The following is a 57,671-nucleotide window of genomic DNA, read 5'->3' as shown; positions in this document are numbered from 1 at the left end:
TCCTCTGCAAGGAAAAGATCTTCCAGTATGGGGACGCCATTGCAATCGTTGCGGCCGACACCGAAGAGCATGCCCGCGCGGCAGCCAAGAAGGTGAAGGTCGATGTCGAGGTTCTGCCTGCCTACATGTCAGGCTTTGCGGCTCTTGCGCCGGACGCCATCGAAATTCATCCAGGCACGCCGAATGCCTACTATGAACAGGGCGTCGTCAAGGGGGCGGACACCAAGCCGCTGCTGGCGAGCGCTTCCCAACTGGTTGACATCACCACCTATTGCAGCCGCCAGCCACATCTGCATCTGGAGCCGGACTGCGGGGAGGCCTATGTCGATGAAGATGGCGTTCTGACAATCCTGTCGAAATCCATCGGCGTGCATCTGCATCATGCCATGATCTGTCCGGGCCTTGGCCTGGAGCCGGACAAACTGCGCCTGATCCAGAACCCGACCGGTGGCACCTTCGGCTACAAGTTCTCCCCGACCATGGAAGCCCTGCTGGGCGTTGCTGCCCTTGCCACCGGCAAGCCGGTATCTCTGGTCTATGACCAGTATCAGAACATCACCTACACAGGCAAACGCAGCCCGGTCAACATCAACATCAAGCTTGGCTGCAACGCCGATGGCAAGTTGACCGCGATGGAAACCGACTGGTGGCTCGATCACGGTCCATATTCCGAATTCGGTGATCTGGTCACCCTGCGTCAGGCCCAGTTCACCGGTGCGGGCTACCATCTGGAAAACATCCGTGGCAAGGGCCTCACGGTTGCCACCAACCACGCATGGGGCTCCGCCTTCCGCGGTTATGGGTCGCCGCAGGCCTTCCTTGCTTCTGAAACGGCGATGGACATTCTGGCCGAGAAGATGGGCGAGGATCCGTTCGAGTTCCGCTACAAGAACCTTTATAACGAAAACTCGACAACCCCGACCGGACAGAAGCCTGAAGTGCTGGTTCTGCCTCAGCTGTTCGACATGCTGCGGCCGAAATATCAGGAAGCCAAGAAGCGTTGCGCAGAGCTGTCCACCGATGAAGTCAAACGCGGCGTCGGTATCGCTCTGGGCATCTATGGCTGCGGTCTTGATGGTCCGGATAGCTCCAACGCCCGTGCCGAACTGACCAAGGACGGGGTCACCATCTACAACGCCTGGGAAGATCACGGGCAGGGGGCTGATCTCGGCACACTGACCATGGCCCATGAAGTGCTGCGGCCAACCGGCATCAAGCCGGAACAGATCTCTCTGGTCATGAATGACACCAACGGTCCGAACTCCGGTCCCGCTGGCGGCAGCCGTTCCAACGTCTTCACCGGCAACGCCACCCGCGTCGCAGCAGAGATGCTGCTCAATGCGATGAAGAAAGAGGATGGCACTTACCGGACCTACGACGAGATGGTCGCCGATGGCATCCCGCTCGTCTATGACGGTAACTGGGTTGCAGCCGCCTGCACCGATTGTTCTTCCGAAACCGCTCAGGGCAATCCGTTCCCGATCTACATGTATGAAGTGTTCATGCCTGAGGTTGAGGTCGAGGTCGAGACCGGCGAAGTTCGGGTGGTCAAGTTCACCACGTCCGTCGACGTTGGCACCATCATCAACAAGGCCACCGTGGATGGTCAGATTTATGGCGGTCTGGCGCAGGGTATCGGTTTGGCCCTGTCCGAAGACTTCGAGGATCTGGAGCTTCATACCAATCTGATGGATTGCGGCATTCCTTATCCGAAGGACATCCCCGATGACATCGAGATCCTGTATCTGGAAACGCCACGTGCTGACGGACCGTTCGGGGCAGCTGGTGTCGGTGAAGCGCCGCTGACTGCGGCTCATCCGGCCATCCTGAACGCCATCTACAACGCCTGTGGCGTGCGCATCTTCCGTGTTCCGGCCCTTCCGGAAATCATCAGAACGGAACTCGAGGCAAAGGCAGCAAGGGAAAAAGCCCCTAAAGAGTTCGCCTGAGTCTGAATCGGAACGGCGTGGCTTACTTCTTCCGCAGCCACGTCCGTTTCAGTGGGCGCGGGGTCGGGTATGCCTCTTACTCGACCCTGTTCCTCCCCGCCAAGCTTGCTGGACCCGGATCCTCCGGGCCCGGCAATAGAGACCGACCAACGGGGCAACAAGATGGATAGCGATCAGGTAAAGCGACTGGAAGCAAGATGCATCGAAGAACAACCTCCCGCCTGCGAGGTGTCCTGTCCCTTGCATGTCGATGTCAGGGCGATGCTGGCCAAGGTGAAACTGGGGGATTTTCCGGCGGCATTCGCCCTATATTCCCGCGTTGTGCCATTTCCGGCCATCCTTGGCCATATCTGTGATCACCCCTGCGAGGCAGGTTGTCGCCGGGCCGAGGCTGGTGGTGCTGTGCGCATTTCCCAAATCGAGCGGACACTGGTCGATGAGACTTGTTCCACCCTGCGCCGACAGGCTCAACGGATCGCCAGACCCAAGCACGTGACCGTCGTCGGGGCCGGGTTGTCCGGATTGACTGCAGCATTCGATCTGGCCATGAAGGGCCACAAGGTCACCGTTCTGGAAGCGGACGCCCATCCGCTCGAACGGTTGCATCACGATTATGAACCGCACATTCTTCCGCCGTCTGCGATTGCCCTTGATCTGGGTAGTCTTGCCGCCCTTGGCGTTGACATCCGCTGTCGCAGCCGGGTGACTGGCGGCGAGGGACCGCTGGGCCTTGCAAGCCTGATCGAAGACCAGGACGCCATTCTGCTCGCCCTCGGGCCGGGCGTTGCCGCAGCCTTTGCCCCGACCATAAAGCTCAGCGACAATGGCCGCATTGAAATCGACCCCGACAGCCGCGCGACCAGCCACCCGAAGATCTTCGGTGGCGGTTATCACGGGGCGTTGGGCGAGGTCTATTCTCCGGTGAAGTCCATCTATGACGGACGGCGGGCCGCCGGGTCCATAGACCGCTTCCTTCAAGGCGCCTCCCTGATGGCCAACCGGGACGGCACCAAGGCAACGACCTCCTGCCTCTACGTCAATATCGAAGCGCACCCTGCCGTCCCTCCCGTCGAGGCCGCCAACAGCAAGATCGGCTACACCCCCGATGAGGCCATAGCAGAAGCGGACCGTTGCTTCCCTTGCAATTGCCTTGAGTGCACCAAGGCCTGCGCCTATCTCACTCATTACAAGACCTATCCAAAGCGGGCTGTTCGCGAAATCCATAACAATCTCAGCATCGTCATGGGCAATCGCAAGGCCAACCGCATGATCGATAGCTGCACGCTTTGCGGATTGTGCGAGACGGTCTGTCCGACAGATCTGGCCATGGGCGATGTCTGCCTTGAGGCGCGCCGGGAGATGGTGGACAACGGCCACATGCCTGCCTCCCATCACGACTTTGCCTTGCGGGACATGGCTGACAGTCGCTCGCACCGCTCCGCCTTTGTCCGCCACCAGCCCGGTCATGACGCCAGCGCCTATCTGTTCTTTCCCGGTTGCCAGTTGGCTGCATCGGCGCCTGAGCAGGTCCAGAAGCTCTATCAGCATCTGGGCGAAACACTCGCCGGTGGTGTTGGCCTGATGATGGATTGCTGTGGAGCGCCCGCCCATTGGGCCGGACGCAAGGCTCTGCATGATGAGGTGGTGGCTCACCTGCGTGAAAGCTGGCAGGCTGCTGGCCAACCGGAGATCATCACGGCCTGCGCCACCTGCCTGTCGATGTTCCGGAAGACGATGCCCGATCTTCCCGTGCGATCCCTCTGGCCACTTCTTGCCGAGGCCCCGTTACCGAAGTCAACGAGGCCCGTTGCGCCCGGAACGGTATTTGCCATTCACGATCCATGCACAGGCCGTCACGAGAGCGAGGTTCACACTGCAGTCCGATCCATCGCCGCCGATATAGGCCTGACGGTGCGGGAAATATCCGGGCCGGAGCTGACAACCTGCTGCGGTTATGGCGGTCTGGTGACTTTTGCCAATCGGGAGGTGGCTGACGCCATCGTCGACAAGCGGGCCGCGGAACGCCCCGAGGACTATCTGGCCTACTGCGCCATGTGCCGGGACAATTTCGCCCGGCGTGGCAAACGCTCCGCTCACCTGCTCGACTTCCTGTTCCCGGTTGAGGGAGATACCGATCCGGCTGCCCGTCCGGATCCGGGTTTCTCCAACCGACGAGACAACAGGGCCCGTTTGAAAAGCCGATTGCTGCGAGAGTTATGGGGAGAAACCATGCAAGACCCGGATCCTGAATGGACCATCCTGATTTCAGATGCCGTTCGCGCCGACATGGAGCGCAAGTTGATCCTCACCGACGAGGTTTGCGCCGTCGTGGCTCATGCGGAAACAAGCGGCCAGAAGCTGAAGGACCGCAAGAGCGGTCATCTGATCGCGACCCTGCGCACCGGGCCGGTGACCACCTGGGTGGAATATGAACTGACCGATGAAGGGGCGCTCATCCACCGCGCCTATGGCCATCGCATGGATGTGGAGGCACAAAAATGACAACTCCCGGCGACTTTGAAATACCGCAGGTGGACGATCTGATGTGCGCCCGATGTGATACGCCGCTCAAACAGGGCAAGGTTCTGGCCAGCTATATGGGCCAGACCTTTCCTGTGGACCTGCCGATCTGCCCGACCTGCGGCTTTGTCTATATTTCCGAAGAGCTGGCCTATGGTCGGATGCTGAAAGTCGAACAGGCGCTGGAGGACAAATGAAGATCTACAGTCCCCACGGTGTGACTGAACCGGAACCCCAGCAGAGCGTGGGGCAGCATGCCAATGGCTGCTCGGGCCTGTTCGGGTATGGCCTTGTTACCGATCGGAATGGCGATCCTCTGAGCCCCGGTGGACCGCAACTGACCGGGGAGCTGCTTGATCGGGCGGGCTTTCGAGACGGAGACCGTGTGGTCGATGTGGGGTGTGGGCAGGGCCGCAGCCTTGGCGACATGATCCGCCGCGGATTGAACGTGGTGGGTGTCGACACTGATGCGGCCCCTCTCGCAATGGCCCGAAACCTGCTGCCGGATGTGGATCTTTTCTGCTGCAGCGGTGCGGCCATGCCACTTGGGACCGGCTCCATGGACGGGGTGTTGTCCGAATGTGTGCTGACGGTCATGCCCGATCATCGCGCCGCCCTTGCCGAGTGGTTCAGGGTTTTGCGTGGCGGGGGGCGGCTGGCCCTTTGCGATGTCTATGCCCGCAACCCCGAGGCAGCGGACAGCGAAGACACGACAAGGGCGATCCGCCTTCTTTCCGCGGAAAGGATAAGAAAGGCAATCGGTCTGGCGGGGTTCCAACTGCTGGCTTTCGAAGATCGCTCCGAATGCCTGCGCAGCTTTGTGGCCCGCTTCATCTTCCGTTTCGGCTCGCTTGATGCCTTGTGGGGGGATGCGCGCACCGGCGCCCGAATGCGCGCCGTAAAACCCGGATATTACATGGCTATTGCGGTCAAGCCGACCGGCCGGGTGGCCACTCCGCCAAGGGGAAACTGTCAGGAGGCAGGGATATGACCGAAGACTCCTTTCGCGTGGCCGAGCTGCTGCTCGCCGATCTCAAATGCAGCCACATCATGATGATCCTGGCGCTGGAAGCGGCAGGTCGACAGGACCCGAACCTCGTGCGCGCCATGTCCGGTCTTGCTGTCGGCATGGGGCAGGGCATGACCTGCGGTATCCTTTCCGCCGGATGCTGCGTTGTCGGCATGCTGGCGGGCAAGGCCAGCGAGGAAGAAAGCGAAGACAGCCGATTTGTCGACATTCTCGAGGAGTTCGGTGGCTGGTTCAAGCATCGCTGTAGCGAGGAATATGGCGGCTGCAATTGTAGCGACATCATGCAGTTTGACCTCAATCTCCGAGCCCAGCGTTGTCCGGCCCTGATTTCTGAGAGCTGGCAGAAGCTCAACGAGATACTCGAACGCTATGACCTTGATATCACGCACCCGCCGCGTGGTGGGGAAGCGGGCGAGGAAGCGGACACATTGGGGTTCCTCTCATGATGGATCTTGCGCAAATCGAAACGCTCGAAAGACAAGCCCAGACAAGCGACAACGAGGCCCCGATCGCGGCTGTCATCCTGGCCGCCGGGCTGTCCTCACGCATGGGGGCGTTCAAACCTCTGTTGCCGTTCGGAGAGGGCACAATATTGAGCCATGTCGTGCAGGTGGCGCAGCAAGCGGGAGCCGATCCCGTTCATGTCGTGATCGGCCACAAGGCGGACCAGCTTCGCCCCCATGTCGAGCACCTTGGTGCTGTTGCCGTGATCAATCCTCATTTTGAAGATGGCATGTTCAGTTCCATCAGGGCCGGGATCGCCTCTCTGCCAAGTGAGACGTCCGGCTGTCTGCTGATGCCCGTCGATATCCCGCTGGTCAGGCCAACGACCCTTCGGCGTGTCATGGCAAAAGCGCGGCGCAACCAGTCCATGCTGGTCCATCCGCTGTTCGACGGCACCACTGGTCATCCTCCCTTTATCGGGCGGGCCCTGTTTGGCGAACTGCTGGCGTCTGACGGGCAGGAGGGTGGAGCCGCCGCGATCCTGTCGCGCCATGGCTCGGATACGATCGCCGTGTTTGATTCCGGCTGCCTCAGGGATATGGACTTCCCGCAGGATCACGTTGCTCAACTGGCCGCTCTGGAAAATCACCATCTGCCGGACGGACGGGAATGCGAAGCGCTGTTCGATGCGGCGGGAACGCCGCAAACGGTGCGCCGTCACGGGCAGGCGGTGGCCAAATTGGCCGTCTTGCTGGCGGAAAATCTCAACGAACATGGCAGGGCGCTGGACATCGCTCTGGTCGGTGCCGCAGCATTGCTGCATGACATCGCCAAGGGTCAGCCCCATCATGCAACTGCAGGGGCGAACCTGCTCTCAGACTGGGGCTTCCCCGCTGTTGCCGATCTCGTCGGTCAGCACATGGCGCTTTCTGAGGGATACCGGCGGCTTGATGAAGTCGCCCTTGTCTATCTCGCCGACAAGCTCGTCTCGGGGGAGCAGATCGTTGGTCTTGAAGCGCGCTTTGCTCCGGCTTTCTCGCGCTTTGCGGACGACGCCGCAGCCTTGGCAGGCGTCCGCCGACGCCTCAACGATACCCTTGCCATCGTTGCCGCAATCACAGCTGAGGGTGTTGAGGTCCCAGGCGTACCGATGGAAATCAGAAACATGTTGGAGGCCGCATCATGACCTGTTCAGACAGTCGACTGGTTTTGAGCACGACGGAAAGCGTCTGCCCGGATTGCCTCAAAACCGTGCCCGCCATTCGATATGCCGAAGGGGATACGGTCTATCTGGAGAAGAGCTGCCCGGACCATGGAACCGTCAGTACACCCATCTGGCGTGGCCTCAAGAGCTATTTTCACTGGGATCGGTCACCGCGCAACCGCTCGGCAATCCTCAACCCGGCAACCCCGGTTGACAAGGGGTGCCCGCATGACTGCGGTATCTGCGCAGATCATCAGCAGCAGAGCTGCTGTGTCCTGCTCGAAGTAACATCCCGCTGCAACATTGCCTGTCCTTTCTGCTTTGCCTCGGCCGAGCGGGAGGGCACGGATGTGCCGATCGAGACGATCAGCCAATGGCTCGATACGCTCATGCAGCGCGCAGGCGGCAGGGTGCATATCCAGCTGTCCGGCGGCGAACCGACGGTACGGGATGACTTGCCGGAAATCATCAGCCTTGTGCGCTCGAAGGGCTTCTCCTTTGTCCAGCTCAACACCAATGGTGTGCGTCTGTCAAAAGAGCCTGACTATGTCAGGGCGCTGGCCGATGCCGGTCTGGATTGTGTTTTCCTGCAGTTCGATGGCGTCTCCGATACCGTCCACAAGGCCCTGCGCGGCGCCAAACTGGCCCGGGTCAAGGAAGAGGCAATTGCCGCCTGCGAGAAGGCCCGTGTCGGGGTGGTGTTGGTGCCAACCCTTGTTCCGGGCATCAACACCGATCAGATCGGCGCAATCGTGGACTATGCCAAGGCCCATATGCCGACCGTCCGCGCGGTGCATTTCCAGCCGGTCAGCTATTTCGGTCGGACACCGGAGCCACCCCGGCCCGAAACCCGCTTCACATTGCCGGAAGTCATGGATGCCCTGATCGCGCATGAGAAGGGCGGGATACTGCTCGATGATTTCCATCCCGGGTCTGCGGAAAATCCCTTCTGTTCCTTCAGCGGCCGCTTCATTGTTGAGGAAGATGGCCGCCTGATGCCGGATCAGCTCGCCCAGACGTCTTGTTGTTCGGGGGACGCCGATGCCGACAAGGGCCATGGTCAATCTTGCGGCTGTGGCGTTCCGGGAGAAGATCTGCTTGCGCTGCCACAAGTGGAAAAACCGGCGTCCGAAGGCTGTTGCTCGGGCTCATCGGAACCGGCACCTCATCCGCACGGGTCCTGCGGCTGCGGTGCGCCCGCTAAGGATCTGCTGGTGATGCAACCGGCTCCTGTCGCGTCTGAGGCGCATAACCATTCCCATGAAGATTGCTGCTGCTCCTCCGGAACCGAGACGCTTGCAGACCCGGCCAATGACAGCTGCTGTTGCGGCTCTGAAGCGGGGCGGGAGACTGCGCCCGGTGCTGATGTTGCCCGTGCCCGGCGCTATGTCGCCGACCAGTGGAGCAACGCCGAGGCGGACGAGGGCACCGACGACCCTGCCTTTGCGGCATTTGACGCGGTGTTGAAGCGGCGGGCGCACACGCTCGGCTTATCGGCGATGGTGTTTCAGGATGCCTGGACGCTGGATCTCGACCGGCTGCGCCAGTGCTATATCCATGTCATGATGCCTGACCAGAGAGCGGTACCTTTCTGCGCCTTCAATCTGACTGACCGCGAAGGGCGCTCCCTTTACCGGAAGGAGGGGGGATGCTGAACATCATCTTGCAGAGCGAGGGCGCAATGATCGATGTGCGCGGCTTCTGTCCCTTTGAAACCCTTGAGGAGCGCGACGCCTATCAGCTTGACCACATGCGGCAGACGATCCGCCACGCTCGGGCCAACAGTCCCTTCTATCGCCAGTTTGCCCATTGGCCCGAAGACCTGCCTCAGAGCCTTGAGGATCTGGCGGATCTGCCCTTCACATGGCCGGAGGATCTTGCGCGGAATGATCCTCCGCTCATGGCTGCGCCGCGCCGCCGGGTGGCGCGTATGGTGACGCTGGAAAGCTCGGGCACCACGGGAGCGCCCAAGCGCATGGCTTTCTCTGATGAGGATCTGGAAAACACCATCGACTATTTCCATCGCGGCATGAGCCAGTTTGCCCGCCCGGGTGATCGGGTCGGCATTGCCTTTCCGGCGGTGCGGTCCGGTAGCATCGGGCAGGGCCTGTGCGAAGCGACACGACGGTTGGGCGCAACGCCACTGACGGCACCGGATGTGTCATCGGCAGACGCATTGCTTGGCTGGCTTCGCACCGAACAGCCCGACGTGCTGTTCGGTATCCCCGTTCCCTTCTTCGCCGCAGCACGCCTTTCTCTCTCGGATGGCGGCCTGGTGCCGCATCCGCGCGCTATCCTCATCAGCGCCGACCATGCCGCCCGTGCCGTCATAACTGGCCTTGAAACCATGTGGCACACCAAGGTCTTCAATCATTGGGGCATGACGGAAACCGGCTACGGCGGGGCGCTCGAATGCGTCTGTCACGACGGCCTGCATGTGCGGGAGTCCGATCTGTATCTGGAAATCATCGACCCGCTTTCCGGCGCGGTGTTGCCAGCCGGGGCCAGAGGAGAAATCACGATCACCACGCTGCGCAGGGAAACCCTGCCGCTGATCCGCTATCGCACCGGCGATTTGGGATGCCTGATCGATGAGCCCTGCGCTTGCGGCAACGTCACGCGGCGCCTCTATGGCCCAGATGACCGGCTGAACACGGCCCTGAAGCTTCCGGGCGGCGGGATGCTGACGCGCGGGGCGCTTGATGAGGCCCTGTTCGCGACGAGTGGAGTGACGGACTATGCCGCTGTGTTGACCAGCGATGGACGAGGCCGTGTGGAATTGCAGCTGAATGTCGCAGCTGTTCCCATTGCGAAAAATGACAGTTTGGCAGAGAGTGTCCTTGTGCAACTGCACAGCTTACCCGCGTTCATGCATGCAACAGAAAAGGGCCATCTGACGATCCGCCTGCAACGGGCAGATATATTGTTGCTACCCCACAAGAGCAAAAGGGTTCCGGTTTGCCACGACAATGGGGCAGGACCAAAAGCGGTGCTTTTCGATCTTGATGGCACGCTGGCCCACACGTTGCCTGCCGTCCATGCGGCGCTGAATGAGGCCCGGGCCGTTGTCGGGCGCCCCCCGGTTTCCGAGACTCTGGTGGCCAGCTGTCTGGGCGGTGGGGCCCGACGGCTGATCCGGAGGATTTCAGAGCAATCAGGAGAAGCGCCAGACAATGAGGAGCAACAGGCACAGCTTGACCACTATCTGTCTTGCTATCAACGGCATGAAGACCGTCTGGCCCGTCTCTATCCAGACGTCATGCCGGTTCTCGAGGCGCTTTCAGGGCAGTCCTGTCGCCTTGTGGTTGTAACCAACAAGCGCCAGAACGACGCCGAAGCGCTGGTCAAAAGGCTCGGCCTTGCCCCGTTGACAGAAGCGGTGTTTGGCAGGCAGAAAACCCTGTCACCGAAACCAAGACCAGACCTTCTGATGATGGCCTGTCGCCATCTGGAACTCGATGCTCGAGACTGTCTTTTCGTGGGCGATGGCCCTGAAGATCTGAGTGCGGCAGAACGGCTCACTATGCCCGCACTCCTCATAGATCGTGGCAATATCAAGAGGGAGATTTTGCCTTGGATCGATGAAACCTCGGGAAATGAAGAAAGGAGGGTAATCGAAAGTCTGAATGACTTGAAGGCCTATCTAAAGGACTAAAGCGAAACCGGCTTAATCAGGCCACCGGGTGCCAACAATTGTTTTACATCAAAGCACCCCTGCGTGACTGAGCGACAATTTACTTCAACGGGAGGACAGAACCTGAGGAGGGTTCTGCTGGAGGTATAGAATTTGTTCAATGATGACTACCGGGAATGATGACTCGGACGGGGATGACCATCGTGCGTCCTCGCCCATGCAAAAATTCAACTTGGCTCAGATGAACTCGATTGCGGGATCCTATGATGTCGCGATGGCGCGTGCGCGACGGTTCTTTCTGGATACGGGCAATGTCGAAGGCAACATCCCTGTGACAATTCTCCAGTCCTGGCGACGAAGTGCCGACTATGGCGTGGCCATGGACGCTCCCGCCAAGGTTGAAATTCCGACCCGGGCCGAGCTGAGTGCACTGATCGAGCGCAACGAGTCTCTCGTGCAGGCATCCTGGGGGGAAGTGGAGGCCTTGCGGCGCGACATCGGCCAGTCTGAAGGAGTGGTGATCCTGACGGATCCGGAGGGGCAGATTCTGATGCGGGTCGGCAACGACACCTTCATGCAGGCAGCCAATCGACTGGCTCTGATGCCGGGGGCCTCTTGGAATGAACGGCTGATGGGGACCAATGCCATCGGCACGGCCCTTCAGGAAAGCAGTCCGTTGTCCATTTGCGGCACCGAGCATTTTCTTGACCCCAATGGCGTGCTGAGCTGTTCCGCGATCCCCATTCTCAACCCGCAAGGCAGCATTCTGGGCACCCTTGATCTCAGTACCCCGGCCAATATTCCACATGATCATCTGCTGGCGCTGCTCGGGCGCGCCGTCACGCATATCGAGCGCAACATCTTCCATTACAACAGCGACAGCTGGGAGCGGATGGTCATCCATAGCAATCCCAGTCTTCTGGGTAGCCCGCATGAGGGTGTGCTGGCCTTCGATGGTGACCGTTTGGTCGGAGCCAACCGAATCGCGATGACCCTGCTCGGATTGCCATGGAGTGCAATCGGCGGGCTACGCTTCAATGATCTGTTCTCGGTGCAGCATGGCAGTGTCAACCGGACGGCTTCCTCTGACGAATGCATCGTGCAGACCCTCAACGGCCAGACCTTCTTTGCCCGCATGGTGCAGGCCAAGCCGGAGCGTCGCCGACAATCGGCCAGCCATGAACCGCTAAGGCAGCACAGAAAGGTTACAGATGTTCCGCGGCAACCTCATGAAATCCTTGATGATTTGCAGAAGGATCGGATCGTTGGGCCAATCTCGCGGCGCAAACCCGCGACAGGTGCCATGCTGGCGGCTTCGGACGAGCGGGACGACAGCGGCGAAGCTGTTCTGATCGTCGTCAAGGGCGAGGTGCGGTGCTTTACCTCCTTTGAAGGCAAGGAGCTCACTCTGTTTTCCCTCGGGCCGGGTGATGCCATGATCCTGCGCGATCATCTGCAGATGGAAATGCGGTCTGAAGGCGAGGTCTATATCCTGCGCCACAAGGAGTTCGAGACCGCTTTGGGGATGAGTACGGAATTTGCCCTGTCGGTCATACCCGTTGTCGAGCATCTACTCAGAAAATCCATAGAGTTGATCGAGGACATGGTCTTTCACAGCGTCAAGTTCCGGCTGGTGCGCATGGTGGTGGATCGCGTCGAGAAATCGGGACGTCCGACAGCGCGCGGGATGTCTGTCCAGATGCAGTCGAACGGAGAGGAAATCGCGATGCGGCTCGGCGTTACCCGTCAAACGGTCTCGACAGCCATCGCCGGTCTGATCCGCGACGGCTATGTCGAGAGACTGGGTTCCAAGGAGTTTCTGGTGCGCGATCTCGGCAAGCTCAAGGCGCTTCTGGACAAGAAATAGACCTCCGCTCAAGCCTTTTCGACCCTGTCTCGAAAAGGCTTCCGGCAACACTGCAAGACCTGAAACCCTGCTGCGATTTCAGCCGGCACTGGCGGCTGATGTCCAAAGACATGACAAGCGACATGAACGAACCGGTTCCGCATCTCCTCTAACATGCGGCAATCGTTCAGCTTTCGAAAGGATATGACAATGTGCGGCACCTGTGGCTGTTCCGATCCCGACACCGCTGTTTCAATAATCGATCCGGCAACCGGGGAGACTTCCTTGCTCCGAGCGGGCCATGAGCATCACCATCATCATGGTCATGACCATCATCACCATGATCACGCGCATCATGCTCATGACCATAGCCACGACGATCATCACCACGACCATAACCACGATCATGATCATGATCATGGCGGCCGGATCATATCTGTCGAGCAGGCTGTTCTGGCCGAAAACGATCGTCTGGCGCAGCGCAATCGCGGCTGGTTCGAGGGGCGTGGCGTGCTGGCGCTCAATCTGGTGAGCTCTCCGGGGGCGGGCAAGACAACCCTGCTGGAAAAAACCATCGAGGCCCTGTCGCCCTCCGTGGAGCTGACGGTGATCGAAGGCGACCAGATGACCACCAATGATGCCGACCGGATCCGTGCTGCCGGTGCCAATGCGCTGCAGATCAACACCGGCGCGGGCTGCCATCTGGAAGCCGACATGATCGCCGCGGCGACCCAAAAGCTGAACCCTGCACCCGGGTCCATCGTAATGATCGAGAATGTCGGCAATCTGGTTTGCCCGGCGATGTTCGATCTTGGGGAGCGCATGAAAATCGCAATCGTCTCGACGACCGAAGGCGACGACAAGCCGCTGAAATATCCCTACATGTTCCGCGCTTCCGAGGTGGTGATCGTCAACAAGATCGATCTGGCCCCTTATGTCGATTTCGATCCGGACCGGATGACCACCAATATCCTGAAGGTCAACCCGCACGCTCGCATCTTCATGCTGTCGGCGCGTAGCGGTGAGGGGATGGCCGAGTGGCTCGACTATCTGGCAACACTGAAACGGGAGCTTGCCGCCGCCTAGTCGGTCTTTAACCGGTTTGTGAGGAGGACGCCGGGCTACCGTCAAGGGGGCGCACGGCAGAGGTCAGGGAGACACATTCGCCATGTCGGCAGTATCGCTCATCATTCGCGGCCAGGTGCAGGGCGTGGGGTTTCGCCCCACCGTCTGGCGGCTTGCGCGTGAGTGCGGCTTGACGGGGGATGTGAAAAACACCAGCGAGGGGGTCGAGGTCCGGCTGTGGGGGGAAATGGCCGAACGCTTTGAAGCCATCCTCAGAGACAATCTGCCCGGGTTGGCAAGGATCGACAGCGTCGTCCGGACCACTCTTTCGGGTGCCGCGCCCCGGACGTTTGAAATCGTGACCAGCAAGGCGGGAGGCCTCGCCCAACTTGCCGTCACGCCAGATGTGGCGACCTGTCCCGATTGCCTCCGAGAAATCAGGGATCCGGCGGATCGCCGCTATCGTTATCCTTTCAACAACTGCACCAACTGCGGACCGCGCTTTACCATCGTGCAATCAGGCCCCTACGACCGGGCCAGAACCACTATGGCCCCCTTTGTTATGTGTGCTGAGTGCGCTGATGAATTTGCCAATCCCGCTGATCGCCGGTTTCACGCGCAGCCGGTTGCCTGCCCGGACTGCGGCCCTCGGGTGTGGCTTGAAGACTTGCAAACCGGCGCTTGTTTGGAAAGCGCGGATTGTCCGAAAACACTGGCCGAGTTGATCCTTGACGGCCACATCGTGGCCATCCGGGGGCTTGGCGGCGTCCATCTGGCCTGTGATGCGACCAACGCGCAAACGGTGGCCGCATTGCGTGCCCGCAAGCGGCGCAAGGCCAAGGCCTTTGCCATGATGGCGCGGGATCTGGAAGTCATCCGGCGCTATGCATCCCTCTCCACGGCGGAGGAGGCGCTGCTCACCAGCCCGGCGGCTCCCATCGTGCTGCTCTATGGAGCGGGAGAGAGGCTGCCGGATGCGGTGGCCCCTGGGCTCTCGCGTCTCGGTTTCATGTTGCCCCACACGCCACTGCATCATCTGATGTTCGAGCATCTGGACCGGCCGCTTATCATGACCTCGGGCAATCTTTCCGGCCAGCCTCAATGCACAACCAATGAGGAAATCCGCGACAGGCTTTCCGAGATCGCCGATTTTACCCTGATGCACGACCGGGATATCGCCAACCGCATCGATGACAGCGTTGCTGTGGTGGAACTGGGCCGGACGCGCCTGCTGCGCAGGGCGCGGGGCTATGCACCACAGGCGATTACCTTGCCGGATGACTTCCCTGAGGAGCCAGCCATGCTGGCCATGGGCTCAGAGCTCAAGAACACCTTCTGCCTCACCCGCAAAGGACAGGCAATCCTTAGCCAGCATATGGGCGATCTGGAAGACGCCGCTACCAATGAAGAGCAGAGGCACAATCTGACCCTGTTCCAATCGCTGTTCAGCCATCAGGCAGAGCGGATCGTTGTCGATGCCCATCCCGATTACCTGTCCACCCGGTTTGGCTACGAAATAGCCAAGGGACGCCCGGTGGAGGAGGTTCAGCATCATCATGCTCATATCGCCGCCTGCATGACCGAGAATGGGGTGAAACTGTCGGATGGCCCTGTTCTGGGCATTGCCCTTGATGGGCTGGGTTTGGGCGATGACGGCACCATCTGGGGCGGCGAGTTTCTGCTGGCTGACTATCTGGGCTATCGCCGTCTGGCCTGCCTGAAGCCAGTGCCCTTGCCCGGCGGAGCTGCCGCCGTGCGTGAGCCATGGCGCAATGCCTATGCGCAGATTGTTGCTGCCATGGGGTGGCAACAGTTTTGTGCCCGCCATGCTGCGTCCGATCTGGTGGCGCGTTTCAAGGCCCAGCCACTGGCAACACTGGATGCCATGATGCGAAGCGGCATGAACGCGCCGTTGAGCTCGTCTTGCGGTCGCCTGTTTGATGCGGCGGCCGCTCTTTGCGGTTTCGCATGGGAGCGCCAGAGCTATGAGGGCGAGGCAGCCATGCGGTTCGAGGCAGCAATCGAACGCGGGGCGCTTTGCGACGAGGAGAGTTCAGCCTATCCGTTTGTCATCCGCGCCGGAGACCCGCTGCAGCTCGATCCCGCACCGGCACTGGAAGCCTTGCTTGTGGATCGGTTGAACGGATCAGCCCCCGGGGTGCTGTCGGCACGGTTCCATCTCGGGCTTGTCGATGCGCTCGAAGAGCTGACGCTGATACTGGCGCACCGGCAGGCAATCAACACCGTCGCCCTGTCCGGTGGCTGTTTTCAGAATGTGACCCTGTTCACCCTGTTGCACCAGCGGCTGGAGGCGGCTGGGCTTGTTGTTCTCAGCCACTCCAAAGTTCCGTGCAATGACGGGGGGCTGTCGCTGGGGCAGGCGGCCATCGCCATGGCGCGCAGTCGACAGCGGGCAAACGGATAAAGAACGACCCCGGCCCAGCCCGATGTGGCGAGGCTGGTTTGTAGCGAAGAAAGGAAGCGACATGTGCTTGGGTATTCCTGGACAGATCGTTGAAATCACGGATTCTGAACGCAAATTGGCAACGGTTGATATTTCCGGGGTTCGGCGCGTGGTCAATGTCGCCTGTGTCACGACCAACAGGTCGCTTGACGACCTGATTGGCCGATGGGCGCTTATCCATGTGGGCTTCGCCATGAGCCTGATTGACGAGGCCGAGGCCGCCCTGACCCTCAAGGCCTTGCATGAACTTGACGAGGTCTCCGGCGAGCTAGAAACCATCACCAGAACCGAGGCCATGATGCGCACCGGGGCGGAAACCGGACAAGGGCCCGTGCAATGAAATATGTGACGGAATTCCGCGACCCGGTGGCGGCAAGGCAACTGCTAGCGGCCATCAGCCATACTGTCGACCAGATCGGCGCAACGAAAGACAACCCGGTCCGTCTGATGGAAATCTGCGGCGGGCACACCCACGCGATCTTCCGTTACGGACTGGATCGTCTTACCCCGCCGGGTCTGGAATTCATTCATGGGCCGGGCTGTCCGGTTTGTGTTCTACCCATGAGGCGGGTGGATGAATGTGTCGAGATCGCCATGCGGCCTGAGGTGATTTTCACCACATTCGGCGATGCCATGCGGGTTCCCGGGCGGAGGAAATCGCTGCTCGACTCCAAGTCGGAAGGGGCTGATGTGCGCATGGTCTATTCGCCCCTTGATGCGCTTGAACTGGCGCGCTGCAATCCCGACCGTGAGGTGGTCTTCTTCGGTCTCGGTTTCGAGACGACGACACCGTCCACGGCGCTGACGATCCTGCAGGCTGCTTCGGAGGGTATCGGCAATTTCTCGCTCTTCTGCAATCACATCACGGTGACTCCACCGCTGAGGCTGTTGCTCGAGGATCCCGAAATGAAGCTCGACGGCTTTATCGGACCGGGCCATGTTTCCATGGTCATCGGCACGCGCCCCTATGAGTTCATTGCCCGGGAGTTTGGCAAGCCGCTGGTGGTGGCGGGATTTGAACCGCTCGACCTTTTGCAGTCGGTGCTCATGCTGCTCAGGCAACGGGTCGAGGGGCGCGCTGAAATCGAGAACCAGTATGCCCGTATCGTGCCCGAGGAGGGCAACCCGGCATCTCTTGCGGCCATTGAACAGGTTTATGAACCACGCCCGACCTTCGAGTGGCGTGGCCTTGGCGAGATCGACAAGTCTGGTCTGCGCATCCGCGAGGCCTATGCCGCCTATGACGCCGAACGCAAGTTCGATGTCGGCTATGGATCATCGAAGCCACATGTGCCGGACACCGAGAGCTTTGCCTGTGGTGCGGTAATGACCGGGCGTATGAAGCCCTTTGTCTGCCCTGAATTCGGCAAGGGCTGCACGCCGGAGCATCCGTTGGGCGCGCTGATGGTCTCATCAGAAGGGGCCTGCGCGGCCTATTATCAATATGCCGATGTAAGGCCGGAGGTGGCGGAATGAATGCTCTGAACAAGCTTCTTGAAGGACGGATATCGCTCGCCCATGGCGGCGGCGGTAAGGCCATGCACGATCTGATTGACCAGATTTTCGCCGCCCGTTTCAAACCGGACAGCCGGGAAGATCAGGCCCGCCTGTCCCACCCTGCGCTGGCCGAGCCGGGCGCGCAACTCGCCTTCACCACCGACAGTTTCGTCGTCTCGCCGCTGGAATTCCCCGGCGGTGACATTGGCAGGATCGCGGTCTGCGGAACGGTCAATGACCTGGCGGTTGGCGGCGCCCGACCGCTCTGGCTATCGGTTGGCTTTATCCTTGAAGAAGGCTTTGAGGTGGCCACCCTCGTGCGCATTGTCGACAGCATGGTTGGCACCGCAGAGGAAGCCGGGGTGAGGATCGTGACTGGCGACACCAAGGTGGTGGACAAGGGCAAGGGGGATGGTGTGTTCATCAACACCGCCGGGGTCGGGGTCATTCCGCCGGGCCGTACCCTGCTGGCCTCTTCGGTCAGGGCGGGAGACGTGGCGATTGTCAATCACCGGCTCGGCGACCATGGGGCGGCCATTCTGGCGGCGCGGGGCGATTTGGCCTTGTCGGCCTCCATTGAGAGCGACTGCCAGCCGCTCAACGGTTTGATGGAAGCCGTGCTCGCTGCCGCGCCCGGCGTGCGTGCGGCGCGAGACGCAACAAGGGGCGGGCTGGCGTCCTGCCTTAATGAGATCGCGCAGGAGGCGGGCGTCGGGATCGAGATCGAGGAACAGTTGCTGCCCATCCACCCCGAGGTGCGCGGCGTCTCCGAAATTCTCGGCCTTGATCCGCTTTATCTGGCCAACGAGGGCACTCTGGTACTGTTCGTGCCCGAAGAGGAGGCGGACGCGGCGCTTGCGGCCATGAAGGCCACGCCAGCCGGGCAGGGGGCCGCGATCATAGGATGCGCCGTCAGCGAACATCCGAAACGGGTGGTCATGCAGACGCTGTTTGGCGGCGGAAGGATTGTCGATATGCTGGTCGGGGAGCAATTGCCCCGTATCTGCTGAAGGGTTCTGGCGTCAGATCGGCAGGATGTCGTCGAAAACGGATTCATTGGCCATATATTCGGGCTCGACATGGATCGTAACGACGGCGTGCGGCATTTCCTGCTTGAGGGCATTCTCGATCCGGTCGCAGATGGCGTGGGCCGCATAGACCGTCATCTTGCTCGGCACCACCAGATGGAACTCGACGAAAATAACCCGTCCTGCATGGCGTGTCCTGATGTCGTGTGCTTCGATGGCACCATCGGCATTGTCCATGATCGTCTGGCGCAGCTGTTGCAACTCTTCCTGATCGATGGCTTCGTCCATCAGGCCGCTGAGGGACCCGCGGATCAGTTGCCAGCCCGTCCACAGGATCGATACCCCGACGAACATCGCCAACAGCGGGTCAAGCCAGTTGAGCCCGGTGAGCTTGGCCAAGCCAACGCCTGCCAGAACGCCGATCGAGGTGACGACATCGGTAAACAGATGGCGCCCGTCTGCCACAAGGGCAGGGGATCGCAGCTGGCGTCCGATGTGAACCAGCGCATAGGCCCACACCGCGTTGATCACCCCGGCAAGGCCGTTGAGCACCAGACCGATGATCGGCACGGACAGATCGCGGGGTGCCTGGAATACATCAAGCGCTTCCATGAAAATGGTGATCGCGGCCAGCACGACCAGAACACCCTCGGCAACGGCAGAAAGATATTCCGCCTTGTGATGCCCGAACTGGTGGTTATGGTCTGCCGGCTTTTCGCCCAGCCTCAACGCCACAAGCACCGCAAAAGCTGCCGCAAGATTGATCAGCGTTTCCAGTGCGTCCGAATAGAGGCCGACGGAGTTGGTCATCGCATAGGCGGCATATTTCAGTGCCAGGACGACGACGGCGATGAGCACGGAGCCGACGGCAAGCTGTTGGGCTGACAAAAGACTCTTCTTTTGCATTGCGGTGGCCTTGTCTGTCATGATGTATCAGGTTTGTCCTTGATAGGGGAAGCTACTCGGGGAAAAGTGGCAACAGGAAGAAACCCGCAGGAGCGAGTGGAAATGCTGATGTGCTTTTCGCATAGCCCTAAGGTGATTCCCAGATGCGATTTTGTCCCATCGGCTTTGCCGTGTATAACTGAACGTGCCTGTTGGTCTTCCTCTAAGAGCGATTGTATTGCGCCTTTGAGCGGCCTAATGTCGTTCCAATTCTCCATGAAATTGCACGCGAGGGATGCTCCGTCGAGCACGCGTCGATTGCATGGTCTTCCGGCCATTCAACCTTGGCCATTCCATTCTGTTCCTTGCTGTCCGGCCGTCGCGGACCCTGTTCTTCTTACAACAGATCGTCTTTATAGTCGGATAACGGAGCAAAAATATGATAAGAAAGGGTCCCTCATGTCGCGCACTGTCTATGTCAACGGAGAATTCCTGCCCGAGGAAGATGCCAAGATCTCCATCTTTGATCGTGGCTTCCTGTTTGCCGACGGGGTTTATGAGGTTTCCACCATCCTTGATGGCAAGCTGGTGGACAATGCGGCCCATCTGGCGCGCCTGCAACGCTCGCTTGGTGAGCTGGCCATTCCTCTTCCATGCACCATGGAGGAGCTGGAAGCCATCCAGCACGAGCTGATCAAACGCAACAATATTGACGCTGGCAGCGTCTATATTCAGGTAACCCGCGGCGCGGAAGACCGCAACTTCCTTTGGTCGGAAGGATTGAAACCCTCGCTGGTCCTGTTCACCCAGACACGCGGCGCCAAGATGGACAGTGTTGCCGAGGTTGGCCTCAATGTGGTCTCTCAACCGGATATCCGCTGGCAGCGCCGGGACATCAAGACGGTTGCCCTGTTGCCTGCCTCCATGGCCAAGAAGAAGGCCATTGCTGACGGTGCCAATGATGCATGGCTGGTTGAGGATGGGTTCATCACCGAGGGCACGTCCAACAATGCCCACATCATCACCAGGGATGGCAAGCTGATCACCCGTGCCCTGTCCAACAAGATCCTGCACGGTATCACCCGCAAGGCCGTTCTGGCGCTCGCCGACGAGGCTGGTCTTACGGTCGAGGAACGCAGTTTCACGCCAGACGAAGTCAAGGCAGCGGCGGAAGCTTTTGTCACCTCTGCGACCATGTTCGTGGCCCCTGTGGTATCGTTCGATGGCACTGCGATTGGAGATGGCAAACCGGGCCCGTTCACCAAACGTCTGCGTGAGCTTTACATCGACTTTGCCAAGAAGAGCCTTAGCTGAACAGGGGCCGCCCCTTGAAGGGGCGGCTCTCCCATCCCATCTTGGTTGGGCAATAGTGGCGTTCGAAGAGAAGATCCTGTCATGCGAAACCTCAACAAGCCGTCCTTTGAACCGGTCATGAGTTTGCTCGTTGGCCTCTTGATCATCGTGACAATGATGCTGATCTGGGTGATCTGATTTCCCTGACCATACATTGTTTCCTCTCTCTGGCAAAATCAAAGACCGGAGACAGAGGGCTTTTATCGCGCACCACCTGAACCGACCCGATCCCCAAAGGGAGACCGTTCAGGTTTCAACTGAAGGGATCGACGGCACTCATGACTGACAAGACGACAACCGACCATGTCTATCTCAAGGACCGGATGAGCGGCTATCGTGGCTGGCTGAAAATTCTGGTCTACACCCTGTCCGGCATCGTGATGCTGTCATTTGTTTTCGGCAATCTGATGCAGGGCTTCTGATAGGGAGAGATGCATGGGCATCCCGCTCTCTTACCTGATCCTGGCGACCCTCGTTCTTTTCCGGCTGTTCACTGGCTGATCGGCACAACCGATAAAAGGCAGATATCCCATTATGCAAGATAAACACAATGAACAGGGCTGGAAGCGTTGGCTGAGCCCATCAGCGATCGTCTTCTTTGTGCTGGTGGCATTGGCAGCCAAGGCCGATCTCTTCGAAGGACTCTGGTTTGCAGCCAGCTAAGCTTTTTGCTGCCTGAGCCTCACTCGTCCAGCGTCAGATAACGCCCGATTCCCTCTGCTGCGCGATAACCCTGTGACAGGCAGCCCGTGAGCAGATAGCCGCCGGTCGGTGCCTCCCAATCCAGCATTTCGCCCGCCATGAACAGGCCGGGCAGGCGTTTGACCATCAAGCCGTCATCAAGTTCATCCAACAGGACGCCGCCAGCGGTGCTGATCGCTTCGGCGATGGGGCGTGGGCGCGTCAGCGTCACGGGCAGGGCCTTGATGCTTTCTGCCAGCCGGTCCATGTCACTCATCACCGCCTTGTCCGTCGCAATCTTGAGAAGAGCCGCCTTCAAACCCTGCAGCTTGAGGCTTTTGCGCAGGTGGTTGGAAAGCGATTGCTTGCCTTTGGGCCGATCAAGGCGGGTCTTGAGCTGGGCCAGCGTCAGGTGTGGGCGCAGATCGACCAGAAGGGTCGCTGTTCCATCCCGTTCAATGGCATCCCGCAACGGGGCGGAAAGCGCATAGACCGCGCCGCCCTCTATGCTGCCGCAGCTCTTGCCATGCATTTCCTCACCAGAGTGGTCGGCATGGCTGGAGATGACGAAGTCGCCATTGGCTGACTGGTCGCCGAATTTGAGGCGCACGGATTTGACCGGTGCCCCGGCCCACGGGCTGACAAAATCTTCCGGCCAGTCAACATCGAAACCGCAGTTGGCCGGGCGGTATGGGCGGCTCTCTATGCCCCGCTCAGAAAGTGTAGCCAGTGCCGCACCATCGGTTCCAAGACGCGGCCAGCTCGGGCCTCCAAGGGCCAGAAGGCAGGCATCTGCTTTTACTGACACTGCACCGTCCGGTGTCATGAACCGGAGCGCTCCATCCTCTGACCAGCCGGTCCAGCGATGGCGGGTGACAAGCTGCACCCCGCGCTGTTCCAGACGCTTCATGAGGGCGCGCAACAGGGGGGAGGCTTTCATCGTTCTTGGAAAGATCTTGCCCGATGATCCGGTGAAGGCCTCCTGACCAAGCGCCTGCATCCATTCGATGATGTCACGGGTGCCGAAGGCTGACAGCAGCGGTTCCATCCACTCCGATGCCTCCCCATACTGCGCCGCAAAGTCTTCCGGATGACTGAGGCCTGACTGATGGGAAATGTTGAGGCCGCTCTTGCCCGCCATCAGCACCTTGCGGGCCGGGCTGGGCATGGCATCGTAAATCCGGATGGCGAGATCCGGACGGGTTTCCGACAAATGGTCGGCTGCCATCAGTCCGGCAGCGCCTGCGCCGATAATTGCAACGGTTTTTCCTGGGGTGTTCATGCGTCTGTCTTTCCGGATGAGTTCAATGGCAGAGACCTACATCCGCGCGGCCACGATAGCCAGAGAAATCGCGAGCCTAACAGAAAAAGGCCTCGAATCCCTGTTCGAGGCCAGTTGGGACAGCTGTGTGAGCGGGCTGTCCGGCTCAAGCTGAATTGGTCTCCCTGAACATGGCCTTGGTATTGCCTCCTCCACTGTGCTGGGCAGTGGGCTCATGTTCATGACGCAGCGCAAGACTGCGGCTTTATTTGCCTCCGGGAGTGAGAGGCTGCGGTTGGACCGCAATCAGCCTAGATATTCGGGGCTACTGGTTGCCGCGCAATCGGAACCCGGCCACGGGCCGTTGGGTCGTTGGCTGCGGCGCTCCGGCGACGCGCTGCCACATTTGCGGGTTGCCAACCGCCTGACGCTTGTTCCAGCGGTAGTTCACCTCCTGCCAGGGCAGAACGCGTTGATTGAGATTGTCCAGCACGAATTCGCCGCGGTCAGTGCGTGCAATAAGCACCGCATGATAGGTGCCGTCTTCCAGAAATGCTGTTGTGATCAGCAGCGCATCGGAGGGCCAGCCCCGTCGGAGCAGCTCCTGCTGCTTGGTCAGGGCATAGTCCTCGCAATCCCCTTCACGGACATAGGCAGACCATTCATCGATCTGGCCATCAGCCTTTGCCTTGATGCTTCTGTTGACCGATGCGTTGACGTCAAGCAGCTGCTTCCAGCTTTCCTGCGTCAGGGCAACCGCTCCTTGTCCATAGCGCTGGCAGGCAACCGGGTTGCTTGCGCAATAATAGACATGACCGGCTGGGGGGCTGGTTCGTTCCGTCACGCGCATGCTACCGGTCATCGCTGCAACTGCGCTCTGCGGCGCGAAGCTGGCGATCAGGCCGATTGTCATCATGCTGGCCAACAGACTTCCTTTTGCAAAGACTGTCAGATGTGAATGCCGAAACAAGAGAACCCCCTTATGAAAACCTCTGTTCAGAGCTTACGCACGGCGCCTGAACAAGGCGTTTGAAATTATGGGGGAATTGAAATCAATTATAAACGAATAATTAACCTTGAGTGGTGGGTTTTGCTCGATTCGTTTTGCCGGGCAAGGCGAAGGACGACCCGTCCTGAACAATGCGATTGAAGGAATAGGGCTTTCAGACTTGCTGTTGGATCCTGTTAAGCAGTCGGAAAGGATGGGGCATTCCTCAAGAGCCTTGCTGGAAAGAGTCAAAAACGACAAGAAAGTTGTGCCTTGTTGGTGACAATTGTGATGTCACCCTCAGCGAAAGCGCAGGGGAGATTGAAAAAAATCATACAGTCTTAGAGGGCTTTGCTCAAGCCGAAGATAAGCATGCGAGAGAGAGTGGCAGGCGGGCTCTTTGGCAAGCGACAGACCGTCGGGTGGCGGTTCGTCTACTGGTCTTGCCAATGGTCATCAGACCGGGTGCCCTCACCGGGCAGAAGATGGCGCAGCAGCCACAGAATGGCGAGCGCCGGAACGACAAGCAGAAACCGTTCGCTGTTGGCTTCAAAATGGAAGTTGCTGAATTCACCATGACTGCCAAGCATCGACAGAGTCTCCCAGAAGAAGATGACCGTAACCAGTAAACCCAGAAGTGCCTTTGTGGAGATGGTGAATCTCATGATTGTATGCCTGATAGAGTGAAGCAGCCTGGCGCCTGTGCGCCTTGAAAACAAGACTAGCAGAAACTGCTTTAATCGCATTTAAACGGATTGTTCAAATTCTAACGGCCGTCGCCATTTTCCGATGGGGAGGTTTTCCGGCACGCTCCATGAGGTGCGGGAAGGACTTGGGGATTTGCCACCGGAACCATTCAGGCCGCCGATCCAGTCTTGCGTCTGTTGGCGGGGAGATGAGGTGGTTTTCTGAATCAAGCCTCCAGCAACATGAATCAATGTGTGAAGCGCATGAATCAATCTCTGAACTTCGCTGAATCAGTTTCTGAAGATGCAGAATCATTTTGTCAGGATATATGTCTAACCTGCTCAAATGAATCGCGAAATCATGCTGTTCTTAAAGTGGTTTCTGTCACGCGATCAGCGCCGTTTTTCGCAGGGGGACGCTCCCTTAGGCCTGGTGGGGCACATAAAAAAAGAGCGATGGTCGAAACCACCGCTCCTGATCGAACCGGGAAAGGAAGGGCGCTCAGCGTAGCTGACCACTGTGCGCCCGCCCCGAAAGAGACCTATTCGCAAAGGTCTACCTTGATGTCCCAGTTCTTGATTTTCATCGTGCCATTCTGAGCAAGATTGAGCTGCATCTTGAAGACGCGATCCCACAGCTGTGGTTCGTGACCAACGCCGCGACGGATACATTCCCTTTCGGCCATGTCGAAATACTCGTTCATGATGTCCTTGTAATCCGGATGGACGCAGTTGTTGATGATGCAGTGAGCGCGGTCGCGCGGAGCCAGACCGCGAAGGTCGGCCAGACCCTGTTCGGTTACCACCACGTCGAGGTCATGCTCGGTGTGGTCGATATGCTGGGCGTGTGGAACAACGCAGCAAATGCCGGTCGGGTCGGTCTTGGACGGACGGACGGACGGCGTATGCATGATCTTCAGGAAGCCAGAGCGCAGGAAGTCACCCGAGCCGCCGATACCGTTGACGATACGGGTGCCGCTGATCAGCGTGGAGTTGGCGTGACCATACATGTCGATTTCGATCGGCGTGTTCATGGCAATCACGCCGAGACGGCGAGCCACTTCCGGGTTGTTGGAAATGGACAGCGGACGCAGGATGATCTTGTCTTGATAGAACTCGCGGCGCTCGATGAAGCGCGGCATGCCGTTGTCCTGAGACAGCGACAGCGAGCAGGACGAAGCATAGTCAAGGCGGCCACTGTCGAACAGATCGAGCATACCGTCCTGAAGCACTTCGGTGTAAACGCTGAGGTTATAGAACGGACCGCTGGCCAGCCCGCCAACAACGGCGTTGGCGATGGAGCCCACACCGGACTGCAGTGGCAGCAGGTTTGGCGGGAGGCGGTGATGCTTCACTTCGTTCTGGAAGAAGTCGAGCAGGTAGTTGGCGATGGCAACGGAGCCTTCGTCCGGATCTGCCAGAGAACGGCCCTTGTCGGAATATTCGGATTCGACGATGGCAACGATCTTGCTCGGGTCACACGGAATGCATGGCATGCCGATGCGACTGTTTGCCTTGGTGATACCGATGATTTCACGATGCGGAGGAGCATGCAGGACCATGATGTCATGCATGCCTTCATAGGAAGGCATCGCGGTGTTGACTTCGAGGATGATGTTGTCGCAGGTCTGGATGATTTCCGGGATCACGCCGACAGAGGCGGACGGAACCAGACAGCCGTCTTCGGTCACTGCAGACACTTCGATGATGGCCAGGTCCAGTTTGCCTGACTTGGAATCCTTGGTGTAGAAGCCGTAGGCAAGATCCTGTGCAAACAGCGACAGATGCTTGTCGCCCATGCGGATGCGGCCTTCGTTGATGGCTTTTGCGATGTTCTTGCCGGTCTGGTAAGGCCAACGACGGTCGATCATGTCGTTGTCCGCCCAGCGGCCTTCGGTTTCAGCTCCCACGGAAGCGCCGATGAAGAGGTTGAATTTCAGTTTGCCCTGAAGGTTGTTCTTCTCGACATGCTCGGCCAGCGCGATTGGCACAGCCTTTGGATACCCTGCTGGCGTAAAGCCGGACCAGCCCAAGTTCATGCCATCCTTGAACATGTCAATGGTGTCTTCCACCTTCATGACTCTGTTCATAAGGAATGGACAGCGGACTCGTTCTTCCAGTGTTCCATACTTACCCATTCTTGTTTTCTCCTGTGAGGATCTGCTTTTCATGTTTCGGGTCTGCCCATCGATCCGAGCGGGAGGATAGTGGGCGAAATCCGGGAATGACGAGGGGAATGTTTCAGCCAGCCGGACGTCCCCGCGCAAGTATCCCGTTCGGACAACAGGGCCTGGGCACCGGTCGAAATGATCTGATGCGGGTCATGGTTGTTCGGGCTGTTCGGAAAAGGCGAATTGGCCAGAACGCGCGCAACTCCGCACAAGGCAGAGCAAGGGTCTGGCGTCATCTGATCTTGCTGCAGGTTGACATGCATTGTCTTGAGGGTATTCCCTGATTAAGAACCGCAAAATGTCTGGCTCTCTTTATCCTAAAGTGTAACACCAACAAAGGATAGCGGGAATTCGGACCAACGGTGAACTATTGACGAAAATTTGTAAATTTTTTGGCAATAAACATGAGGAAAAAATGCGATTTGCTTTTCCTTTTGTTCTGAGTCAATGAAGTTTGAGTGATAGCCTGTTTTGGGGCTGAAATCAGCCAAAATCTGACTGAAAATTCCTCTCCGGATTTTGATCGTAAATGCACAGATGAACGCCCCAAAATAAGAGCGCGAGTCGGTTTACCGATTTTGCGCTCTCACTATGTGAGCACCCCAAGGAGGTTGCCGTTATTCGGGCTGGCAGATCTCGTTGCCGATGATCGCTCTGGCGGTTCTGTAAAGCAGACCGATGATCACCAGAACCAGCAGGGCAAACAACGCAAGGCCGAGCGTCTCATGGAAGGGAGACTGGCTTTTTTCCGCATAGAGCATGGTCGAGATCGTCAGGGCTGCCATGGGGAAGCTATAGGCCCACCATGACATGGCAAATGAGATCCGCGACAGCTTTGGCAGCTGCAGCAGGATGATCAGGAAAAAGAAGACCCCGGTATAATAGAGAACGCGCGCGAAGGGACCGATCTCTCCGGTCATGGTCACGAAGGAGACAAACCCGACTGCTGGCGGTGCAATCAGGATCATCAGGGTCGGCAGAAGCCGTTGTGGCAGCGGATTGTGGAAAACCAGCCGGTTGAAAACCAGTGTCAGAAGAACGATCCAGAACAGGATGCCAATGGCAAAGAAGAACCACGAAATCTCCATGTAACCCTGTCTGGCACCGGCAATGGGAACGAGGATATTGCCGACCACCGGAATGAACCATGCCGGATTGAGATGCATCAATTCAAAGTTCCTGTGGCCGATCCAGGTGGACAGAACAGCAAGGGTTCCGAACAGGTGGAGCGCTGCACCAACAGCCCAGAAGCCAAATGAAAGCTGAGGCGAAAACGGTGCAAGGGCCGTCCCCATGAGGATCAGGCCGATGGAGGCTGCGGGGAAAAAGCACAGCCGCACGGGATGGTTCCATTCCCAGCGGATGGCTTGAGGGTAGCGCACCGCCTTGGCCAGATAGAAGCCGAGCAGAAGCGCAAAGACAATTCCGGTAAAGATCAATAAAAACAGACTGGTAGAGTGCTCTGCGCCGAGGCTTTTCTCAATGCGTTCCGTGGCCAGGGTGAAGCCTGCCAACCCCATGACCATGGCAAAGAATGCGTTGGGGAAATGCTCGAGGCGGGAAGGGGCGCGTACGCCCATGCTGTGCATCGGGGCGGTATTCGGGGTGTTGGTCGACGATGCGCCGGGACCAGTCGAGGTGCTCATCTGCGTCATTCTGCCTCTCCAAAATAGGCGGGGGAATTTAAACAAGTAAACTTGATACTTCTTATCACAAGTGTTACAACATAACCAACAAATGATTTCCGGGAAACCTCTGGAATTTGTATATTCGAAAATATGAACATGTAAGATGAGCTCTCTCCGTTCATCGCACTCCAGCGCGGAGTGCTGATGGCACTGCTGCCCGTATCGATCACCCCGGTCTCTAATCGATATGGGCAGCAGTGCATTTTTTATGTTCGATCGAATATGAATCTGTCATTGTTGGCTATGTGCCCCAAAATGTTATACTTATGTATAGCGTTATTGGTGCGTCACTCGGTGGAATGAGGCATCGCAAAGGGGATGTCTCGTCCCTTGGCCAAGGCTCGGAGGTTTCATGCGTCTTACCCAGCACTCAAATTATGCAATGCGCCTGCTGATGTATTGCGCGCTGAAGCCCGAGCATACGGTTCGCCTTGCCGAAATCGCTGGCGCCTACGACATTTCAGGTCACCACCTGAACAAGATCGCCCAGCGTCTGGTGCATATCGGCGCCATTCAGGCTATCCGCGGTCGAAACGGTGGTATAAGGCTGGCCAAGGATCCCAAGGACATCAATATCGGGGAAATCATCCGCCAGACCGAAGAAAACATGATCATTGTGGAATGTTTTTCCGAGGAGACGAACACCTGTCCGTTGATCTCCCAGTGCAAGTTCCGGATGCTGCTGCAGGACGCTCTTGCAGCTTTCCTCAAGGTGCTGGATGCCTATACGCTCGCCGACATGGTTTCCCATCCCGACTGTCTTAAACCGTTGCTCGGGATGAGCGAACAGATCGGAAATCTGAGCGAAGTCCATCGGCCCAACTGTGGCTGACGGGATTGTGAGGGGCGGGAAGCGATCCGATAGCCAGTTGCCTCTTGCTGCATCGACAGCGCGAATAGCGGCAAGCCGAGGCATCGGTTCCTATTTCTCTGAAGATATCCCCAGACAATTGACAAGGCTTTTAAACCAGCCCGAAAGCAGCGATTGCTAACCATCGCGCGGGCTGGCCAGACCTTCAGCCTAATCCCTTCCAGAACAAGGGCAATTAAGCACTGTTGCCGTATTTACCCTCCGTTTGGCATTTGATACATTTCGGTACAAATATGTAATGCTAATTGTGAAGATGACCTCACACATGGGGGCGACTAAAGTCGGCACGAAATTTGCCGCACACTGACTTAGGATGCGGATTCATCTGGCTGATTTACTGCATTGGGTGTGATAGCCGCGATCGGTTCAATTTGCTTTTTTGTTTTGGAATTGTGTTAGGGAGCGGACAGGGCAGTTATGCGCATTCTGGTTCTTGGTGGTTTTGGCCTGATCGGATCGGAAATATGCCGAGCCTTGCTCCGTGCAGACCATGAGGTGGTCAGCCTGTCGCGGACACCGAGGGAGGCGGCAAAACTCCTTCCTCAGGTCGAGTGGTTCACGGGCGACATGCGCCGGATGCTGGATCCGGGCGAATGGATGCATCTGCTTGATGATGTTGACGCCGTGGTCAATGCCGCCAGCGCACTTCAGGATGGTCTGATGGCCGATCTGGAAGCCGTTCATCATCTGTCGGTCAAGGCTTGCCTGGATGCCTGTGTCGAGCGAGGCATCCTGCGCTTTGTCCAGATCTCTTCTACCGGTGCGGAGCCCAACGCCCCGACTGCCTTCATGCGCACCAAGGCCGTTGGTGATGATGTGGTGATGGATTCGTCCATCGAGTGGGTGGTGTTGCGTCCCGGTCTCGTTCTCGCCCCCTCTGCCTACAGTGGCACTGCGCTGCTGCGTATGTTGGCCGGCTTTCCCTATATCCAGCCTCTCGTCATGGCCGATCGCCGCATCCAGACCATTCATATCGATGAACTGACGGAAGCGGCCCTGATGGCCGTGGAAGGGCGCATTCCTGCCCATGCCGATATCGATCTGGTTGAAGCGGAAAGCCACACCTTTGAAGAGCTGGTCGTGGGCATGCGCAACTGGCTGGGCTTTTCGCCCGCCTGGAAGACATTCCGGTTTTCAACGCGCACTTCCAATCTGCTCACCAGCATTGCCAATGGTCTCGGTCGGCTTGGCTGGCGGTCGCCGATGCGTACCACCGCGCTTCAGGTGCTGGAAGGTCATGTCAACGGTGATCCGACCCTCTGGCACTCGATCTCCGGCCGCTATTGCCGCTCCTATGAAGAAACGCTGGCGATGATGCCGAGCACGACGCAGGAGCGCTGGTTTTCCCGGCTGGCCCTGTTGCTGCCGGTTCTTGTGGCCACGCTGTCGCTGTTCTGGATCCTGACCGGTGTGCTGACGCTGTTTGACATGCAGTGGGCTGCGCAAAATCTGGCCGATTCTGGGGCTACTGTCCTGCAGGTGCAATTCCTGCTGGCGAGTGCTGCCTTCATTGACATTGCGCTGGGCATAGCGATTCTTGTTCGCCGATTGGCCCATCAGATCTGCATGGCGATGGTGATCATGACGGTGATCTATCTGTGCACCGCCAGTTTGCTGGTTCCCGCCCTCTGGATGGATCCGGCAGGGGCTTTGATCAAGGCTGTCCCGGCGATGATGCTGGCACTGGTTACACGGGCGCTGCTGGGCAGCCGCTGATGCTGTCGCCAACTCTTCTCATGATGTGTAACAAGTAGGCGCCTGTTCTCAGGCTTCCAGCTCTTTCCACCAGTCAGAAAGGCTCTTGCGGCTACGCCCCTGCTTGCCGTGGGTGGTTTCCGCTGCAAACAGCGCATTGAGGATTGCCTCTTCCACCACTTCGATGGTCGCGCTGAAAAGGCCATCGAGACTTTCCTCATGCAGCATCTCGACAGCCATGACCGGATTTGACGGAGCCGAATGGGGCTGGCGGTTGGCTGTGGTGAAGCCAAGAACAACATCTCCGCTGCCTGAGCCGAACTGTGTCCCTGTGCGGGCAAGACCGGCGGTCGCACGTTTGCAGATGCGCTCCATCTGGCGCGCGGTAAGCGGTGCATTGGTGCCAAGGATGATGATGATGGAGCCAAGCTCGGCCACGGCGCCCGCCTTGCTGTTCTCAAGCGCTACGATCTCGGCTCCGACCGGACGACCGCCTACAATCAGATTGGGCAGGCGGCCCATGTTGCACAGCGTCGCCGCGCCGAGCGTGAAGGTCCGGTCAGCCAGCGGCACCCGCCGCGAGGCCGACCCAATGCCGCCCTTGAGGCCGTAACAGCTCATACCCGTTCCCGCGCCCCTTGCCCCCTGTTCCAAAGTGGCGACGTGCTGCTGCAACGCTTTCAGAACGTGGTCTTCGGTGACATGAAGCCCTCGGATGTCGTTGAGATAGGCGCCGTCATTGCATTCCATGACAACCGGATTGACCGTGCCCGTGGTGTCGCCAATGGCCGGGTGCCCGGCGAGCATGTGCCGTACAAGGGCGGTTGATGCCGTGCCAACCGAAAGCGTATTGGTCAAAACGATCGGGGTTTCCAATTGCCCCAGCTCGGACAGTTGCATCAGGCCGACGCTCTTGCCAAAGCCGTTGATGACGTGGCAGGCCGCAATGCACTTCCGCTCAAAGGCCGAGTCTTCCGTCGGGTGAATGACCGTGACCCCGGTCTGCACTGGGCCATTGGACAGTGTGACCTGACCGAAGGAGACCCCGGGGACATCGGCGAGGCTGTTGGTCGGGCCTGTTTCCAGCGTTCCCGTTGTGATGCCGTGGTCTCTGGCGTTTCTGGTGGTCATCAGATCTGTCCTGTTTAGTCAAGCAACTTGCCGACCCTAGACAATGGGTGCCGCGAGCTCAAGCTGTTCTCAACGGATGCGCCCAGCAAGTTCACCCTTGTCCCTGAGGTAGGCAGCCGATAGGCTTCCTTCAACTAAAGTTGCCGCACTGACGAGCGGTGCAAACAAAATGAGAGAGTTGGGGAACAAGATGGCTGTTCTGGTTGAAGTGACGCGGGGCGTGCGGGTTGAAAGCTGGCACATGGGGGCAATTGCCGTGGTGGATGCTGCGGGCGAACTCGTTTCATCGATTGGGGATATCGAAAGCCCCGTGTTTCCAAGATCTGCCATCAAGGGCCTGCAGGCGCTGCCGCTGATCGAATCCGGCGCGGCCGATCACTTCCATCTGCCAACCGAAGCGCTGTCCATTGCCTGCGCCTCGCACAATGGCGAAGAGATTCACGTTGATACCGTGAAGGCGATGCTGCAGGCCTGCGGCCTCACTGAAGGCGCGCTGGAATGTGGGGCACACAGCCCGCGCTATGAAAAGGATCAGGCGATCCTGCATCTACGCGGTGTTGATCCCACTGCTGCCAACAACAATTGCTCCGGCAAACACGCCGGGTTCCTGTGCTTTTCGCAACAGGCCGGATTTGATCATCACGGCTATGTCAAGCCGGACCATCCCGTGCAACGGGAGGTGAGGGCTGTTCTGGAGCAGTCCACCGGCTTTTCGCTGGAGGGAGAAAGAGGCATGGACCTCTGCGGTGTCGATGGTTGCTCGATCCCGACCTATGCGGTCCCCTTGAAAAATCTGGCTCATGCCTTTGCTCGTTTTGGAACCGGAACGGATTTTGCGCCGGAACGGGCCAAGGCCGCCCAAAGGTTGCGGCAAGCCGTTGCCAAGGCCCCCTACATGGTGGCTGGGCATGATCGCTTCTGCACCTCAATTATGGAGATTTTCGGCGAGCGCGCCTTCGTCAAGACCGGAGCAGAAGGGGTCTTCTGCGCCAGTCTGCCCGATCAGGGGTTGGGCATAGCCCTCAAATGCTGGGACGGTGCGGCGCGGGCCTCGGAAGTCATGATGGCAGCGGTGATCGATGCTTTCCTGCCAATGAGCGAAGGTGAGGCTGTCGCCATGGAAGACTGGCGCGAGCGCAAGCTGGTCAACTGGAACGGAATCAAGGTTGGCGAAATCAAGCTTGTGGACGGCGTGTTGTCCCATCTCATGCAGAAAATGAAAGCCTGAGGGAGTTTGCTCCGATCAGAGCCAGACAATCTCGCAGTTCCCGTCTTCCGATTGCGCAGCCTGGTCAATGTCTGAGGGCGGCTGCTGGACATCAGATAATGCAGGTGACGGCAGGGCTTGTTCTTCAAAGAAATTCTTGTTGAGCAGATTGCTGGGAGGGATGCCCAATAATTGGTGCATCAGCCGTTCCAGATCATTGGGGTAGAAGGGCTTTTTGAGAAAACCTGCCACGTCTGCATCTTCATGCTGGGCGAGTATGGAGGCTTCGTCTCTGGCGCTCATCAGCACGATGAGGCATTGTTGCTGCCTTGCGGTGATCTTCTTGACCATATCCGACCCTTGCCAGCCTTCGGTTTCAGGATCGACCAGCAGAAGATGATAGGGGATGGCCTTGGTCAGAGAGACCGCAAGTGGCCCGCTTTCGGCCTCGGATATCATCAGCTGGAACCGGCAATCAGAGAGCAGCTTGAAGATAATCCGGCGCGCTGCTGGCTGGGAATCGACGATCAATGCCGATAGCTTGTTGAATTGCGCTTCTCGCCTCATCAGGATGCGCTGCAGATCTGATTGTCGAAGCGGCGTCTGGATGCAATCGTAAAGGCTGAGTTTGCGACTGCGCTCAAGGGTGGCGGTATTGAAATGCTCGGCGAGCAGCACGGTCAGGCTTGAGTATCGCAATGGGCCCAACTGCTCGATGACGTCCAGCCCATCCATTCCCGCGAATTGTTCTCCGATGAGAACGACATCGATAGCAGTATTGCTCAATATGTTGCCGAGGGAGGCGGGCGAGTCGGCTTGCATGATCGACAGGTCTGGATCGATCATCAAAAGGCTTTGCAGGATTCCTTCACGTCCTTTGGCAGATGACTCTGCAACCAGAACGGTTCTTCTGGTTTTGCGCATTGAACCTGGTCCCCAATCTGCAGTTCAATTTGTACCACTGTAAGCCGAAGTGGTTAAAATGATATGTCCCAAGTGGTAAAAAATGATTCTATGGGTAATATGGTCAATGATAATAGCGCGCAAAAATATACGACACGTAAAGTCAAACCTGTAAAAAATGACAAAGGCCGTGACACAAGCGCGCACGGCCTTTGGAGTTGCTTGCGAAGCCGGAGAGGATCTCCGGATACGGGCATCAACTGTTCTTGAGGTTGCTCAAAAGCTGTGCCATGACGTCTTCCACCGCCACGGAGGCTGGCAAGGTGCCGCCTTCGACCTGTCCCTCAACCTGATGCAACAGTTCCTTGACGCTGGCGTTTTCATGCAACAGGGCGCGCATACGGTCTTCGAGCATCGACCACATCCAGCGCACCTGCTGGCCACTGCGCTTTTCCTGCAATTCGCCGGTTGCGGACAGCTTTTGTTGATGTTCTTCAACCTGCTTCCACATTTTGTCGAGGCTCTCGTTTGCGAGGCCCGAAATGGTCATGACCGGTGGTGTCCAGTTCTTGCTGACCGGCGTCATGATATGCAGGGCGGCGCGATATTGGGCCGCGGCCTTGCGGGCCCGTGCCCAGCCGTCCCCGTCTGCCTTGTTGACCGCGATCATGTCGGCAATCTCAAGCACGCCCTTCTTGATACCCTGCAGCTCATCACCGGCACCCGGCAGCATAAGGACGAGGAAGAAGTCGACCATGTCGGCGACGGTGGTTTCCGACTGACCGATCCCGACGGTTTCGACGAGGATCACGTCATAGCCAGCTGCTTCACAAAGAAACATGGTTTCGCGCGTCCGGGCCGCAACACCACCCAGCGTGCCAGCCGAAGGGGACGGGCGGATAAAGGCGTTGGGGTCGGTGCAAAGCTGTTCCATGCGCGTCTTGTCGCCGAGGATGGATCCGCCCGTACGGGTGGAAGAGGGGTCAACGGCCAAAACGGCGACACGTTTGCCTGCATCCGTCAGATTCTTGCCCAACTGGTCGATGGTGGTTGACTTGCCAACCCCCGGAACGCCGGTGATCCCCACCCGATGGGCCTTGCCTGCGTAGGGCAGCAATTGGGTCAACAGGTCGCGGGCGATGGCCCGGTGATCAGGCTTGCGGCTTTCCACGAGCGTTATGGCTCTTGCAAGGGACGCTCTGTTCCCTTCGAGAATTTGTTTGGCCAGAAGATCAGCATTCAAATGAGCAGGTACCATAACGTCTTTCCTTCGCCCGGAGGAGTGGGCGATCTCTAATCATGTTTCGATGGTTCAAACGGACGGAATTCAGAGGCCTTTTTGCCACGCGAGTCGCGCGGGGACAAGACCGGAACCATGCCTAGCGCACTGAAAGCCTGTTGTCTGCTTGCCAAAATGGGCTGTTGATTTCCGATGTATCCCCAAAGGGAAGGGGAAATACCTAAAACAGGTTGATGGCGGAAGTCTCAAAAAGAGCCCTGTCGCAGCTCATCCTTTGTCAGTAGTTTACATCGATGGTGATCAGATCCCGCAAGGGGTCTGGCATGGAAATGGGCTTTACAGGATCGCAGGCACTGTTCTTCTGCAGCAGCACATGATCGTCCTTAACTTCCACCGCATAGGGTTCGAACACAAGAGAACCCGGTTTTTCTCCGTCCCCCGAAACAGACAGCTCCGCCCGGAAGCGCATCATGTTGCTGGCAAGGCCATAGGTTGGCAGATCGGGCAGCAGCTTGACCACACCCTCGGTGATGATCTGGCTGTTTTCCCTGTCGGACAGCGTGATATGGAAGCCGTTGCACCAGTTGCCCGGAACTTCGCCTTCGATCAGCATGTCGCCGCCAAGTTCATCACCGGACCGCAGGCCTTCGACATTGACACTGGCAGTTGAGAAGCCCTTGGCATTGTGGCGGCTGACCCGCAGAGCCTCACCGCCGAAATGTTCGGCAAACCGTGGCGACAGGGCTGCGCTGAAAATGGCCGCGGGGACATAGACATCATACTGCCCATCGGCTTCAGCACCCAGCAGACCGGGGTTGAAGTGGAAAGACAGACCTGCGATCTTGCTGGCCTCGCGTGAAGGCACCAGCGTGAAATTCTGCAGCAGCGCCAGACTTGGCTTGAGGTCCTTGAGCCAGGCGTCCTGATCCGGGCGCACCAGCGTGCCAAGGCGGATGGATTTCTGCCTCACGATATCAGTCTGGATATAGGCGTCGATCAGCTCAATCGTTCCTGCCAGTTCCTTCTCGTCCTTGGCAAGAAACAGATCCTGCAGGCCGAATGCGCTGTCTGTCGTGTTGTCGAAATTGAAACTCAGGATCTGGGTCGGGCGCTTCTGGCCGTCGACACTCTTGATCTCTTCAAGATAGAGAGATGTGAAGGTCGGGGAATAGAAGCGATCTTCCACTCTTCCCGTGATGACAAGCGCCGGACGTTCCTCAAGCAGATCGGGATCCGTGAGGGCAATGCGATCGGGCTCGGGTGTTGCGGCTGCCTTCTCCGTCGAAGGGGCACTTGCCAATGGTGCGGCGGCCTCTGTTGCCGGAGTTGCGGCCGTCGGGGCCGAAGCGGGAGTTGTTGCCGCTGCCGCTGCCTGAGGGGCCTGCCGCTGGGACTGCCACTGTTGCAGAGCGCGCTCTTCTAGGATGTCGCGCAAATAGCGGCTCAGTTTGGGATGATCCACCAGAGCATTCGGCATTAGATAGGTGATGGAGGCATCCTGTGAATAGAGCAGGAACGGCCGCTGCTGGGTGAAAAGCGCCGAGAAACTCTTGCGAAGGGCTGGCCCGGACCGGGCGCTCTCTTCAAGATCGGAGGCGGCCTTGCCCTCAAGGGCTGCATTCTTCGGTGCCGCAGGCTCTGGATCGGTCGCGGGCACCTCTGGCACCGAAACCGGGGCGTCCGGGATGGCCATCGGGGCGGGCAGCGCAATGGGCGCTCCAATGGTCGGAGTGCCGGTCTGTGCCGGCACCTTCACCTTGTCCTCACTGAGCGAGGACGGAACATTGGGCAGCAGCGGGCTTGTCATCGAAGGCGGCATGCTCGTCGCGCCGGGGACGATGATCTCCACCGCGCTTGGCTTGCTGTCTTCGCTCGGGGCGCCCGAGGCAACGATTGTGGCGGGCGTGGAGGATCCGGTAACCTTGATCTGGGCCGGGGTCGCATGAATGTCGGAGTTCAGCAGCCAGGGGGTCGTGTTGCCCGAAGGACTGTAGATCACCGGAACGTTGGCGATAGGGGTGCCCTGCGTCAGAAACTGCTGGGAAAAGGCATTCGAAGCGACAAGACAGGCAGACGTCAGAATGAGCAACCGCGCGGTCGAGCGGCTGATCCTGCGGCTGTTTTCAAGGCAAATGAGGCGAGGCCTGCCAGTTTGCATTGTCATTTCGGATACTCTTCTAACAAATCACAGAGTGAAGGCGGGAACCCTCAAGGTCATCCCCGGTTCATGACAACTGCAGACTCGCGCATCGTCATGTGGTCCTGGACATGTTTGCCCGTTACAGGCAACAAAACAATGACTTGAAACGGCTCACGGCGTCCAGAGAATTCTTTGCAGTGTTGCCTGTTGCAGTTCAGAGGGCGAAGGCAGCTGGTCAAACGGCCCACGATACTCGGAAATCGCAAAGACGAGCGAAACCTTCTCGGTGTTGGCTGCCTTGCAGATGGCCATGCCTCGCCAGAGATTCTTGCCGACCCGACAGGCGCGGCGTGGCAGGCGCACTTGGGCAAAGGTCATGCCCAGTCGTTCGCCATTCGGTCCGGCCACGGCATCACCAACGCCATGGACCACGCCGATCTTGCCATCGGTTCCCTTGAAAATCTGCACCATCTGCAAACCGTCACGGAAGGCCGCATAGGTCCACTGCGTGTCGTTTTCACCCGCTGTCTGGATGGTCTCGATGGTGAAACCCGGCAAGGCTGCTCCGATGGCCTTCGGACCGTATCCCGTCTCGGGTGTCAGACCGCTGACGCCTGCGTCAGTGATGGCCAGAACGGCTCTTGGCGGTGGAGCGCCATTGGAATCTGCAATCGACCCCATGGGAACGCTGCATCCGGCAACGGTGGCGAGAACGGCAAGACCCGGAAGAAAACGCAAAACGGACTTAAGCAAATTGGTGTGCATCAAATAAACCGATGTAGACAGAGGAACAAGCGCAGCTGACCGCGCTCGACAGATGATCGACAGATCAACAAGATGAATGCATAGCAGATTCGGATGGCAAGGCCAGTCAGTGCTTCCAAATAACCTTCACCCCTCCCAATTGCGGCGAAGCCTAACACCGAAGATATGGTGGCAAAAGTGTATATCTTTGACCAAATCGTCTAACAGGCAGCGTTGGTCGGGTTTTCCAGCTTAAAAGCAGCCATTTAAACGCTCACACATCTTCACTCAGGCGCTTGCGAGGATGATAACTTTCCCGCTCTGGCCTGCTCCTGAACGAAGCAGAATACTGAACCGACAAAAGGGCCTAAGTGAGGCAAGAGCATGGCCCGGATAGAAGGACAGGCAGTCCTTCCCGCACAAAAAGCGTCTGGCCGGACTCTTGCGGATCCGGCCAGACGAACTGTCAGATATCGGGCGATGATGATCGCCTATTCCTCGGCGAGAGCGGCCAGTACGCGTGCCCAGGAACGGATGCCCCGGTGGTAGCTCTCCAGATTGTATTTCTCGTTCGGCGAATGGATGTTGTCATTCTCCAGAGCGTAACCGATCATCATCGAATCCATGCCAAGGATTTCCTTGAATTCGCCAACGATGGGAATGGAACCACCCATGCCGGAGAGAATGGTTTCCTTGCCCCATTCGTCCTTGAGCGCCTGAGCGCCTTTTTTGAGCGGCGGGAAGTCGGGAGACAGACTGTGGCCGGGTGCGTCACCATGATCGATGAATTCAACCATGCAGTCAGCCGGGACGCGTGCCCGGATAAAGGCCTGCATGTTGGCGCGGATGGCTTCCGGATCCTGCTTGCCAACCAGACGGCAGGAGATCTTGGCAGAGGCCTTGGACGCGATGACGGTCTTGAAGCCTTCGCCAGTGTAACCGCCGATGATGCCGTTGAATTCGCAGGTCGGACGGGCGTTGAGCTGCTCATAGACGCTGTAGCCGGTTTCCCCGGCTGGGATAGAAAGGCCAACCTCGGCAAGGAAGCCTTCCGCATCATAGGGCAGGGCATCCCACTGGGCCTTCATCTCTGGTGTCAACTCTTCGACGCCGTCATAAAAGCCCGGAATGGTCACGCGGCCGTTGTCGTCGTGGATGTCTGCCAGCACCTTGGCCAGAATCCGCACCGGGTTGGCAGCCGGGCCGCCGTAGGCACCGGAGTGCAGATCGCGATTGGCCGCCGTGATGACGACTTCCTGTGCCATCAGTCCGCGCAACATGGTGGTGATCGCCGGAGTATCTGCATCCCACATGGTGGTGTCGCAGACCAGAGCCAGATCCTTGGACAGCTCTTCCTTGTGCTTGTTGAGGAATGGCAACAGACTCGGCGAAGCGCTTTCTTCCTCGCCTTCCACCAGAATGGAGACATTGATCGGCAGCGCGCCATGCACTTCCTTGTAGGCGCGGCATGCTTCAACGAAGGTCAGCACCTGCCCCTTGTCGTCGGAAGAGCCGCGACCGAAGATCATTTTCACGCCGTCTTTTTCGAAAATCTTGGCAGTGAAGGGATCATCGTCCCACAGCTCCACAGGATCGACTGGCTGCACGTCATAGTGACCGTAGAACAGGACGTTCGGGCCGGGCTTTTCAGAGGTGTCGCTGTCATGGCCCATGACCATCGGATGGCCAATGGTTTCGTGCGCCTTTGCGTCGATCCCGATCCCGTTCAGTTCATTGGCAAGCCACTCGGCGGCTTTCTTGCACTCGTCCTTGTAGGCGGGGTCGGTGGAAACGGATTTGAACCCAACGAATGTGAAAAGACGTTTGAGGGAATCGTCGAAGTTGGCGTCAATTTGCGCCAGAACAGAATCAAGCTTTGTCATGAAATACCCTTGTCGGATCGGAAGAGTCGGATCGGAAGAAGCATGCGCCGATGCGTCATGCTGATAGCCAGACGCTATCAGCTTCGGCCATGGGGCGCCAGCCTTGCCGGGGAACTTTCACATATGATCCCCCCTAACTGGTCGAGAAAGGGGCAGGCGCTATCGGGGGTGTTGAAACAAGTCGGGAAGCGCTCAGAGGAAGACGACCTCTTCCTCTGCCGAGCGACCGGACCGCCCTGGAGCCATCAAGGAGGGCATGTCATTGTCCATGTCGGAATTGCGGTTGTTGCGGGGCCGCAGAAGCGGGGTTTCTGGCCCCTTTGCCTTGTGTGGTTCGAACGAGCCGGGATCTGACTGGATCCCTGTTGCAGAAGATGAACGGCCGGCAGAAGGGCCATTCTGAGCTGAGGCTGCCGCAACACCAGTGCCTGCGCCGGATGGATGATTTGTGGCACGTTGTTGCCCACGCTCATCGCTTTGGGCCGTCGACTGGTCAGGCGTATTGATGTCGCCGACTACAGTGGTCGGTGCAGACCGGGAAGGGGTGGCGCTGTCCTGATCAGACGGACCCGCTGTACCGTTGCCATTCTGACCCGTTGCCGACTGGGCAAGCTGGCGTTTGGCTTCCGCCCGTTCTTCCTGCAAGGCCTTGATCTTCGGTTTCGACCATCCCAGTTCTTCGTCGGAAAGCGGGATATAGCGGGCGGCGAGTTCCAGATGCTTGCGCACGGTATCAATCGAGGCTGGCAGGATCACCAGCGAAGCAAAGCCGAGCTTGCGTGCATTCAGCACGTCTTGTGCGGTGGCCTTCTTTGAGCAGAGAATGAGACACACGCCACGTCCGCCGGAAAACTCGATCTGACGGGCGGGAATGAGGATGTTGGCAATATCGTGGGGGCCATAGCTCTCATCAACGAACACGACGTCGATCTGGCCCGCGCCGACGATCGACGTGGCCTGTTCTATGTCTGACATGGAAAGCGGATGCTCGATGTCACAATTCTTGAGCAGGTTTGCCCATAGCTGACGGTCGTGGCGTCTTGGGGCAAGGATCATGACAGACAGATTTTTGACTGGTATCAAGCGACGCGACAATGCTGGCCTCACTTATTCTTTTCTTGTTTGTTGTGCAGTCTGCGAACCCCCAGTTGTCCGCTCCTGCAAGTCTTGCATTTGACCCTTAGTCCTCATGGACGTACAAAATGGGCCACTCCTCAAGGAATGGCCCAATTTCCCTAACAATCCCTTGCAACTACTAAAAATTCAAGCTTTTGCATAAGTGGGGGTTAACGAAGACTTGCGCCAAAAGAATAATCTTCCTAGCGACCGCTTTTAAGGCTGCCAAGAATGCCGCGAACCAGTGCTCGTCCAAGCGAAGAGGCAACGGAACGTGCTGCTGATTTGAGAGCCGCTTCTGCCACTGTCTGCCGGTTCGACCTGCGTGCGCCGGTGCTGCGCCGTGCCTTGGTGGTCGGGCGGTCATCGCGGTCGAAGTCGGGCAGGGTGAAGCCGGTACGGCCCTTCTTCATGCGCCCGGTTTCTTCGCGCTGGCGATCCTCTTCCTCGCGCTGCATCTCTTCCCGCATTGCCTTGTCTTCTGCCCGTTTGAGCAGCACTTCATAAGCGCTCTCCCTGTCGACAACCTTGTCATAGACACCAAGGAGCGGGCTTTCGTTGATGATGGCCTCGCGCTCGGCAACCGACAGCGGCCCGATGCGCGAGCTTGGCGGCCGGATGAGTGTCCGCTGTACCATAGAGGGCACGCCTTTTTTCATCAGCGTGGAGACCAGCGCTTCGCCGACCCCCAATTCCATGATGACCTGACGGGTATCAAGCCCCGGATTGGGCCGGAAGGTATCCGCGGCCACCTTGACGGCTTTCTGGTCCCTTGGGGTATAGGCGCGCAAGGCATGTTGCACCCGGTTGCCCAACTGGGACAGCACGTCGTCAGGGACATCAAGCGGGTTCTGCGTGACGAAATAGACGCCCACGCCCTTGGAGCGGATGAGCTTGACGACTTGTTCCACCTTGTCCACGAGGATCTTGGGGGCATCCTCGAACAGCAGGTGAGCCTCATCAAAGAAGAAGACAAGCCGCGGCTTGTCGCGGTCGCCCACTTCCGGCAGTTCCTCGAAAAGTTCCGACAGCAGCCACAAGAGGAAGGTGGCATAGAGGCGAGGGGACTGCATCAGTTTGTCGGCGGCCAGAATGGACACAACGCCGCGTCCGTCGCGGGTGGTGCGCATCATGTCGAGGATATCGAGTGCGGTCTCGCCGAAGAACTGGTCAGCGCCCTGCTGCTCGAGTACCAGCAGATCGCGCTGAATGGCGCCGATCGAGGTGGTGGAAATATTGCCATAGGCGGCGGACAGTTCCTTGCGCCGCTCTTCCATGTTCACCAGAAGGGCGCGCAGATCCTTGAGATCAAGCAGCAGCAGTCCTTCGTCATCGGCCAGCTTGAAGGCAATATTGAGAATGCCTTCCTGCGTGTCATTGAGCCCGAGCAGGCGCGACAGCAGAAGCGGTCCCATGTCGCTGATCGTTGTGCGCACCGGGTGGCCCTGTTGGCCAAACAGGTCCCAGAAAATGGTCGGCACGGCGGCAAAGGAATAGTCATCGCCAAGGCCGATCTGTTCAGCGCGTTTGAACAGGAAGTCCTTCGGCTCCCCTTCCGCCGCCAGACCGGAAAGATCGCCTTTGACGTCGGCACAGAACACCGGCACCCCGGCATTGGAGAAGCCTTCCGTCAGGATCTGCAGCGAAACGGTCTTGCCGGTTCCGGTTGCGCCGGTGATCAGGCCATGCCGGTTGGCCAGCGCAAGGTCAAGATATTCCTCCTGACTGGACTGCGTGCCGTCTTTGTTGGTCAGAAAAGACGTGCCGAGATAGACTTTCCCGTCTTGTAACATGATGCCCCCGGATCCTGTTTTCCCTCGTCAGGCAAGGCTTGGCAGCCTAAAGCCGGACGGATTGATCAAATTGCAATAGCCGCGCCCCGATAAGGCAGGATCCATTCACCAAAGGTTCCATTCACCAAAGGTTCATGTGCAAACCTATAATTCTCTTGCGCAAACAGGATCCGGCCTTCTGGATTCTTTTTACGTTGGATGGCGAAAGGCTGCAACCGGATAGGCTCAAATAGCGACAATTATCGAAGCTTTTCAGTCTGTCATGCTGGCTGGGGCAAAGGCAGCGATATCCGGGATAGCTTTTTCCTGCTCTTGCCTGCTATGACACTATTCAAACGCATTACAAGGCCAACACGCTTTATTCGGGAGACCATTATGGAACAAATCATTGCGCGGATTGCATCGGCAGCGGGCATTTCTGAGGATCTGGCCATGACAGCCGTCAAGATCATTCTCAATTTTCTGGCCAAGGAAGCACCGGAAGACAAGATGAACATGCTGGTGAATGCCCTGGGCGCACAGAAACTGATGGATCAGGCAGCTGAAGCCGGCAACAGTGGCGGCGGATTGCTCGGTGGCCTGATGGGCGCAATGGGGGGCATGGGCGGTATCGGCGGTGCCATGGCTGCTCTCAACCAGTTGACCAGCGAAGGCCTCAGCATGGGGGAAGTTCAAACCGTTGCCACAGAACTCATTTCCGCTGCGAAAGAAAATGCAGACGAGAGCCTTGTGGATGATGTGGTCAATTCTGTTCCGGCCCTTAGCCAGATCTTGTGACTGCATTAAAGCAATAGTTGCGAACATTGCCTTTTTACTACACTCTATTGTGTGTGGTTATGCCCTATGCTCGCAACCGATCTTTTCAGGATTTATGTGCGCGTTTGTCGGGGGACAAAGGCTCAATCACTTACAAGAATTATGTGGAGGCAAAACATGACTTCTTACCCAATCGCGAAAATTGAAGGTATCGGACCAACCTATGCAGCAAAGCTCAAGGAGGTTGGCATTACCAATACGAAAAGCTATCTCGAAAAAGCCAAGGACCCTGCGGGCCGCAAGGAACTGGAAGAAAAGACGGGTATCGATCATGCCCGTATTCTGAAATGGGCCAATATGGCTGATCTGATGCGCATCAATGGCGTCGGCGAGGAGTATTCCGAGCTTCTGGAAGCGGCTGGTGTCGATACCGTCAAGGAACTGCGCAACCGTAACGCAGCCAACCTGACCGTCGCCATGCGGGATGCCAACGCCGAGAAGAAGCTTGTGCGTCAGGTTCCGGCTCAGAGCAATGTGGAAGATTGGGTGGCGCAGGCCAAGGAATTGCCTCCGATGATGACCTACTAGCGCGCGTTCCGTTAAATCGACCACGATTTAACGAAAGGAATTCGCGCCCAAACAAATAGATAGAGCAAGTCAAGTGAATGCAAATGAACGACAAGCTCTAGGGGTCAAACCGGAAACCGGACAAGGAAACAGAGACGCAAGACGCAAGACGCTAGGGGGGGCTGAACGGAGGCTAACCCTCGAATGCTGTGATTGCGATCAATTTGGCTCTGTGCAGCCGTTGATCATGCAGAGTGCGTTTCCCTTTGTTGTCGTATCAAAAGCAAAAGCCAGCGAAGCCGTCGCTGGCTTTTTTGTAATGTGGTAATGGCTTGGGGAAGGCTGGGACTTTCTCTGGTCTGTCAGCACAGAACCGCATCGGGTCCTCATGTGCGGGCCATGCCATCTGTGTGGAGCGGTCAGCTCTGTTGTTGCATCCAGCGCGTGCCCATCCCCCGGCCCATCCCCCGGCCCATCTGAGCTTGGCGGGGACCGAAGTCATCATTCGAGACCTTGCCATCGCCATTGCGATCCATGCCATTCAGCCAGCGCGCTGTCTGGGCGAGGAATTCCTCCCGGTCGACCTTGCCGTCCCGGTTGGCATCATTGAAGTCAAGGGTCATGCCGAACAGTCCACGCTGGCCGTTGGTTGCTTCTGCCGGGGGCATCCGGGTGTTGTTGAGGAATTCCGTGAATTCGGCGGCCACGATCACCCCATCCTCGTTTTCATCGAGCGAGTCAAAATAGTCGCCACGGCGCTCCTGTGCTTCCTTGAGGGTCACGACACCGTCTTCGTCACCATCCCAACTGCCGACAAAGACAGGGTCACCCGTGCGATTGCCGCGTCCGAAGCCCGGTTGTGCTGCTGGCTGACTGGCTTCTGCGGCAGGTCCCCCCTGAGTGGTTGACGGAGCCATGCCTAACCCCATTCCCAAGCCAATACCTTGCCCCATGCCTTGCCCCATGCCACGTCCACGTCCTCCACCGGGCCCCCACGTCTGCCGGGGGGCGGCTAATTGAGCGCCTGTTTGGGTAGTGGCACCAGCCTGTTGCTGCATCATCCAGCGGCCATGTCCTCCGCCTCCCATGCTCTGGCCAGATTGACCTTGCCCCCAAAAGCCCTGCCTCATGCCATAGCCGTTGCCAAAGGCAAGGGCGGATGACGTCAGGGCCAGTGTGGCGACGACTGCTGCTGCGGTAACAAATCTCATGCTGGTTTCTCCCTTTGGAATGAAAGCTGAGGTCAGCTTATCAGCCCGCTGGGAACGGCAAGCATGAGTGAGCGCAAAACAGGATTGTTAAACCCCACTTTTAAAGTATTCCAATGTATCGAAAGCGAGGCTTGCTACAATTGATTACAATTGTTTCTGTCCGTGGCTGTTTTGGCTCATTTGAAACGGAACAAAAGACTGTTCCGATTACCACAATTCTTCACACCGACGTTTTTTGGTTTGGATGTCAATCGGCCCGAAAAAGAGTGTCTTCCTGTCACCTGCGATTGTCAGCGCAGCTGAATTTGTCCATAGCGCATGGCTTCGACTACCGTTTGCGTCTTGTTGGCAGCCTGCATTTTTTCCGAAGCGTTCTGCAGATGAGCGTGAACGGTCCTCTGGGAAATGTGCAGCTCCTCGGCAATGTCGCCTGCGGTCTTGCCTTCAGCCGTCATGCTCAGAACGAGCTTCTCGCGCGTCGAAAGCTCTCCCGGGCGGCTGGCAAGGATCGGATGAACCGACTGCATCTCGGCCAGTTCATGCTGGATGGTCGTTGACAGCGAGGTCAGTTCCCTTTCCGACACGTTCAACTCCTGCCCGGCCACACAAATGGCAACCTGCATGACATTGAAGTGATGCACGTGAATGCCGATCAGAGACCGATAGGAGCGGGGGCTGGAACCGCTTCTCTGCAGAAGACCGATAAGAGAAGACTCCCGGATCCAACTGTTGTCCTTGTCATCAAGGTTCCAGTAGGTCGGCTTGGAAAGAACGGCGATCCGGCGCAACAAGGCATCGCTGCCGCGAACCTGCGCAAGATGCGCGCTGGACAAGATGGAATCACCCCAGTGTTGATACAGCACCAGCTTACCCAGATCTCGGCCAGGCAGCGGAAGGCCCGTGATGAGAATATGTTCTGCACCAAAAGATCTGAAACGGGAGACGACGTTTTCAAAAAAGGAATCGGGATTTTTGGCTGGTTGAGACACGGCAATAGCCTTGTCTGCGAGCCCCCAATGGGAATCAGTCATGGATAGTAACTGCGTGTTTGTTGTTGCTACGATGCCAGACAACAGTGATGCCTGACGGACAAAAATTGTCGCAACAGAATGCCGTTTCAGAATGAACTGAAACGAACAACCGTCGCTTTCCCACTTAGACCCACTCTAGATTTTGGACTATTGTACAATTCTCGGCAAGGGAAAAAGTAACGAGACACGTTTGTCATTGTCATTTTTTCGCAAACGGTGACATTTGTTAGGTAAAATTTCCCCAAGGGCGCTCCTATAGGGGACATGGAGGCCGGAATCTGTACGTAATGCCTTGACGGCAGTTCATGAGTGTATGATTCTCGATAGGGGCAGCCATGCATATGTTGCCGGTCACCTCGATATGTGGACGCCGGGCAGTGGCCTTGTGGACGATGATGGATGAAAACACCCACATTTATCCCTTTTCGATCAACCGCGCCATTCGGAGAGCTTGCGAAGAGGGGGCTTTAGGCTTTAGTCTAAGCAATGAAGTGACTTAGCTGCACTTTCTTCATCATTCTTCCGGACTAGTCATTTTTCCGAACTGTTCATGAGCTCTCAGACCACATTAATGCATGCACCGTGACATTCTCGATGTCGATGCAGAAATATGTCCTGAGAAAGTCCCATGTCAGAAAACCAGTTTAAATATTGGCTTAGGATAATGAGATAGGACAAAGAATGGCAAAGCAAAGTGTATATCCTTGCGATCAGATGCAAAACAAGTGAAGTGTATCAGCATATCGAAAAGGAAGTGATGCACTTAATAAGACGATTTGAAGGCTTGATGGGTGGGCTCTCCGCCCATTCGAATTGGGCCTTCTATAATTGGGAGTGAATATGATGAGCGAAGCGTTGAGGATAGCCGAGACATTTCCAGGCTATTCCCGTGAGGACTGGGCCGCGATGGTTGAAAAGGCGCTCAAGGGCCAGCCTATTTCTCGCCTCACAACGAAAACAGTAGACGGTGCGGAAATCCCTCCGATTTTCGAACGGGCCGTTGGAAAAGCGCCTTTGGCAATGCGTCCCAAGGATACGACATGGGCAGTTTGCCAGCGGATGGATCATCCTGATGCTGCCAAGGCAAACGAGCAGGTGTTGAACGACCTTGTGAACGGCGTCAACATGGTTTGCATTCCGTTCGCCGGTAGCGCGTCTGCAAGGGGCTTTGGCCTCGCAGCAGACAAGGAAGTTTTGGCAAAGGCGTTGAACGAGGTCGTCGTTGACCTCATCGCATTCCGTCTGGAAACCGGTGCTGCTGGTGATGCTGCAGCAAAGGCTTTCGCGGGTGTGGTCGCCGACAAGGGGGCAGATGCTGCCTCTGTAAAGGTTTCTTTCGGTCTCGACCCGATTGGTTGCTTTGCAAGCACCGGTGCGCTGCCTGCCGATTGGGCTGCTACCCTTGCAGGCACGATCAAGGATCTGAAAGCCAAAGGCTTCAAGGGTCCGTTCGTTACCGCTGATGGCCGCCCTTATCACGATGCCGGTGCAACCGATGCTCAGGAACTGGGCGCCGTTGTGGCAACCATCGTCGCCTACTGGCGTGCGCTGGAAGACGCCGGTTTTGAAGCTGCCGAAGCCCTTGGCATGATCGATGTGGTTCTGTCCGTAGAAGCTGACCAGTTTGCTTCTCTGGCCAAAATGCGTGCGATCCGTCATCTCTGGGCAAACCTGCTCGAAGCTGCTGGCGTTGACTTCGTGCCTCTGACGGTTCATGCAGAAACCTCCTGGGCGATGATGACCCGCCTTGACCCGTATGTGAACATTCTGCGCGAAACCACTGCCTGCTTTGCTGCCGGTGTTGGCGGTGCTGACAGCATCTGCGTCGTTCCGCATACCATCGCTCTTGGCCTGCCTGGGGCTCATGACCGTCGCATTTCTCGCAACCTGCAGACGATGCTGCTGGAGGAATCAAACCTCTATCGCGTCACCGACCCTGCAGCGGGTTCGGGCTATGTTGAAAGCCTGACCGACGAAACCGGCGCCAAGGCATGGGCTCTGTTCCAGGACGCTGAAAAGGCTGGTGGTGCAGTTGCTGCTCTCAAGGCTGGTCTGTTCGCTGATGTGATCGCCAAGTCGAACGAAGTACGCGGCAAGCTTCTTGCAACCCGCCGTGCTGCTCTGACCGGTGCTTCCGCATTCCCGAACATCGACGAAAAAGACGTTGCCGTGCTTGACGTGGCTCCGATCGCTCTGGCCGTTCCGGCTGCTGGCGAAAGCTGCACACCACTGAAGGCTGTCCGTCTCTCCGAGCCATATGAAGCTCTGCGTGACGCAGCCAAGGCTGCTGGCAACCCGCCGATCTTCTTTGCCAACATGGGCCGCATCGCCGACTTCACGGCACGTGCAACCTGGACGAAGAACTTCTTCGAAGCTGGCGGCATCCGGTCTCTGTCCGACAAGGGCTATGCCGAAGCTGCTGAAGCCGCTGCCGACTTCAAGGCATCCGGTGCAGCCATTGCAGCCATCGTAGGCCCCGACGCCCTGTATGAAGAAAAGGGCACCGAGTTTGCCAAGGCTCTCAAGGAAGCTGGCGCGAAGATGGTCTATGTTGCAGGTCGTCCGAAAGAGATCATGGAGGCACTTTCTGCCGCCGGTGTTGATGCTTTCGCCTTCGAAAGCTGCGACGTGCTCGCCGAACTCAACAAAATTCATGACGCTCTGGGCATTGCCCCGGTCGCCAAGGCATAAGCATAAGGAATTTGAAGAATGAGCAAGATCCCTAACTTTGCCGACATAGCATTCAAGGCGGCCAGCCCTTCGGTGACCGCCGGCGATGCCCTCTGGCACACGCCGGAAGGTATCGACGTTAAAGACGCCTATGCCGAGAGCGAAATCTCCAAGTATGATTTCCTCAACAGCTGGCCGGGTCTGGCCCCGTTCGTGCGTGGCCCGTATCCGACCATGTATGCACAGCGCCCATGGACGATCCGTCAGTATGCCGGTTTCTCCACCGCTGAAGACTCCAACGCCTTCTACCGCCGCAACCTTGCTGCCGGTCAGAAGGGTCTGTCCATCGCGTTCGACCTTGCAACCCACCGCGGTTACGATTCCGACCACCCACGCGTAGTCGGTGACGTTGGCATGGCCGGTGTGGCGATCGACAGCATCTATGACATGCGCACCCTGTTCGACGGCATTCCGCTCGACAAGATGTCTGTGTCCATGACCATGAACGGCGCTGTTCTGCCTGTCATGGCTCTTTACATCATTGCTGCGGAAGAGCAGGGCGTTAGCCAGGATCTGCTGGCCGGTACCATTCAGAACGACATTCTGAAAGAGTTCATGGTCCGCAACACCTACATCTATCCTCCGCATCCTTCCATGCGCATCATCTCGGACATCTTTGCCTATACGTCCCAGAACATGCCGAAATTCAACTCCATCTCGATCTCCGGCTACCACATGCAGGAAGCTGGTGCGACGGCCGACCTTGAGCTGGCCTATACGATCGCCGATGGTCTTGAATATATTGCAGCTGGTGTGGAAACCGGTCTGGATGTGGATGCATTTGCTCCGCGCCTGTCCTTCTTCTGGTCGATCGGCATGAACTTCTTCATGGAAGTTGCCAAGATGCGCGCAGCCCGTCTGGTCTGGGCCAAACTGGTCAAGGAAAAGTTCAATCCGAAGAATCCGAAGTCCTATTCCCTGCGTACCCACTCCCAGACTTCTGGCTGGTCGCTCACCGCTCAGGATGTTTACAACAACATCGGACGGACCGCGATCGAAGCCATGGGGGCAACGCAAGGGCATACCCAGTCCCTGCATACCAACGCTCTTGACGAAGCGCTGGCTCTGCCGACCGACTTCTCTGCCCGCATCGCTCGTAACACCCAGCTGTTCCTGCAGCAGGAAAGTGCGACCACCAAAGTTATCGACCCATGGGGCGGTTCTCACTATGTTGAGAAACTCACCGCTGAGCTGGCTGAAAAAGCTCTTGCTCACATCAAGGAAGTCGAAAGCCTTGGCGGCATGGCAAAAGCCATCGAAGCCGGCATTCCGAAGCTGCGCATTGAAGAAGCTGCTGCGAAGACCCAGGCTCGCATCGACGGCGGTTCCCAGACCGTTGTTGGCGTGAACAAATACAAGCCTGACTTCAAGGAAGACATCGATGTGCTGCAGGTTGACAACACCGCAGTTCGTCAGCAGCAGCTCGACAAACTGGCTCGCCTGAGAGCAGAACGCGACCAGACCGAAGTTGATGCAGCTCTTGAAGCTCTGACCAATGCCGCCGAACAGGGCAACGGCAACCTGCTTGACCTCTCCGTCAAGGCAGCGCGCGTTAAAGCCACTGTCGGTGAAATCAGCTACGCACTGGAAAAGGTCTACGGTCGCCATCGCGCCGAAATCAAGTCCATCTCCGGTGTCTACCGCAAAGAGGTTGGTGCCATGTCTGACGTGGTTCAGAAAGTCCAGAAACTGGTTGACGAGTTCGAGGCAAACGACGGTCGTCGTCCTCGTATCCTCATCGCCAAAATGGGCCAGGACGGTCATGACCGTGGTCAGAAGGTTATCGCTTCCGGCTTCGCTGACCTTGGCTTCGACGTTGATATCGGACCTCTCTTCCAGACCCCGGAAGAAGCTGGCCGTCAGGCTGTCGAAAACGACGTGCATGTGGTTGCTGCCTCTTCGCTGGCAGCTGGTCACCTGACCCTCGTTCCCGCCCTGCGTGACGTGCTGGCCGCTGAAGGTCGTCCGGACATCATGATCGTTGCTGGTGGTGTTATTCCTCCGCAGGATTATGAAGCGCTCTATGCCGCGGGTGCTTCTGCCATCTATCCTCCCGGAACGGTTATTGCCGACGCAGCGATCGACCTGATCAACCAGCTCAACAAACGCCTTGGTTACACCAAGGACGCTGCTGAGTAAGCTGACCGGGGCATAGACGCCCAACTGAAGAAATTGAGAGGCTGCCCAACCGGCAGCCTCTTTTTTTGTGTCTGGGCAGAAAGAAACCGGTGCAGATTAACCACCTTGGTTAACCCTGTTCTTCGAAAGTGCACTCTTGCAATATGCATCGCATTTTAAAAGAAGAGGCCGTGAAGTAACGTTTTGTTAAGTACAACCTTTAGTAAAGCGGAAACCATGTTTCACTTCACCAAGAGCGCGTTTTTCTCGCTCAACACCAAGAGAGATCTCACCGTCGACACCATTCGGGGCATCGCATGTATTGCGCTCGTCGCCTTTCATGTCGTGGGAGGAGAGCCTGACCAGGGGATGGCTCTTGGGGTCAACGATTGGCTGTACAGGTTAATGCATTCCTTCACGGATATGCGCATGCCGCTTTTCAGCTTCATTTCGGGGATTGTCTTCTTTTCGTTTCCGAGAACCGGAAGCAGTTTTCACCGGCTTATTGGCAAAAAGGCCCGCAGGCTGCTGTTGCCGCTGCTGACCGTTGGCTCACTCTGCTGGCTTTCCCGCGCGCTGATTGGGATCGAGAGCGAGCCGCTCTATATGGTCTATTTCTCCCCCTACAATGTCTATTGGTATCTGCAGTCGACTTTTCTCATGATGTCGCTCTTCCTGCTGGTGAACTTCTTTGCCATGCGAAAGGCCGACCCGCGCGAATATCAAAGCATTGCCAACATGAATGCGATCGGGCTCGGTGTGCTAGGGGCGTATATCCATATTTTCCAGTTCCCCTATGTCACGCAGTTCATATCCATTCAGAAGGTCTTCTATCTGATGCCCTTCTTTATGTCTGGCTATCTGTTCGGTCAGGTGGCTGAGGTATATGCCTCAAGGGTAAAGCTTGGTCACAAGGCGCTGGCGGCTCTCCTGATCGGCGGCTTCGTCGGCCTGGGGTGGACAATGGTAGACGGCGGCAACGGTTTCGAGACGGCCACTCGCCGCGCTATTTGTGTGCCTGTGGGCATTTTGACTGCCTTTTGCCTGTTCGTCCTTGCGCCGCGGATGAATCTTCTGGCGTGGGTCGGCGATAAATCCTACGCGATTTACCTGTTCCATATCTTCTTTACCGGTGCATCGGAAATGGTCTGGCGCAAACTGCTTCCCGCGCCGGATATCCATTTTGGCTTCGTTGTTTTCCTTGCCGCTGGGCTGCTTGGACCGATCATCCTGAGCTGGTTCATCCTCAAGATACCGCTCGGCCGGTGGCTGGTTCTGGGGTTGGCCGCACCGAAATTCATGCAGGAACGGTTCGGGATATTGCGGGCTCATTGAGCCGTGATGGTGATGAACAGAGCCTGTTGCCTGCAATAGAGGACAACCGGTAAAAGCCAAGACCATGAGAGAGCAAAAGAAAAGAGGGGTGAGCCTGCTGGCTTGCCCCTCAATTCATTTGTTGTTCTTGACTATTGCGCGCAACGGCCTACCTCTTTGAGAGTGCTGAAACCATAGGAAAGACCATCATGCTTATTACCACCACCCCCAATGTTGAAGGCCACGCCATTGTTGAGTACAAGGGCCTCGTGAATGGTGAGGCTATTCTCGGAGCCAATGTTTTCAAGGACTTCTTTGCCGGTATCCGCGATATCGTTGGCGGGCGGTCTGGTGCCTATGAGTCGGAGTTGCAGCGCGCAAGAGAGATTGCGGTTGATGAAATGACGCAATATGCGCAGCGCCTCGGCGCAAACGCCATTATCGGTGTTGATGTCGACTACGAAACTGTTGGCGACAGGGGATCGATGCTGATGGTTGCTGCCTCTGGAACGGCTGTCGTCATTAAGTAGCGAATCGCCGATACTCTCGTCAGACTTTTTACAAGGCGCCTTGCTCCGAACGGGGGTGGCGCTTTTCATACGAGTGAATCAGATGAAAAATTTGTGCATTTTCTGCGGCTCAAGTTGGGGGCGCCGGAAAGAATTTGAAGACGCTGCCATTGCTTTGTCGACTGAAATTGCCCGGCGCGGCTATGGCCTGGTCTATGGCGGATCGTCCGCGGGGCTGATGGGAGCCTGCGCCGATGCAGCCCTTGCCGAAGGCGGGCGGGTCATCGGCATTCTCCCCAACGCGCTAAAAGCCAAGGAAATCGACCACAAGGGCCTCACCGAGCTGCATCTGGTCGAGAGCATGCATGAACGCAAGGCGATGATGGAACAGCTCTCTGATGGCTTCATTTCCATTCCGGGCGGCATCGGGACCATGGACGAGCTGTTCGAGATGTGGACCTGGGCTTCGCTTGGCTGGCATGAAAAGCCATCTGCCCTGTTCAATGTCGCCGGATATTATGACGATCTCATCCGTTTTCTCGATAGAACCGCCGAAGATGCCTTCGTCAGGCAGGAGCATCGCGACATGCTGATCGTCGAGACCGACATTGACAGGCTGTTCGAACGGCTGGAAGGCTATGTTGCTCCGAAGGTTGGCAAGTGGATTCCAAAAGAGGGGTCAATCATATGACCAGAGAGCCTGCTGCACCGCAGTTTGAATTCGCCCGACTCACCGATCTGCCGCACATGGTCGATGCCTGTGCCGTCCTCAATGAGGCAGAATGGGGAGACGGGTCCGATGAGTCGCTGGAAATGCGTCGGGCCGGCTTTCGTCGTCTGGCCTTTGCGGCAGACAATGAAGATGCAATCCTGTGTCTGGCGGAAAATGGTGAGCTCGCCGGTCTTTGTATCCTGATCGAGAATGATTTTCCCGATTTTCCGGACTTGGGGCCATGGCTTGCCAGCCTGATTGTCGCTCCGGCCTATCGAGGGCAGGGCCTTGCCCGGCGTCTCGTTGCCGAAACGGAGAATCTGGCGCGGGAATTTGGCGAGGAAGGGCTGTTTGTCCACTCCCGATCACCGGAGCTTTTCCGGGCTCTGGGCTATCAGGATGGCGATGAGCATCTGGCTGGAGATGCGCGCTTTTACATTCAGGGCAAGGAAATCTGATTTCCTTCCTCAAGCTCAGGATCAGGCTTTGCTCAAGACATGGCCCTGTCCCGCGTCGCATGACACAAAGTGCATGAGACAGGGGGCAGGGCCTTGTTGCATCAGAGGGTCAGAAGGCCCTTGAGATCCTTGAACTGGGCGACGGGCGAAAGATCCCGATATTCGTCCAGATCTCCGGTGCGGTTGATCCAGACAGTGCGGAAGCCATAAGCGGTGGCTCCGGCAACATCCCAGCGGTTGGACGACTGGAAGGAAATCGCTTCAGGGAAACAGCGGAAGGCGGTCATGGCCAGATCATAGACAGCTGATTGGGTCTTGTAGGTCTGAACCTCATCGGCGCTCAGAATATGGTCAAACAGGTCGTTGAGGCCATTCTTGGCAACTGCGGCTTCCAGCATGCTCGCGGTGCCGTTGGACAGGATTGCCAGCTGCGCATCGCGGTTCTTCAGCTCTTCCAGCACCGGGCGCACATCCTCGAACGCATCAGCTTCGTGGTAGACATCAAGCAGTGCCTGACGCAGGGAGCGGTCTGCATCGGGAATGCGCTCATAGGCAAAATCAAGGGCACGTTCCGTGAGGGTCCAGAAATCGACGTAGCGGCCAGTCAGGGCGCGAACCCAGCTGTATTCGAGCTGCTTGGAGCGCCAGATCTCGGAAAGATGCGCCGCATTTGGGCCGAGTTGATCCGCATAACGACGCACGGCAGCATGCACATCGAAGAGCGTTCCGTAAGCGTCAAATACAAAAATCGAGCATGAGTCTGAACCAGCCATGCTTTTAGTCTCCTTGAAGTGTCTCTTGGATAGGCCGCGAATGAAGTTCGCGAAGTATCGCAAAAATTGCGAATGAAGTGTGCAATTATAGTTTGCACAAGCCCCGCAAGAATGCAACGTATCTTGCAGGGATAGGAACCGGTGAATTTTGGAAAATATTTACTGATTTTCTGAAATATTTGTATCGCTTTTTGCAGTATTGGCGACTATATGAATGAACCTCATCTATTTGAGCCCTCAGTAAGGAATGGCTTGACCTGAGGCTTCATATTGGTTTCCTCTATCTCTGGCAGTCATACTGCTCCCGCCCCTTGTTCCGGTTCAATCCGCTCCCACTGCATTGAGACAGTTTGCCTCATCAGACAATGATATGAGAGTGCCTGTTTTCCGGTATGGGTAAAGGGAGCCCGTAAGAGGAAATAAAAGCAAGGAATTTTGAAATGGCAGAATTTTCACAAACATGGACTTGGTTCAAAGGCGAATGGCACGAAGGCAACCCTCCGATGATGGGGCCGCGCTCGCACGCTTTCTGGCAGGGGTCCACCGTATTTGACGGAGCCCGTTATTTTGAAGGCGTCATGCCTGACCTTGATCTTCACTGTGCCCGTATCAACCGCTCTTGCGAAACCCTGGCCATGAAGCCGACCATGAAGGTGGGCGAAATCATGGAACTGGCCGCTGAAGGCTGCCAGAAATTCGGTGGCAATGCGGTCTATATCCGCCCGACCTACTGGGGCGTTGGCAGCCTGTCTTCCGTGATCAACGTTGATCCGGACGATGTCGATTTCTGCCTGACCCTGTTCGATGCACCGATGCCGGATCCGAACAAGGGTATGCGCGTGACGACCACCAAATTCCGCCGCCCGACCCTTGAGACCATGCCGACCAACGCAAAGGCATCCGGACTTTACATCAACAACGCCCGCTGCCTCAAGGAAGCGCTCGACAAGGGCTTCGACAACGCCATTGTCTGCGACATGCTGGGCAACGTGGCTGAACTGGCAACTGCCAACTTCTTCATCGTCAAGGACGGCGTCGTCAAGACCTCCGTTCCGAACGGTAGCTTCCTCAACGGCATCACCCGCCAGCGCACGATCCAGCTGCTGCGCGATGCCGGTGAAACCGTTGTCGAATGTACCCTGACGCTTGATGACTGCCGTGAAGCTGACGAAATGTTCTCGACCGGCAACTATTCGAAGGTTGTTCCGATCTTCGCCTTTGACGACCGCCAGTATGATCATGGCCCGATTGCCAAGAAGGCACGCGAACTCTATTGGGAATTCGCGTTCAAGAAGTAATGATGGTTTGTTGAACGATCATTCCATCACAAGACAGGAAAGGGGAGGGCCATTGCCTTCCCCTTTTTTGTCGGGCAGGCAATGTGGAGATGTCTTTTCTTTTCTGCAGACACTATTTGTGGTTTCCGGAAACGGATTGCCCTGCTTTTGACATACTGCTGGCCTAGATAGTGACCGAGCGATGATGCTTATTAATCGAAGGCTGTTTCGCTGCTTCTATAAATTCTGGTTTGCGATTTGGCAGGAAATTTCGTGCGATACAGGAGTGCGGGCATTCGTCAGCGATCACTACTCAGAGGCCAATGGCATGGCGCCAGTTCAGCCTCGACCCTCGTTCCAGGATCATCACCGTCAGGAGCAAAAGAATGAAAAGCAAGCGAACAGCCTCGTTTCTTGTTGTTGCCAGCCTGTCGATTGCATGTGCCTTGCCCGTAGCAACCGCATTTGCCTTTCAACCCGGTGGAGAACCCGGCAGCCCACAGCCACAGTTGCAGCCTGAAAGCAACAGTGTCGCCCCGGTCGAGCTTCCGGAAGTCTATGGCCAGCCCGCGTCCGCCTATGTGCAGGCCGCCAGCTCGCCACAGTCCGCAAGCAGGGTGACCACGGGCAATGCCCAGAATGTCCGTCCCAATCCCAAACCGTCCAAATGTCTGATGCTGGCCAAGACCATCGGTGCATCTCGCGTCTGGTGGGGGCGCCATGTTGGCGCCAAGGAAGTGGAGGACGACACCCTGTTCTTTTCCGTCGGGCCGCGCCGTATTCAGTTTGATGATATCGGTTGTTTCAAGACCAAGAAGGATTGTGAGAACTGGCTCTATTGGAAGCGCACCGACTATCCTATCTTTTCCTCCATCAGTGCCTGCCGTCGAGGGCTATGATCGAAGGCGCGACTGCTGCCGGTTCGTGCGGTGCGCCTCTTCAGGTCTCCAAGCTTCTTGCCTCAGGGCAAAAAGTCATGACCTCCCCCAGAGGGGGAGGTTTGAAACGCTACGCTTGAACCACTGGAAGTGGTTTTGTTATGGATTAATAGTTAGGCTTGAATAGGTCTGCAAAATCCGTTGCCTTGTCTTGCTTCTC

At 57.5% G+C, this 57,671-nt stretch carries 48 protein-coding genes (1 of these 48 running past the window's edge); 31 read left to right on the top strand and 17 right to left on the bottom strand.

Annotation, left to right across the window (positions count from 1 at the left end):
- The 14 genes from DSL70_RS20855 to hypE all read left to right on the top strand — a co-directional run.
- Window positions 1–1,949, top strand: partial view of a molybdopterin-dependent aldehyde oxidoreductase gene (locus DSL70_RS20855; protein ID WP_119309919.1) — the 3' portion only. 805 nt of this gene lie to the left of the window's left edge; 1,949 of the gene's 2,754 nt are visible here — the last part of the coding sequence; its start codon lies beyond the left edge, outside the window; its stop codon occupies window positions 1,947–1,949.
- 162 nt (window positions 1,950–2,111) lie between these two features.
- Window positions 2,112–4,451, top strand: a complete 2,340-nt coding sequence (locus DSL70_RS20850; RefSeq protein ID WP_162916967.1) for a pyridine nucleotide-disulfide oxidoreductase/dicluster-binding protein — start codon at window positions 2,112–2,114, stop codon at window positions 4,449–4,451.
- On the top strand, window positions 4,448–4,666 hold the full coding sequence (locus DSL70_RS20845) for a DVU_1557 family redox protein (RefSeq protein ID WP_119309917.1): 219 nt from the start codon (window positions 4,448–4,450) through the stop codon (window positions 4,664–4,666). The genes DSL70_RS20850 and DSL70_RS20845 overlap by 4 nt, the downstream gene beginning before the upstream one ends.
- Complete coding sequence (gene trsM, locus DSL70_RS20840) at window positions 4,663–5,460, top strand: DVU_1556 family methyltransferase (protein ID WP_119309916.1); 798 nt, start codon at window positions 4,663–4,665, stop codon at window positions 5,458–5,460. The genes DSL70_RS20845 and trsM overlap by 4 nt, the downstream gene beginning before the upstream one ends.
- Window positions 5,457–5,945, top strand: a complete 489-nt coding sequence (locus DSL70_RS20835; protein WP_119309915.1) for a DVU_1555 family C-GCAxxG-C-C protein — start codon at window positions 5,457–5,459, stop codon at window positions 5,943–5,945. Before trsM ends, DSL70_RS20835 begins: the two co-directional genes overlap by 4 nt.
- Window positions 5,942–7,129, top strand: coding sequence for a DVU_1551 family NTP transferase (locus DSL70_RS20830; RefSeq protein ID WP_119309914.1), 1,188 nt, complete (start codon window positions 5,942–5,944; stop codon window positions 7,127–7,129). The genes DSL70_RS20835 and DSL70_RS20830 overlap by 4 nt, the downstream gene beginning before the upstream one ends.
- On the top strand, window positions 7,126–8,802 hold the full coding sequence (gene trsS, locus DSL70_RS22470; RefSeq protein ID WP_205563441.1) for a radical SAM (seleno)protein TrsS: 1,677 nt from the start codon (window positions 7,126–7,128) through the stop codon (window positions 8,800–8,802). The genes DSL70_RS20830 and trsS overlap by 4 nt, the downstream gene beginning before the upstream one ends.
- Complete coding sequence (locus tag DSL70_RS20820) at window positions 8,796–10,802, top strand: DVU_1553 family AMP-dependent CoA ligase (RefSeq protein ID WP_119309913.1); 2,007 nt, start codon at window positions 8,796–8,798, stop codon at window positions 10,800–10,802. Before trsS ends, DSL70_RS20820 begins: the two co-directional genes overlap by 7 nt.
- A 139-nt stretch (window positions 10,803–10,941) precedes the next feature.
- Window positions 10,942–12,648 carry a GAF domain-containing protein gene (locus DSL70_RS20815; protein ID WP_119309912.1) on the top strand — a complete coding sequence of 569 codons (1,707 nt, stop codon included), beginning with the start codon at window positions 10,942–10,944 and terminating at the stop codon, window positions 12,646–12,648.
- A gap of 264 nt (window positions 12,649–12,912) precedes the next feature.
- Window positions 12,913–13,713 (top strand): hydrogenase nickel incorporation protein HypB, encoded by an 801-nt coding sequence (gene hypB / locus DSL70_RS20810; protein WP_342635304.1) that lies wholly within the window; start codon window positions 12,913–12,915, stop codon window positions 13,711–13,713.
- Between the two features lie 82 nt (window positions 13,714–13,795).
- Window positions 13,796–16,117 carry a carbamoyltransferase HypF gene (gene hypF / locus DSL70_RS20805; protein WP_119309910.1) on the top strand — a complete coding sequence of 774 codons (2,322 nt, stop codon included), beginning with the start codon at window positions 13,796–13,798 and terminating at the stop codon, window positions 16,115–16,117.
- Window positions 16,118–16,178: 61 nt separating this feature from the next.
- On the top strand, window positions 16,179–16,496 hold the full coding sequence (locus DSL70_RS20800) for a HypC/HybG/HupF family hydrogenase formation chaperone (RefSeq protein ID WP_119309909.1): 318 nt from the start codon (window positions 16,179–16,181) through the stop codon (window positions 16,494–16,496).
- Window positions 16,493–17,632, top strand: coding sequence for a hydrogenase formation protein HypD (gene hypD / locus DSL70_RS20795; RefSeq protein ID WP_119309908.1), 1,140 nt, complete (start codon window positions 16,493–16,495; stop codon window positions 17,630–17,632). The genes DSL70_RS20800 and hypD overlap by 4 nt, the downstream gene beginning before the upstream one ends.
- Entirely contained in the window at window positions 17,629–18,663 is a 1,035-nt protein-coding gene (hypE, locus tag DSL70_RS20790; protein ID WP_119309907.1) for a hydrogenase expression/formation protein HypE, read from the top strand. Before hypD ends, hypE begins: the two co-directional genes overlap by 4 nt.
- Before the next feature lie 12 nt (window positions 18,664–18,675).
- Here the strand turns inward: hypE and DSL70_RS20785 are convergent, their stop codons facing one another.
- Window positions 18,676–19,587: a cation diffusion facilitator family transporter gene (locus tag DSL70_RS20785; protein ID WP_119309933.1), complete on the bottom strand. Its 912-nt coding sequence runs from the start codon at window positions 19,585–19,587 to the stop codon at window positions 18,676–18,678.
- Window positions 19,588–20,025: 438 nt separating this feature from the next.
- Here DSL70_RS20785 and DSL70_RS20780 point away from each other — a divergent pair, with 438 nt between their 5' ends.
- The 3 genes from DSL70_RS20780 to DSL70_RS22810 all read left to right on the top strand — a co-directional run bounded on the left by DSL70_RS20780 (window position 20,026) and on the right by DSL70_RS22810 (window position 21,582).
- On the top strand, window positions 20,026–20,880 hold the full coding sequence (locus DSL70_RS20780) for a D-amino-acid transaminase (RefSeq protein ID WP_119309906.1): 855 nt from the start codon (window positions 20,026–20,028) through the stop codon (window positions 20,878–20,880).
- A gap of 317 nt (window positions 20,881–21,197) precedes the next feature.
- Complete coding sequence (locus tag DSL70_RS22375; protein ID WP_162916965.1) at window positions 21,198–21,341, top strand: hypothetical protein; 144 nt, start codon at window positions 21,198–21,200, stop codon at window positions 21,339–21,341.
- A gap of 112 nt (window positions 21,342–21,453) precedes the next feature.
- Window positions 21,454–21,582, top strand: coding sequence for a hypothetical protein (locus DSL70_RS22810; RefSeq protein WP_280955368.1), 129 nt, complete (start codon window positions 21,454–21,456; stop codon window positions 21,580–21,582).
- Between the two features lie 19 nt (window positions 21,583–21,601).
- Here the strand turns inward: DSL70_RS22810 and DSL70_RS20775 are convergent, their stop codons facing one another.
- The gene (locus DSL70_RS20775) at window positions 21,602–22,882 is read right to left on the bottom strand and encodes a TIGR03862 family flavoprotein (RefSeq protein WP_119309905.1); all 1,281 of its coding nucleotides are present in this window, start codon (window positions 22,880–22,882) and stop codon (window positions 21,602–21,604) included.
- Between the two features lie 25 nt (window positions 22,883–22,907).
- Here DSL70_RS20775 and DSL70_RS22805 point away from each other — a divergent pair, with 25 nt between their 5' ends.
- On the top strand, window positions 22,908–23,036 hold the full coding sequence (locus tag DSL70_RS22805) for a hypothetical protein (RefSeq protein ID WP_280955367.1): 129 nt from the start codon (window positions 22,908–22,910) through the stop codon (window positions 23,034–23,036).
- Between the two features lie 150 nt (window positions 23,037–23,186).
- On the opposite strand, the gene DSL70_RS20770 is transcribed toward DSL70_RS22805, so the two are convergent.
- From DSL70_RS20770 to DSL70_RS20755, 4 genes are all read right to left on the bottom strand, one after another.
- Window positions 23,187–23,777: a transglutaminase-like cysteine peptidase gene (locus DSL70_RS20770; RefSeq protein WP_162916964.1), complete on the bottom strand. Its 591-nt coding sequence runs from the start codon at window positions 23,775–23,777 to the stop codon at window positions 23,187–23,189.
- Window positions 23,778–24,283: 506 nt separating this feature from the next.
- Window positions 24,284–24,514, bottom strand: coding sequence for a hypothetical protein (locus tag DSL70_RS20765; protein WP_119309903.1), 231 nt, complete (start codon window positions 24,512–24,514; stop codon window positions 24,284–24,286).
- A 563-nt stretch (window positions 24,515–25,077) separates the two neighbouring features.
- The gene (gene scpC / locus DSL70_RS20760) at window positions 25,078–26,673 is read right to left on the bottom strand and encodes a succinyl-CoA:acetate CoA-transferase ScpC (protein WP_119309902.1); all 1,596 of its coding nucleotides are present in this window, start codon (window positions 26,671–26,673) and stop codon (window positions 25,078–25,080) included.
- A 650-nt stretch (window positions 26,674–27,323) separates the two neighbouring features.
- Window positions 27,324–28,361, bottom strand: coding sequence for an SLAC1 anion channel family protein (locus tag DSL70_RS20755; protein WP_245418308.1), 1,038 nt, complete (start codon window positions 28,359–28,361; stop codon window positions 27,324–27,326).
- Window positions 28,362–28,746: 385 nt separating this feature from the next.
- On the opposite strand from DSL70_RS20755, the gene DSL70_RS20750 reads away from it, so the two are divergent.
- Together DSL70_RS20750 and DSL70_RS20745 are read left to right on the top strand one after the other, a co-directional pair.
- The gene (locus DSL70_RS20750) at window positions 28,747–29,226 is read left to right on the top strand and encodes an RrF2 family transcriptional regulator (protein WP_119309901.1); all 480 of its coding nucleotides are present in this window, start codon (window positions 28,747–28,749) and stop codon (window positions 29,224–29,226) included.
- 456 nt (window positions 29,227–29,682) lie between these two features.
- Entirely contained in the window at window positions 29,683–30,981 is a 1,299-nt protein-coding gene (locus DSL70_RS20745; RefSeq protein WP_119309900.1) for an SDR family oxidoreductase, read from the top strand.
- A 48-nt stretch (window positions 30,982–31,029) separates the two neighbouring features.
- Here the strand turns inward: DSL70_RS20745 and DSL70_RS20740 are convergent, their stop codons facing one another.
- Window positions 31,030–32,091 (bottom strand): DmpA family aminopeptidase, encoded by a 1,062-nt coding sequence (locus DSL70_RS20740; RefSeq protein WP_119309899.1) that lies wholly within the window; start codon window positions 32,089–32,091, stop codon window positions 31,030–31,032.
- A 190-nt stretch (window positions 32,092–32,281) separates the two neighbouring features.
- On the opposite strand from DSL70_RS20740, the gene DSL70_RS20735 reads away from it, so the two are divergent.
- Complete coding sequence (locus DSL70_RS20735) at window positions 32,282–33,319, top strand: asparaginase (protein ID WP_119309898.1); 1,038 nt, start codon at window positions 32,282–32,284, stop codon at window positions 33,317–33,319.
- 15 nt (window positions 33,320–33,334) lie between these two features.
- Here the strand turns inward: DSL70_RS20735 and DSL70_RS20730 are convergent, their stop codons facing one another.
- The 7 genes from DSL70_RS20730 to DSL70_RS20700 form a co-directional block, all read right to left on the bottom strand.
- Window positions 33,335–34,222, bottom strand: coding sequence for a response regulator (locus DSL70_RS20730; protein WP_119309897.1), 888 nt, complete (start codon window positions 34,220–34,222; stop codon window positions 33,335–33,337).
- Window positions 34,223–34,457: 235 nt separating this feature from the next.
- Window positions 34,458–35,459 (bottom strand): methylmalonyl Co-A mutase-associated GTPase MeaB, encoded by a 1,002-nt coding sequence (gene meaB / locus DSL70_RS20725; RefSeq protein WP_119309896.1) that lies wholly within the window; start codon window positions 35,457–35,459, stop codon window positions 34,458–34,460.
- Between the two features lie 259 nt (window positions 35,460–35,718).
- On the bottom strand, window positions 35,719–37,605 hold the full coding sequence (locus DSL70_RS20720) for a hypothetical protein (RefSeq protein WP_162916963.1): 1,887 nt from the start codon (window positions 37,603–37,605) through the stop codon (window positions 35,719–35,721).
- Window positions 37,606–37,752: 147 nt separating this feature from the next.
- Window positions 37,753–38,262 carry a DUF1131 family protein gene (locus tag DSL70_RS20715; RefSeq protein WP_205563437.1) on the bottom strand — a complete coding sequence of 170 codons (510 nt, stop codon included), beginning with the start codon at window positions 38,260–38,262 and terminating at the stop codon, window positions 37,753–37,755.
- Window positions 38,263–38,816: 554 nt separating this feature from the next.
- The gene (locus DSL70_RS20710; RefSeq protein WP_119309893.1) at window positions 38,817–40,208 is read right to left on the bottom strand and encodes a dipeptidase; all 1,392 of its coding nucleotides are present in this window, start codon (window positions 40,206–40,208) and stop codon (window positions 38,817–38,819) included.
- Window positions 40,209–40,400: 192 nt separating this feature from the next.
- Entirely contained in the window at window positions 40,401–41,264 is an 864-nt protein-coding gene (locus DSL70_RS20705; protein ID WP_119309892.1) for a hypothetical protein, read from the bottom strand.
- A 263-nt stretch (window positions 41,265–41,527) separates the two neighbouring features.
- Entirely contained in the window at window positions 41,528–43,117 is a 1,590-nt protein-coding gene (locus DSL70_RS20700) for a helicase HerA-like domain-containing protein (protein ID WP_119309891.1), read from the bottom strand.
- A 375-nt stretch (window positions 43,118–43,492) separates the two neighbouring features.
- On the opposite strand from DSL70_RS20700, the gene DSL70_RS20695 reads away from it, so the two are divergent.
- Together DSL70_RS20695 and DSL70_RS20690 are read left to right on the top strand one after the other, a co-directional pair.
- On the top strand, window positions 43,493–43,894 hold the full coding sequence (locus DSL70_RS20695; RefSeq protein WP_119309890.1) for a DUF2267 domain-containing protein: 402 nt from the start codon (window positions 43,493–43,495) through the stop codon (window positions 43,892–43,894).
- 156 nt (window positions 43,895–44,050) lie between these two features.
- The gene (locus DSL70_RS20690; RefSeq protein ID WP_119309889.1) at window positions 44,051–44,461 is read left to right on the top strand and encodes a DUF4332 domain-containing protein; all 411 of its coding nucleotides are present in this window, start codon (window positions 44,051–44,053) and stop codon (window positions 44,459–44,461) included.
- A 398-nt stretch (window positions 44,462–44,859) separates the two neighbouring features.
- On the opposite strand, the gene DSL70_RS20685 is transcribed toward DSL70_RS20690, so the two are convergent.
- A complete protein-coding gene (locus tag DSL70_RS20685; protein WP_162916962.1) occupies window positions 44,860–45,651 on the bottom strand; it encodes an EF-hand domain-containing protein in 792 nt (263 codons plus the stop codon).
- Between the two features lie 290 nt (window positions 45,652–45,941).
- Window positions 45,942–46,484 carry a helix-turn-helix transcriptional regulator gene (locus DSL70_RS20680; RefSeq protein WP_162916961.1) on the bottom strand — a complete coding sequence of 181 codons (543 nt, stop codon included), beginning with the start codon at window positions 46,482–46,484 and terminating at the stop codon, window positions 45,942–45,944.
- A 1,041-nt stretch (window positions 46,485–47,525) separates the two neighbouring features.
- Here DSL70_RS20680 and DSL70_RS20675 point away from each other — a divergent pair.
- The 6 genes from DSL70_RS20675 to DSL70_RS20650 all read left to right on the top strand — a co-directional run bounded on the left by DSL70_RS20675 (window position 47,526) and on the right by DSL70_RS20650 (window position 54,523).
- Window positions 47,526–49,373, top strand: coding sequence for a methylmalonyl-CoA mutase subunit beta (locus DSL70_RS20675; RefSeq protein WP_162916960.1), 1,848 nt, complete (start codon window positions 47,526–47,528; stop codon window positions 49,371–49,373).
- Window positions 49,374–49,391: 18 nt separating this feature from the next.
- A complete protein-coding gene (gene scpA, locus DSL70_RS20670) occupies window positions 49,392–51,551 on the top strand; it encodes a methylmalonyl-CoA mutase (RefSeq protein WP_119309885.1) in 2,160 nt (719 codons plus the stop codon).
- Between the two features lie 216 nt (window positions 51,552–51,767).
- On the top strand, window positions 51,768–52,865 hold the full coding sequence (locus DSL70_RS20665) for an acyltransferase family protein (protein WP_119309884.1): 1,098 nt from the start codon (window positions 51,768–51,770) through the stop codon (window positions 52,863–52,865).
- 188 nt (window positions 52,866–53,053) lie between these two features.
- Window positions 53,054–53,374 (top strand): heavy metal-binding domain-containing protein, encoded by a 321-nt coding sequence (locus DSL70_RS20660; RefSeq protein WP_119309883.1) that lies wholly within the window; start codon window positions 53,054–53,056, stop codon window positions 53,372–53,374.
- A gap of 82 nt (window positions 53,375–53,456) precedes the next feature.
- The gene (locus DSL70_RS20655) at window positions 53,457–54,044 is read left to right on the top strand and encodes an LOG family protein (protein WP_119309882.1); all 588 of its coding nucleotides are present in this window, start codon (window positions 53,457–53,459) and stop codon (window positions 54,042–54,044) included.
- A complete protein-coding gene (locus tag DSL70_RS20650) occupies window positions 54,041–54,523 on the top strand; it encodes a GNAT family N-acetyltransferase (protein WP_119309881.1) in 483 nt (160 codons plus the stop codon). The genes DSL70_RS20655 and DSL70_RS20650 overlap by 4 nt, the downstream gene beginning before the upstream one ends.
- Before the next feature lie 101 nt (window positions 54,524–54,624).
- On the opposite strand, the gene DSL70_RS20645 is transcribed toward DSL70_RS20650, so the two are convergent.
- The gene (locus tag DSL70_RS20645; RefSeq protein ID WP_119309880.1) at window positions 54,625–55,296 is read right to left on the bottom strand and encodes a haloacid dehalogenase type II; all 672 of its coding nucleotides are present in this window, start codon (window positions 55,294–55,296) and stop codon (window positions 54,625–54,627) included.
- A 440-nt stretch (window positions 55,297–55,736) separates the two neighbouring features.
- Between DSL70_RS20645 and DSL70_RS20640 the strand changes: the two genes are divergently transcribed.
- Both DSL70_RS20640 and DSL70_RS20635 read left to right on the top strand, forming a co-directional pair.
- Complete coding sequence (locus DSL70_RS20640; protein ID WP_119309879.1) at window positions 55,737–56,594, top strand: branched-chain amino acid aminotransferase; 858 nt, start codon at window positions 55,737–55,739, stop codon at window positions 56,592–56,594.
- 365 nt (window positions 56,595–56,959) lie between these two features.
- On the top strand, window positions 56,960–57,472 hold the full coding sequence (locus DSL70_RS20635) for a hypothetical protein (RefSeq protein WP_119309878.1): 513 nt from the start codon (window positions 56,960–56,962) through the stop codon (window positions 57,470–57,472).
- Window positions 57,473–57,671 lie beyond the last annotated feature (199 nt).

The sequence above is a fragment of the Cohaesibacter haloalkalitolerans genome (genome assembly GCF_003574655.1).
Lineage (GTDB): Bacteria > Pseudomonadota > Alphaproteobacteria > Rhizobiales > Cohaesibacteraceae > Cohaesibacter > Cohaesibacter haloalkalitolerans.
The sequence above is the reverse complement of the archived record's forward strand: the minus strand, read 5'-3'. Positions and strand labels throughout refer to the sequence as shown.

Coding starts and splice junctions, on each gene's coding strand:
- DSL70_RS20850 (WP_162916967.1), top strand. CDS start 2,112: ATGGATAGCGATCAGGTAAAGCGACTGGAAGCAAGATGCATCGAAGAA.
- DSL70_RS20845 (WP_119309917.1), top strand. CDS start 4,448: ATGACAACTCCCGGCGACTTTGAAATACCGCAGGTGGACGATCTGATG.
- trsM (WP_119309916.1), top strand. CDS start 4,663: ATGAAGATCTACAGTCCCCACGGTGTGACTGAACCGGAACCCCAGCAG.
- DSL70_RS20835 (WP_119309915.1), top strand. CDS start 5,457: ATGACCGAAGACTCCTTTCGCGTGGCCGAGCTGCTGCTCGCCGATCTC.
- DSL70_RS20830 (WP_119309914.1), top strand. CDS start 5,942: ATGATGGATCTTGCGCAAATCGAAACGCTCGAAAGACAAGCCCAGACA.
- trsS (WP_205563441.1), top strand. CDS start 7,126: ATGACCTGTTCAGACAGTCGACTGGTTTTGAGCACGACGGAAAGCGTC.
- DSL70_RS20820 (WP_119309913.1), top strand. CDS start 8,796: ATGCTGAACATCATCTTGCAGAGCGAGGGCGCAATGATCGATGTGCGC.
- DSL70_RS20815 (WP_119309912.1), top strand. CDS start 10,942: ATGATGACTACCGGGAATGATGACTCGGACGGGGATGACCATCGTGCG.
- hypF (WP_119309910.1), top strand. CDS start 13,796: ATGTCGGCAGTATCGCTCATCATTCGCGGCCAGGTGCAGGGCGTGGGG.
- DSL70_RS20800 (WP_119309909.1), top strand. CDS start 16,179: ATGTGCTTGGGTATTCCTGGACAGATCGTTGAAATCACGGATTCTGAA.
- hypD (WP_119309908.1), top strand. CDS start 16,493: ATGAAATATGTGACGGAATTCCGCGACCCGGTGGCGGCAAGGCAACTG.
- hypE (WP_119309907.1), top strand. CDS start 17,629: ATGAATGCTCTGAACAAGCTTCTTGAAGGACGGATATCGCTCGCCCAT.
- DSL70_RS20785 (WP_119309933.1), bottom strand. CDS start 19,587: ATGCAAAAGAAGAGTCTTTTGTCAGCCCAACAGCTTGCCGTCGGCTCC.
- DSL70_RS20780 (WP_119309906.1), top strand. CDS start 20,026: ATGTCGCGCACTGTCTATGTCAACGGAGAATTCCTGCCCGAGGAAGAT.
- DSL70_RS22375 (WP_162916965.1), top strand. CDS start 21,198: ATGACTGACAAGACGACAACCGACCATGTCTATCTCAAGGACCGGATG.
- DSL70_RS22810 (WP_280955368.1), top strand. CDS start 21,454: ATGCAAGATAAACACAATGAACAGGGCTGGAAGCGTTGGCTGAGCCCA.
- DSL70_RS20775 (WP_119309905.1), bottom strand. CDS start 22,882: ATGAACACCCCAGGAAAAACCGTTGCAATTATCGGCGCAGGCGCTGCC.
- DSL70_RS22805 (WP_280955367.1), top strand. CDS start 22,908: ATGGCAGAGACCTACATCCGCGCGGCCACGATAGCCAGAGAAATCGCG.
- DSL70_RS20770 (WP_162916964.1), bottom strand. CDS start 23,777: ATGATGACAATCGGCCTGATCGCCAGCTTCGCGCCGCAGAGCGCAGTT.
- DSL70_RS20765 (WP_119309903.1), bottom strand. CDS start 24,514: ATGAGATTCACCATCTCCACAAAGGCACTTCTGGGTTTACTGGTTACG.
- scpC (WP_119309902.1), bottom strand. CDS start 26,673: ATGGGTAAGTATGGAACACTGGAAGAACGAGTCCGCTGTCCATTCCTT.
- DSL70_RS20755 (WP_245418308.1), bottom strand. CDS start 28,361: ATGACGCAGATGAGCACCTCGACTGGTCCCGGCGCATCGTCGACCAAC.
- DSL70_RS20750 (WP_119309901.1), top strand. CDS start 28,747: ATGCGTCTTACCCAGCACTCAAATTATGCAATGCGCCTGCTGATGTAT.
- DSL70_RS20745 (WP_119309900.1), top strand. CDS start 29,683: ATGCGCATTCTGGTTCTTGGTGGTTTTGGCCTGATCGGATCGGAAATA.
- DSL70_RS20740 (WP_119309899.1), bottom strand. CDS start 32,091: ATGACCACCAGAAACGCCAGAGACCACGGCATCACAACGGGAACGCTG.
- DSL70_RS20735 (WP_119309898.1), top strand. CDS start 32,282: ATGGCTGTTCTGGTTGAAGTGACGCGGGGCGTGCGGGTTGAAAGCTGG.
- DSL70_RS20730 (WP_119309897.1), bottom strand. CDS start 34,222: ATGCGCAAAACCAGAAGAACCGTTCTGGTTGCAGAGTCATCTGCCAAA.
- meaB (WP_119309896.1), bottom strand. CDS start 35,459: ATGGTACCTGCTCATTTGAATGCTGATCTTCTGGCCAAACAAATTCTC.
- DSL70_RS20720 (WP_162916963.1), bottom strand. CDS start 37,605: ATGACAATGCAAACTGGCAGGCCTCGCCTCATTTGCCTTGAAAACAGC.
- DSL70_RS20715 (WP_205563437.1), bottom strand. CDS start 38,262: ATGGGGTCGATTGCAGATTCCAATGGCGCTCCACCGCCAAGAGCCGTT.
- DSL70_RS20710 (WP_119309893.1), bottom strand. CDS start 40,208: ATGACAAAGCTTGATTCTGTTCTGGCGCAAATTGACGCCAACTTCGAC.
- DSL70_RS20705 (WP_119309892.1), bottom strand. CDS start 41,264: ATGATCCTTGCCCCAAGACGCCACGACCGTCAGCTATGGGCAAACCTG.
- DSL70_RS20700 (WP_119309891.1), bottom strand. CDS start 43,117: ATGTTACAAGACGGGAAAGTCTATCTCGGCACGTCTTTTCTGACCAAC.
- DSL70_RS20695 (WP_119309890.1), top strand. CDS start 43,493: ATGGAACAAATCATTGCGCGGATTGCATCGGCAGCGGGCATTTCTGAG.
- DSL70_RS20690 (WP_119309889.1), top strand. CDS start 44,051: ATGACTTCTTACCCAATCGCGAAAATTGAAGGTATCGGACCAACCTAT.
- DSL70_RS20685 (WP_162916962.1), bottom strand. CDS start 45,651: ATGAGATTTGTTACCGCAGCAGCAGTCGTCGCCACACTGGCCCTGACG.
- DSL70_RS20675 (WP_162916960.1), top strand. CDS start 47,526: ATGAGCGAAGCGTTGAGGATAGCCGAGACATTTCCAGGCTATTCCCGT.
- scpA (WP_119309885.1), top strand. CDS start 49,392: ATGAGCAAGATCCCTAACTTTGCCGACATAGCATTCAAGGCGGCCAGC.
- DSL70_RS20665 (WP_119309884.1), top strand. CDS start 51,768: ATGTTTCACTTCACCAAGAGCGCGTTTTTCTCGCTCAACACCAAGAGA.
- DSL70_RS20660 (WP_119309883.1), top strand. CDS start 53,054: ATGCTTATTACCACCACCCCCAATGTTGAAGGCCACGCCATTGTTGAG.
- DSL70_RS20655 (WP_119309882.1), top strand. CDS start 53,457: ATGAAAAATTTGTGCATTTTCTGCGGCTCAAGTTGGGGGCGCCGGAAA.
- DSL70_RS20650 (WP_119309881.1), top strand. CDS start 54,041: ATGACCAGAGAGCCTGCTGCACCGCAGTTTGAATTCGCCCGACTCACC.
- DSL70_RS20645 (WP_119309880.1), bottom strand. CDS start 55,296: ATGGCTGGTTCAGACTCATGCTCGATTTTTGTATTTGACGCTTACGGA.
- DSL70_RS20640 (WP_119309879.1), top strand. CDS start 55,737: ATGGCAGAATTTTCACAAACATGGACTTGGTTCAAAGGCGAATGGCAC.
- DSL70_RS20635 (WP_119309878.1), top strand. CDS start 56,960: ATGAAAAGCAAGCGAACAGCCTCGTTTCTTGTTGTTGCCAGCCTGTCG.